Origin of the sequence: Nibribacter ruber (assembly GCF_009913235.1) — a bacterium.
Lineage (GTDB): Bacteria > Bacteroidota > Bacteroidia > Cytophagales > Hymenobacteraceae > Nibribacter > Nibribacter ruber.
Window position 1 is genome coordinate 1507501 of sequence record NZ_CP047897.1, and the last position, 57671, is coordinate 1565171.

49 protein-coding genes and 1 tRNA gene (1 of these 50 running past the window's edge) are annotated in these 57671 nt (G+C 48.2%); 22 read left to right on the top strand and 28 right to left on the bottom strand.

Annotated elements, in window-relative coordinates; all coding sequences use genetic code 11:
- Positions 1-998 precede the first annotated feature (998 nt).
- The 3 genes from GU926_RS06370 to GU926_RS06380 are packed head-to-tail and all read right to left on the bottom strand — an operon-like array spanning position 999 to position 3082.
- The gene (locus tag GU926_RS06370; protein ID WP_160690107.1) at positions 999-2267 is read right to left on the bottom strand and encodes an adenylosuccinate synthase; all 1269 of its coding nucleotides are present in this window, start codon (positions 2265-2267) and stop codon (positions 999-1001) included.
- Positions 2268-2615 (bottom strand): STAS domain-containing protein, encoded by a 348-nt coding sequence (locus tag GU926_RS06375; protein ID WP_160690109.1) that lies wholly within the window; start codon positions 2613-2615, stop codon positions 2268-2270.
- Complete coding sequence (locus GU926_RS06380; protein ID WP_160694638.1) at positions 2612-3082, bottom strand: Fur family transcriptional regulator; 471 nt, start codon at positions 3080-3082, stop codon at positions 2612-2614. Before GU926_RS06380 ends, GU926_RS06375 begins: the two co-directional genes overlap by 4 nt.
- A gap of 197 nt (positions 3083-3279) precedes the next feature.
- On the opposite strand from GU926_RS06380, the gene GU926_RS06385 reads away from it, so the two are divergent.
- Complete coding sequence (locus GU926_RS06385; protein ID WP_160690111.1) at positions 3280-4026, top strand: outer membrane beta-barrel protein; 747 nt, start codon at positions 3280-3282, stop codon at positions 4024-4026.
- A gap of 120 nt (positions 4027-4146) precedes the next feature.
- Here the strand turns inward: GU926_RS06385 and GU926_RS06390 are convergent, their stop codons facing one another.
- Positions 4147-6351, bottom strand: a complete 2205-nt coding sequence (locus tag GU926_RS06390; RefSeq protein ID WP_160690113.1) for a RelA/SpoT family protein — start codon at positions 6349-6351, stop codon at positions 4147-4149.
- A 154-nt stretch (positions 6352-6505) separates the two neighbouring features.
- Here GU926_RS06390 and GU926_RS06395 point away from each other — a divergent pair.
- The 4 genes from GU926_RS06395 (at position 6506) to clpX (ending at position 10652) form a co-directional block, all read left to right on the top strand.
- Positions 6506-6587 (top strand) — tRNA-Leu (locus GU926_RS06395).
- 77 nt (positions 6588-6664) lie between these two features.
- Positions 6665-7990, top strand: coding sequence for a trigger factor (tig, locus tag GU926_RS06400; RefSeq protein ID WP_160690115.1), 1326 nt, complete (start codon positions 6665-6667; stop codon positions 7988-7990).
- A 466-nt stretch (positions 7991-8456) separates the two neighbouring features.
- The gene (locus GU926_RS06405) at positions 8457-9155 is read left to right on the top strand and encodes a ClpP family protease (protein WP_160690117.1); all 699 of its coding nucleotides are present in this window, start codon (positions 8457-8459) and stop codon (positions 9153-9155) included.
- Positions 9156-9425: 270 nt separating this feature from the next.
- Positions 9426-10652: an ATP-dependent Clp protease ATP-binding subunit ClpX gene (gene clpX, locus GU926_RS06410; protein WP_160690119.1), complete on the top strand. Its 1227-nt coding sequence runs from the start codon at positions 9426-9428 to the stop codon at positions 10650-10652.
- A gap of 381 nt (positions 10653-11033) precedes the next feature.
- Here clpX and lpxB read toward each other — a convergent pair whose 3' ends face one another.
- The 4 genes from lpxB to GU926_RS06430 form a co-directional block, all read right to left on the bottom strand.
- On the bottom strand, positions 11034-12146 hold the full coding sequence (gene lpxB, locus GU926_RS06415) for a lipid-A-disaccharide synthase (RefSeq protein ID WP_160690121.1): 1113 nt from the start codon (positions 12144-12146) through the stop codon (positions 11034-11036).
- A gap of 146 nt (positions 12147-12292) precedes the next feature.
- Positions 12293-12709 carry a 6-pyruvoyl trahydropterin synthase family protein gene (locus GU926_RS06420; RefSeq protein WP_160690123.1) on the bottom strand — a complete coding sequence of 139 codons (417 nt, stop codon included), beginning with the start codon at positions 12707-12709 and terminating at the stop codon, positions 12293-12295.
- Positions 12709-13695: a FecCD family ABC transporter permease gene (locus GU926_RS06425; RefSeq protein WP_160690125.1), complete on the bottom strand. Its 987-nt coding sequence runs from the start codon at positions 13693-13695 to the stop codon at positions 12709-12711. Before GU926_RS06425 ends, GU926_RS06420 begins: the two co-directional genes overlap by 1 nt.
- Positions 13696-13712: 17 nt before the next feature.
- On the bottom strand, positions 13713-14657 hold the full coding sequence (locus GU926_RS06430; RefSeq protein ID WP_232058451.1) for an ABC transporter substrate-binding protein: 945 nt from the start codon (positions 14655-14657) through the stop codon (positions 13713-13715).
- A gap of 169 nt (positions 14658-14826) precedes the next feature.
- Here GU926_RS06430 and rfaD point away from each other — a divergent pair, with 169 nt between their 5' ends.
- The 3 genes from rfaD (at position 14827) to GU926_RS06445 (ending at position 17524) form a co-directional block, all read left to right on the top strand.
- Positions 14827-15792 carry an ADP-glyceromanno-heptose 6-epimerase gene (rfaD, locus tag GU926_RS06435; RefSeq protein WP_160690127.1) on the top strand — a complete coding sequence of 322 codons (966 nt, stop codon included), beginning with the start codon at positions 14827-14829 and terminating at the stop codon, positions 15790-15792.
- A gap of 74 nt (positions 15793-15866) precedes the next feature.
- Entirely contained in the window at positions 15867-16652 is a 786-nt protein-coding gene (locus tag GU926_RS06440) for a sulfite exporter TauE/SafE family protein (protein ID WP_160690129.1), read from the top strand.
- A 47-nt stretch (positions 16653-16699) separates the two neighbouring features.
- On the top strand, positions 16700-17524 hold the full coding sequence (locus tag GU926_RS06445; protein WP_232058452.1) for an FRG domain-containing protein: 825 nt from the start codon (positions 16700-16702) through the stop codon (positions 17522-17524).
- A 201-nt stretch (positions 17525-17725) separates the two neighbouring features.
- On the opposite strand, the gene GU926_RS06450 is transcribed toward GU926_RS06445, so the two are convergent.
- The 19 genes from GU926_RS06450 to GU926_RS06540 all read right to left on the bottom strand — a co-directional run bounded on the left by GU926_RS06450 (position 17726) and on the right by GU926_RS06540 (position 41848).
- Entirely contained in the window at positions 17726-21199 is a 3474-nt protein-coding gene (locus GU926_RS06450; protein ID WP_160690131.1) for a hypothetical protein, read from the bottom strand.
- Between the two features lie 68 nt (positions 21200-21267).
- Positions 21268-24972: a sensor histidine kinase gene (locus GU926_RS06455; RefSeq protein WP_160690133.1), complete on the bottom strand. Its 3705-nt coding sequence runs from the start codon at positions 24970-24972 to the stop codon at positions 21268-21270.
- A 61-nt stretch (positions 24973-25033) separates the two neighbouring features.
- Positions 25034-25417 carry a DUF983 domain-containing protein gene (locus GU926_RS06460; protein ID WP_232058453.1) on the bottom strand — a complete coding sequence of 128 codons (384 nt, stop codon included), beginning with the start codon at positions 25415-25417 and terminating at the stop codon, positions 25034-25036.
- Positions 25417-25659, bottom strand: a complete 243-nt coding sequence (locus GU926_RS06465) for a hypothetical protein (protein WP_160690135.1) — start codon at positions 25657-25659, stop codon at positions 25417-25419. The genes GU926_RS06460 and GU926_RS06465 overlap by 1 nt, the downstream gene beginning before the upstream one ends.
- A gap of 22 nt (positions 25660-25681) precedes the next feature.
- Positions 25682-26230, bottom strand: a complete 549-nt coding sequence (locus GU926_RS06470; protein ID WP_160690137.1) for a DUF420 domain-containing protein — start codon at positions 26228-26230, stop codon at positions 25682-25684.
- Between the two features lie 4 nt (positions 26231-26234).
- Positions 26235-26885, bottom strand: a complete 651-nt coding sequence (locus GU926_RS06475) for an SCO family protein (protein ID WP_160690139.1) — start codon at positions 26883-26885, stop codon at positions 26235-26237.
- A complete protein-coding gene (locus tag GU926_RS06480) occupies positions 26886-27230 on the bottom strand; it encodes a cytochrome C oxidase subunit IV family protein (protein ID WP_160690141.1) in 345 nt (114 codons plus the stop codon).
- A gap of 27 nt (positions 27231-27257) precedes the next feature.
- Positions 27258-28004, bottom strand: a complete 747-nt coding sequence (locus tag GU926_RS06485; protein WP_160690143.1) for a cytochrome c oxidase subunit 3 — start codon at positions 28002-28004, stop codon at positions 27258-27260.
- A gap of 16 nt (positions 28005-28020) precedes the next feature.
- On the bottom strand, positions 28021-28602 hold the full coding sequence (locus GU926_RS06490; RefSeq protein ID WP_160690145.1) for a cytochrome c oxidase subunit 3: 582 nt from the start codon (positions 28600-28602) through the stop codon (positions 28021-28023).
- A gap of 11 nt (positions 28603-28613) precedes the next feature.
- The gene (gene cyoE / locus GU926_RS06495; RefSeq protein WP_232058454.1) at positions 28614-29510 is read right to left on the bottom strand and encodes a heme o synthase; all 897 of its coding nucleotides are present in this window, start codon (positions 29508-29510) and stop codon (positions 28614-28616) included.
- A gap of 8 nt (positions 29511-29518) precedes the next feature.
- Positions 29519-30592 carry a COX15/CtaA family protein gene (locus tag GU926_RS06500; protein WP_160690147.1) on the bottom strand — a complete coding sequence of 358 codons (1074 nt, stop codon included), beginning with the start codon at positions 30590-30592 and terminating at the stop codon, positions 29519-29521.
- Between the two features lie 6 nt (positions 30593-30598).
- The gene (locus tag GU926_RS06505; protein ID WP_160690149.1) at positions 30599-32422 is read right to left on the bottom strand and encodes a cytochrome c oxidase subunit I; all 1824 of its coding nucleotides are present in this window, start codon (positions 32420-32422) and stop codon (positions 30599-30601) included.
- Between the two features lie 33 nt (positions 32423-32455).
- Entirely contained in the window at positions 32456-33487 is a 1032-nt protein-coding gene (locus GU926_RS06510) for a cytochrome c oxidase subunit II (protein WP_160690151.1), read from the bottom strand.
- A 24-nt stretch (positions 33488-33511) separates the two neighbouring features.
- Positions 33512-34789, bottom strand: coding sequence for a quinol:cytochrome C oxidoreductase (locus GU926_RS06515; protein ID WP_232058455.1), 1278 nt, complete (start codon positions 34787-34789; stop codon positions 33512-33514).
- Between the two features lie 17 nt (positions 34790-34806).
- Positions 34807-35523: a c-type cytochrome gene (locus GU926_RS06520; RefSeq protein WP_160690153.1), complete on the bottom strand. Its 717-nt coding sequence runs from the start codon at positions 35521-35523 to the stop codon at positions 34807-34809.
- The gene (locus tag GU926_RS06525; protein ID WP_160690155.1) at positions 35523-36047 is read right to left on the bottom strand and encodes a DUF3341 domain-containing protein; all 525 of its coding nucleotides are present in this window, start codon (positions 36045-36047) and stop codon (positions 35523-35525) included. Before GU926_RS06525 ends, GU926_RS06520 begins: the two co-directional genes overlap by 1 nt.
- Positions 36040-37461, bottom strand: a complete 1422-nt coding sequence (nrfD, locus tag GU926_RS06530; protein ID WP_160690157.1) for an NrfD/PsrC family molybdoenzyme membrane anchor subunit — start codon at positions 37459-37461, stop codon at positions 36040-36042. The genes GU926_RS06525 and nrfD overlap by 8 nt, the downstream gene beginning before the upstream one ends.
- A 19-nt stretch (positions 37462-37480) precedes the next feature.
- Positions 37481-40480: a TAT-variant-translocated molybdopterin oxidoreductase gene (locus GU926_RS06535; protein ID WP_160690159.1), complete on the bottom strand. Its 3000-nt coding sequence runs from the start codon at positions 40478-40480 to the stop codon at positions 37481-37483.
- Positions 40481-40519: 39 nt separating this feature from the next.
- On the bottom strand, positions 40520-41848 hold the full coding sequence (locus GU926_RS06540; protein WP_160690161.1) for a c-type cytochrome: 1329 nt from the start codon (positions 41846-41848) through the stop codon (positions 40520-40522).
- A gap of 524 nt (positions 41849-42372) precedes the next feature.
- On the opposite strand from GU926_RS06540, the gene rpsF reads away from it, so the two are divergent.
- From rpsF to GU926_RS06585, 9 genes are all read left to right on the top strand, one after another.
- Positions 42373-42747: a 30S ribosomal protein S6 gene (gene rpsF / locus GU926_RS06545; protein ID WP_160690163.1), complete on the top strand. Its 375-nt coding sequence runs from the start codon at positions 42373-42375 to the stop codon at positions 42745-42747.
- On the top strand, positions 42744-42995 hold the full coding sequence (rpsR, locus tag GU926_RS06550; protein ID WP_048921044.1) for a 30S ribosomal protein S18: 252 nt from the start codon (positions 42744-42746) through the stop codon (positions 42993-42995). The genes rpsF and rpsR overlap by 4 nt, the downstream gene beginning before the upstream one ends.
- A gap of 13 nt (positions 42996-43008) precedes the next feature.
- On the top strand, positions 43009-43452 hold the full coding sequence (gene rplI, locus GU926_RS06555; RefSeq protein ID WP_160690165.1) for a 50S ribosomal protein L9: 444 nt from the start codon (positions 43009-43011) through the stop codon (positions 43450-43452).
- An 81-nt stretch (positions 43453-43533) separates the two neighbouring features.
- Entirely contained in the window at positions 43534-44199 is a 666-nt protein-coding gene (locus tag GU926_RS06560) for an HAD family hydrolase (protein WP_160690167.1), read from the top strand.
- A 52-nt stretch (positions 44200-44251) separates the two neighbouring features.
- Positions 44252-45235 carry a GSCFA domain-containing protein gene (locus tag GU926_RS06565; protein ID WP_160690169.1) on the top strand — a complete coding sequence of 328 codons (984 nt, stop codon included), beginning with the start codon at positions 44252-44254 and terminating at the stop codon, positions 45233-45235.
- Positions 45236-45603: 368 nt separating this feature from the next.
- A complete protein-coding gene (locus GU926_RS06570) occupies positions 45604-46074 on the top strand; it encodes a hypothetical protein (RefSeq protein ID WP_160690192.1) in 471 nt (156 codons plus the stop codon).
- Positions 46075-46126: 52 nt separating this feature from the next.
- A complete protein-coding gene (gene priA / locus GU926_RS06575; protein ID WP_262886156.1) occupies positions 46127-48658 on the top strand; it encodes a replication restart helicase PriA in 2532 nt (843 codons plus the stop codon).
- A 356-nt stretch (positions 48659-49014) separates the two neighbouring features.
- Positions 49015-49395 carry a hypothetical protein gene (locus tag GU926_RS06580; RefSeq protein WP_160690194.1) on the top strand — a complete coding sequence of 127 codons (381 nt, stop codon included), beginning with the start codon at positions 49015-49017 and terminating at the stop codon, positions 49393-49395.
- Between the two features lie 714 nt (positions 49396-50109).
- Positions 50110-50448, top strand: a complete 339-nt coding sequence (locus GU926_RS06585) for a Rieske (2Fe-2S) protein (protein ID WP_160690196.1) — start codon at positions 50110-50112, stop codon at positions 50446-50448.
- A 129-nt stretch (positions 50449-50577) separates the two neighbouring features.
- Here the strand turns inward: GU926_RS06585 and GU926_RS06590 are convergent, their stop codons facing one another.
- Positions 50578-53115, bottom strand: a complete 2538-nt coding sequence (locus GU926_RS06590; RefSeq protein WP_160690198.1) for a M14 family metallopeptidase — start codon at positions 53113-53115, stop codon at positions 50578-50580.
- A 305-nt stretch (positions 53116-53420) separates the two neighbouring features.
- On the opposite strand from GU926_RS06590, the gene GU926_RS06595 reads away from it, so the two are divergent.
- From GU926_RS06595 to GU926_RS06615, 5 genes are all read left to right on the top strand, one after another.
- Positions 53421-54230 (top strand): hypothetical protein, encoded by an 810-nt coding sequence (locus GU926_RS06595; protein WP_160690200.1) that lies wholly within the window; start codon positions 53421-53423, stop codon positions 54228-54230.
- Between the two features lie 223 nt (positions 54231-54453).
- Complete coding sequence (locus GU926_RS06600; protein WP_160690202.1) at positions 54454-56328, top strand: CocE/NonD family hydrolase; 1875 nt, start codon at positions 54454-54456, stop codon at positions 56326-56328.
- A 212-nt stretch (positions 56329-56540) separates the two neighbouring features.
- Positions 56541-57272, top strand: coding sequence for a flotillin family protein (locus GU926_RS06605; protein WP_160690204.1), 732 nt, complete (start codon positions 56541-56543; stop codon positions 57270-57272).
- A gap of 67 nt (positions 57273-57339) precedes the next feature.
- Complete coding sequence (locus GU926_RS06610) at positions 57340-57480, top strand: hypothetical protein (protein ID WP_160690206.1); 141 nt, start codon at positions 57340-57342, stop codon at positions 57478-57480.
- Between the two features lie 110 nt (positions 57481-57590).
- A protein-coding gene (locus GU926_RS06615; protein ID WP_160690208.1) for a hypothetical protein crosses the window boundary here: on the top strand, positions 57591-57671 show its beginning. The gene runs 708 nt beyond the window's last position; only the first 81 of its 789 coding nucleotides appear in the window; the start codon lies at positions 57591-57593; its stop codon lies beyond the right edge, outside the window.

Consider the following 57671-nt stretch of genomic DNA (forward strand, 5'->3'; position numbering starts at 1 on the left):
GAACCCCTCGCTGGAAGGGAGTGCAAAGATAGGCGGATTTCTCGAGCAGGCAAGGGCCCTTGTAAAGAAAAGTGGCAGATAAACCGCCCATGTTCTGCTAACTCGTCTCATTATCAGGGGAATTAGTTTTGACAATTCCTTTGCCCTAATCCCTCCTTATCTTTAGCTGTAACCGTTTTTGGCCTGTTTTCTGGAAAAGAGACCAAAAACGGTACTTACTTACTTACTTACTTACTTACTTACTTACTTACTTACTTACTTACTTACTTACTTACTTACTTACTTACTTACTTACTTACTTACTTACTTACTTACTTACTTACTTACTTACTTACTTACTTACTTACTTACTTACTTACTTACTTACTTACTTACTTACTTACTTACGCAGAAGGATTACAATGGAGCTCATGGGACTTCTCCCCTCTTTGTCATCCTTAAAGGATATCGGCGGCGAGCTAGACAGGCTTAAGCATTAGAGCAAACAGCTTCTGTGTGCTCATTATGAATCGTTATTTACATTAACATTCCTTTTCTCAGCTTTTACCACTATAGGCTACTTGCGAAATGCAATAGGGATTTGTCCAGAAAGTGAACGAGGAAAGCAAAGAGGCAAAGAGAAGTTCTGCTTAAGCTATGAACAATCGAATGAAGTAGAAAAGCATATACAAACCACCTAGAAAGCAAAAAGGCGTTTAGCAATTACTTACCTCGCGCCCCTTCAATTCAATATCCAATTAGTCGTTTTTAGCCTCTTTTCCAGAAAACGGGCTAAAAACGACTGCTAAGGCCAATCCCTTTTCATGGTCAGCTTTATAAGCCGATTCTTCCAGAGTGATAAATTGAGGACGAGCCATCACACTAAATCAAGACTTGAAGTAATAAAGGTTTATGTTCTTCCTCTATATCTAATGTAGGAAGGTGAACCAACTCTATATAAAGAGAGCGGCCACCTTTAAGAAGGTGGCCGCTCTCTTTATATAGTATGTGTAATGCGTTTACTTTAATAAGGTACTCTTTCTATCTGGTCCTACACTAATGATAGTAACTGGCACTTCTAATTGTTCTTCAAGATAGGCTACGTATTCCAGCACAGCTTTAGGGAGGGCGTTGTAAGATTCATACGTTCTCAACTCTTCCTTCCATCCTTTGAATGACACATATACAGGAGTGATGGAGGTCTTATCTAAATCATGCGGAATCTGGTCTGTGATGGTACCGTCTGATAATTGATAATGGGTGCAGACTTTAATCTCATCAAACTCATCCAGTACATCAGCCTTCATCATGTTGAGTTGGGTTACGCCGTTAAGCATGATGGCGTATTTCAAGGTAGGCAGGTCAATCCAACCGCAACGTCTAGGACGCCCGGTAGTGGAGCCGAATTCTCTGCCAGCCTGCCGAATCTGTTCTCCTACTTCATCCAGCAACTCGGTAGGGAAAGGACCGCTGCCTACGCGCGTGCAATACGCTTTGAAGATGCCATACACTTCGCCAATGTTTCTAGGCGCTACTCCTAGGCCAGTACAGGCCCCGGCCACCAAAGTATTAGAAGAGGTCACGTAAGGGTAGGTACCGAAGTCAATATCCAGCAATGATCCCTGCGCCCCTTCTGCCAGCACCTTTTTGCCGTCTTTTAATGCCTGGTTGATCATATACTCAGAATCTACCAGGGTAAACTGCTTCATGAAGGCCACCGCCTGGAAGAACTCCTGCTCCACTCCTTCAATGTCCAGTGACTTTTGGTAGAAAGAAGCTATTTTCTCATGGCGGGCGACAGTGGCTCTGTATCTGCTTTCAAAATCATCTGACAGGATATCTCCTACGCGAAGGCCACTTCTGCCAATCTTGTCTTGATAGGTTGGCCCAATCCCTTTTTGCGTAGATCCAATCTTAGACGTGCCCAGCGCTTCTTCAGAGATTCTGTCCAAGCTCTTGTGCGAAGGAAGAATCAGTTGTGCCTTTTTAGAGATGTACAGGTTTTGGGTAGCGTCTACGCCGCGGGCAGTGAGTTTCTCTACCTCGGTTCTGAACACAATTGGATCCAGAACCACGCCGTTGCCTATGATATTGGTGATGTGCGCGTGGAAGATGCCAGAAGGAATCTGATGCAAAACGTGCTTGGTGCCTTCAAACTCCAGGGTATGCCCAGCATTGGGACCACCCTGAAAACGGGCTACTACATCATATTGAGGTGCTAAGACGTCAACAATCTTACCTTTTCCTTCATCGCCCCACTGGAGGCCTACTAGAATATCAACTGGCATTTAGTTTGATGCTTTAAGAAGCTGAAGGGCGTTCGCCTCATCTTCAGCAATGGTGAATATAGCGTTAAGCTTGGTGATGATTAATAGTTTACGAATGTGCTCAGACGGGTTGATCAATACCAACTCGCCGCCCCGGTTACGGAACTTGGTGAGCAGGGAGACCAATACGCCAATACCGCTACTGTTAATAAAGCGCACGTTGGACAAGTCCACGGCAGAAAGCAGCAAGGCGTCATCAATGGTGGTATTGGCAATGTCCATGAGGCGTTGGGTGTCTGGTCCCCCAATCAAATCCCCTTCCAGCTGGATCACCAGCACATCATCCTTTAAGGCGTGTTCAATTTTCATTGCGTAGGCGCATTTAGTTTTGCCTGACAGTCGCCGCAGATACCATACAGGTTGAGGGAATGGTGCAGGATGTTGAAATTAAGCAGCTCCCCAACCATGGTCTGAATGTTGTGTACCCGCGGGTCACAGAACTCAACCACTTTATGGCAATCCGTGCAAATGACATGGTCATGTTGCCGACGGCCGTACGACTTCTCATACTGGGCCAGGTTACGGCCAAACTGGTGTTTACTTACCAGGTCATTCTCTACCAGCAGGTCCAGGGTATTATACACCGTGGCCCGGCTTACCTGGTAGTTCTTGTTTTTCATGCTGATGTAGAGAGACTCCACATCAAAATGCCCGTTGCGGGAATAAATCTCTTCTAAGATAGCATATCGCTCCGGGGTCTTTCTAAGACCTTTGCTCTCCAGGTAGGCGGTAAAGATTTTTTTTACCTCCAAAAATTTCGCTTCATCTAACGCCATAGCTACTGCAAACATACTATATAATATGGAATGGTGGGTAGTCCTATCACAAAGGATTCTTGCTCTACCCCTGTCCACTAAGTACTAATAAGTATTTTGAGAGAGAAAATGTTTCCTAATGCCACAAAACATATAGTAAATGATATATTTGCACTTTGTTAATTAAAAATATCAATACAACACTACTAATTCCCTTTATGAAAAGAATTACTTTGATCCAAAAGATGTGGTCGCCTGTAGCCCTTGGTCTGGTGGCCTTGGTTTCTGTGAATGCACAAGCCGGCACTACTGAAGGCACCGCCCCCAAAGACGCTCCTAAGACTGAGACTATTCTACTGGCCTCTAACGCTACTGCTGCCAAGGCTCCTGGTTTAACCCTTACTTATAGAGAGGCAACTTCTTCCTATAAGCCCTTTTCTGCCAAACGCGCTCCACAGGCAGCGGTTACTGCCGGCGTAGGTGAATTGAAAATTGGGTACGTAGTTGCCATGAAAGGCTCAAAACCAAACGGCATGTTTGGCCCTATTTCCGCTACTTTTGACAAAGCCCTTAACGTGGAGCTGGGACCTGGTGTGATCAGCGCCGGTGCCGGACTAAGCTTTGCCAATTGGAGTGATGATGAATATGAAATTGAATCTAGCCTAACCACGATTGTTATCTCTCCAAGAGCTACCTATCACTTGGACTTGCTACAGAATGACAATCTTGACCTATATGGCGGTCTGGCCTTTAACTTTGCCATTGCCAACTATTCAGCAGAATATACCGGCAATGATCCAGACGTTAAAAAGTATTTCCAAGACGTTGACGAAAGCGACACTGACTCAGAACTGGCCCTCTTGGCTGGTGCCACCTATTACTTCACTGAGAAGTTTGGCGGTTTCTTAGAAGTGTCTACAGGCGACTGGAACAGAGCTTCTCTGGGTGTTGCCATCAAATTCTAAGCATAGCTCATTATAAAATAAAGAGGCCGGCTCAAATTGAGCCGGCCTCTTTATTTTATAGGATAGTCGTTTTTAGCCTAATTTCTGGAAAACTGCCCAAAAACGCTTCAGTTGCCTTTTCTAGGTGTCAAAGCGGTCTACGCTCAGCACTCCGTTCACTCTTGACAAGCGTTGAATCATCTTTTCCAAGTGGGAGGTGTCATTCACGAACACCATCAAGTGGCCCTCAAACACGCCGTCATTAGAGTCAATGGTGATGGAGCGCATGTTCACCTTCAGGGAGTTGGAGATGATCTTGGTCACGTCATTCACCAAACCAACCCTATCAGTTCCCTTAATCCTGATACCCGCCAGGAAGGACAGTTCCTGCTGCTCGGTCCATTTGGCTTTGACAATACGGTGCCCATAGTTAGACATCAGCTCCACCGCCTTGGGGCAGGTGGTTCTGTGAATGGTAATGCCCTGGTCTAAGGTCTGGAAACCAAACACGTCATCTCCCGGAATGGGATTGCAGCAAGTGGCCAGCGTATAGTCAATGCGGTCCGTGTCTCCGCCTATTACTAGCAGGTTGGCGTTCACTCCTCTAATCTTCTGCACTTCCTTGTCAAAAGAGGAGTTTTCCAGAATAGAAGCCGGTCTGTAGTTCTCGCTTCTAGGGTTGAAGATATGCTCTTTCACCTCCTTGAGGTCTAGCATGTCAATGGCCACTCTATAATAAAGGTCCTGCAAGGTAGAGGCGTTGAAGTAGGCCGCCAGTCTGTTCAGATTGGCGGGGGTAGCCTCCACTCCTATCTGTTGCAGGCGTTCTTCCAGCTTGGCTCTTCCTTCTTCAGACTTGCCTTTTCTTTCTTCGCGCAGGAATTCTTTGATCTTGGCGCGGGCCTTGGAAGTGGTTACAAACTTGAGCCATTCGTCTGTGGGCTTTTGCTTCTGCGAAGTAAGAATCTCTACCTGATCGCCGTTGTGCAGCCTAAAACTGAGCGGCACCAATTTCTGGTTTACTTTGGCGCCCAGGCACTGGTAGCCTATCTGGGTATGTATCTCAAAGGCAAAGTCTAAGGCGGTGGCTCGGTCTGGCAGAATAATCAACTCGCCCTTGGGTGTAAACACAAACACCTCCTCCACAAACAGGTTGGTCCTGAACTCATCCAGGAACTCCAGCGCATTGGAATTGGTCACCTCCAGCATGTCCCGCACTTTGTTAATCCAGTTGTCTAGGCCAGATTCTGCGGCCGAGGGGCTGCCGGTTTTATATTTCCAGTGGGCGGCATAACCACGCTCGGCTATGTCATCCATGCGCTTGGTGCGTATCTGTACTTCTACCCACTGCCCGGCCTTGCTCATGACGGTGGTGTGCAACGCTTCATACCCATTGGCTTTGGGCGTGCTGATCCAATCGCGCAGGCGGTCTGGGTTAGGTTGGTAAAAGTCTGTGATGATGGAGTACACGCGCCAACAAGCAGGCTTCTCATTCTCATACGGCACGTTCAAGATGATCCGGATGGCGAAGAGGTCATAAATCTCCTCAAAGGTCACATTTTGCTTCTTCATCTTCTTCAAGATGGAGTAGATGGACTTGGGCCGACCTTTTACCTCAAAATCTGTGAAACCCTGACGGCGCAGTTCTTCTTCAATGGGATTGATGAAGTCATAGATAAACTTGCTGCGGGCAGTCTTGGTCTGGCGTATCTTGTTGGAGATGAACTTGTACGTCTCAGTGTCAGTGTACTTGAGATGCAGGTCTTCCAGTTCAGACTTAATGGCATACAAGCCCAGGCGGTGCGCAAGAGGTGCGTACAGGTACATGGTCTCAGAGGCAATCTTCAACTGTTTGTCCCGGGCCATGCTACCCAGCGTCCGCATGTTATGCAGGCGGTCGGCTAGTTTGATTAGAATCACGCGCACATCATCAGAGAGCGTGAGCAGCATCTTCCGGAAGTTCTCTGCCTGCTGAGACGTACCGTACTCAAAGGTGCCGGAGATCTTGGTCAGGCCTTCAATGATGCGCGCCACTTTAGGCCCAAACTCCCGCTCAATGTCATGGATTTCCATGTCGGTGTCCTCTACCACGTCATGCAACAGCGCCGCAATGATAGAAGTAGTACCCAGGCCAATTTCTTCTACGGCAATCTGCGCCACCGCCAAAGGGTGCAGAATATACGGCTCGCCAGATTTGCGGCGCATGTCTTTGTGCGCCTCCAGAGAGGTGTTAAAGGCCTTCTTTATAATCTTGGCGTCATTGTCTTTTAGAAAAGGCTTGGCATGACGAAGCAGTTTCCGATAGTGCCGCAGTATTTCTTTCCGTTCAGCTTCGTGGTCAATCATAGTGTATGTGTATCAGAATACGCCCAAAAGGTACGTTGGAAAGGCCGTTCTGACATTATTTTAAAAATTTTAACAAAAAAAGCGAATCGCTCTTGCATATACAAAACAGTTGTTGCTACATTTGCATCACAATTACGGAACACCAACACATAATGCGGATGTGGCGAAATTGGTAGACGCACTAGACTTAGGATCTAGCGCTGCGAGGCATGGGGGTTCGAGTCCCTCCATCCGCACTAGAAAAACCCTCAATCCCAACCGGGGTTGAGGGTTTTCTTCTTTTAACACTGTACGTACCTAAATAATTACAGCCTTGAATATCACGTTAAATCAAACCGACGGCAACAACGCCAGCCTGAAAGTAAGCCTGCAAGAAGCAGACTATGCTGCCAAAGTAGACGAGCAAATCAAAGAATACAGCAAGAAAGCCAACATCAAAGGCTTCCGCCCGGGCAAGGTTCCAGCTGGTTTGATCCGTAAAATGTACGGCAAAGGCATCTTAGTAGAGTCTATCAACCAGTTGTTGCACGAGTCTGTGAACAACTACATCAAAGAAAACAAACTGCGCATCTTGGGTGAGCCCCTTCCAGAGCGTCAGGACGAAAACGCCATTGACTGGGACACCCAGAAGGAGTTTGAGTTCAGCTACGCGGTAGGTTTACTGCCTGAGTTTGAATTGCCATTGGACAAGGTGTCTGTAGAGAAATACAACATTGAGGTAGACCAAACTACCGTTGATGAGGCGTATGAGCAGATGCAGAAGCAGTTCGGCAAAACCACTAACCCAGAAGTATCTGAAGCCAATGATTACCTGTACGGTGATTTGAAGCAGATAGAAGGTGAGTTTGAGACTAAGACGTTGCTTCCTTTAAACAAGGTAGTGGCCGGTGCTGACCAATTTGTAGGCGTGAAACCAGGTGACACCATCACGTTTGACATAAGAGAAGCCTTTGGCGATGACGCCGCTTTGGCCCACGTAACCGGCTTGAGCAAAGACGTTACCAAAGACCTGAACGGCCAGTTCACGTTCACGGTAGAGAAAATCAACCGCACCGAGAATGCCGACATGGACCAGGAGTTCTTTGACAAAATCTTCGGGAAGGACAATGTGACGTCTCAAGAAGAATTTGACGCCAAAGTACGCGAGGTCATCAAAGACAACTATGACCGTGAGGCTGAGAACGTATTAGACCGCACGGTGATTGATCAATTGGTAGATAGCGCTTCTATTGACGTGCCGCAGGAATTCTTCAAGCGTTGGTTGACCGTGACTAATGAAGGCAAAATCACGCCAGAGCAGATTGACGAGTTCTATGACCAGTACTTGAAAGAGTTGAAGTGGTCTATGATCCGTAACAAAGTGGTAGAAGACAATGACATTACAGTAAGCAACGAGGATGTAGTGGACAGCGCCCGTCAGAAGATGATGGCCCAGTTCAACATGCCAGAAGTTCCTGCTGAGATGGAAGAGACGTTCAACAACTTCCTGGACAACCACTTGAAGCAAAACAACGGCCGTAACTTTGTGAATGAGTACGAGGCCCTGGTTGCTGAGAAGGTATTGGCCTTTGTGAAAGAGAAAATCAAAGTAACGGAGAAAACCGTTTCTGCTGAGGAGTTCCGCAACCTGGTTGCCTAGTCTCTTTAGACCTTATTTATAGAAAAGTCCTTACCACTTGGTGAGGACTTTTCTGTTTTATAAATTTTGTTTAAAGCTCAAGATTACCACAAAATGAGGAACAGTAAGCCAATTATCTCCACTCGCTCGCCTCTGGCGAGTGTGGGTTACGCACGGCGTCCCGCCGATTCTAGACCTATCCTTGCTGAGTCTGTAGCGGCCAGAGGCCGCCGGTAACCCACACTCGCCAGAGGCGAGCGAGTGAGAGGTCAACAAGCATACTACGCATTATGTATTTACACATCCTGCTACTTGATACTCACTACCTGATACAACCTCCCGCCATAATGGCAGGAAAAAGTTAAGAATCGTTTTTGGCCTGATTTCTGAAAAAGAAGCTAAAAACGGGCAGTCTGCACTTTCTTATTGGCAGATGCTTGTAACCTCACTCCTTCTTTTTAAGTTAAGGCCTTTAAATAGAACCTGTATGTACAATAAAGACGAATTCAGAAAATTTGCCGTGCACGGCTTAGGCATGAGCGGCCTGGGCGTTGACCAATATTTGACGCATCTGGAAAGCTCCACGCGTTTCCAGCCAACTAGTATGACGCGTTCTGTAATTGAAGAGCGTCCTACCAACTTTAGAGAGATTGACGTATTCTCTCGCTTAATGGTAGACCGTATCATCTTCTTGGGTACGCAGGTAGATGATTATATCGCCAACATCATCACGGCTCAACTTTTGTTCCTGGAGAGCGTGGATGCCAAGAAGGACATTCTATTATACATCAACAGCCCGGGTGGTTCTGTGTATGCCGGTTTAGGTATCTATGACACCATGCAGTACGTGCAGCCAGACGTGGCCACTATTTGTACTGGCTTGGCCGCCTCTATGGGTGCGGTGTTGTTATGCGGTGGTGCTAAAGACAAGCGTTCTGCATTGCCTCACTCCCGCGTCATGATTCACCAGCCAATGGGTGGTACCCAAGGCCAAGCCTCAGACATCGAGATTACAGCTCGTGAAATCCTGAAGCTGAAGAAAGAGCTGTATGAAATCATCTCCAGCCACAGCGGCAAGACTGTGGAAGAGGTAGACAAAGACTCTGACCGTGACTACTGGATGATTGCCCAAGAAGCCAAAGAATACGGCCTGATTGATGAAGTTTTGCTTCGTCACAAAGCGTAATCACTATATTTAGCATAAAAAAAGCCTGCCCACCAGCAGGCTTTTTTTATGCCCCGCGTCAAACGAAAAAACCGCTTTTTGGTTGCAGGCGCTTAGCTTTCAATCAGATACAGAATATCCTATATTTTATAAACCTCTCTAACACAGCCTGTTCCTTAAGCCTATTTTAGTGCCTTGTTGAAAAATTTCTAGCTTCTTGCCTTTCCAATTTTGTAACTTTGCTTTCATGGCACCAACTCACATGGTGTTTTGTTGATCCTTCATAAGTATATGGCAGAAATTACGTGCTCCTTTTGCGGCAAGAATAAGAAAGAAGTCTCTGTGATGATTTCAGGCATTAACGCGCACATCTGTGAGCGTTGCATTGGTCAGGCCCAGCAGATTTTAAATGAGGAAAACCGCTTACGTGCCAACAACCGCACGCCCAAGTTCAACCTCATGAAGCCGCGCGAAATGAAGGAGTACCTTGACCAGTTTGTAGTAGGTCAGGACGAAGCCAAGAAAGTGATGTCCGTGGCGGTGTACAATCACTACAAGCGTTTAATGCAGAAGCCCAAGGCTGATGACGTAGTGATTGAGAAATCCAACATCATCATGGTAGGTGAAACCGGAACCGGTAAGACCTTCCTGGCCCGTATGCTGGCTGGCACGCTTCAAGTTCCATTCTGTATTGCAGATGCCACCGTGTTAACCGAAGCCGGTTACGTGGGTGAAGACGTAGAAAGCATCTTAACCCGCCTTCTACAAGCCGCCGATTACAACGTAGAAGCCGCCGAGCGCGGTATTGTCTACATTGACGAGATTGATAAGATTGCCCGCAAAAGCGATAACCCTTCTATCACCCGCGATGTGTCTGGTGAAGGTGTGCAACAGGCCTTGTTGAAATTGCTGGAAGGCACCACGGTTAACGTACCACCGCAAGGCGGACGCAAGCACCCAGAGCAGAAGATGATTTCTGTGAACACAGAGAACATCCTGTTTATTTGCGGCGGCGCCTTTGTAGGCATTGACCGTTTAATCAAGAGCCGCTTAAATACCAAGCCTATCGGGTTCTCTAAAACGTCGCTAGATGATAAGGTAGACACCGAGAACTTCCTGCGTTACATCACGTCCCAAGACTTGAAATCCTTCGGGTTGATTCCTGAGTTGATTGGCCGTCTGCCTGTGGTCACCCACTTGAACCCGCTGGACAACGACACGCTTCGTCTAATCCTTACCCAGCCTAAGAACTCTTTGGTAAAGCAGTACAAGCGTCTGTTTGAAATGGAGAACATCACACTGGAGTTCTCTGAAGAAGCCCTAGCTTACATCGTGGAGAAAGCCGCTGAGTACAAGTTAGGCGCCCGTGGCCTGCGCTCCATCTGTGAAGGTATCATGACCGACGCCATGTTTGACCTGCCCACCGACCAACAAGAAGGCGGTGACTTGGTAATCACCTTAGATTACGCCCGCGAGAAATTTGAGAAATCATCTTTGAAGCAACTAAAAGTTGCCTAAGAGCAATAGATACCAAAAACAGAAAGGCCTCTCTTTGAAAACAAGGAGAGGCCTTTCTGTTTCTAGATAAGACCGTTTTTGGCTTGTTTTCTGGAGAAAAAGCCAAAAACGGTCTTTAGGTACGTTAACTCCTTCCCCTCTTTTGTCATCCTGAAAGGATTTTGGTGGCAAGCTGTAAAGGCGCTTACAAAAAGTCACCTCCCGCAAGTTTTAGCGAAGCGGCAACTTGTGGGTAGCTTATGAGCAAGTTTACAAACTTGCCTGGTTCTGCATCTGAGGCACTTAAGCTGAAAACTTGCACCATATTTAGCTACAAGGATTAAGCAGGAAAATGTGTTTTCGGGCTGTTTCCCAGAAAAGAGGCCAAAAACGACGGTAAGATTATTTCTCCTTCAGGTAGTCTACCATCAATTTGGCGGCAGTCTCTGAAGTATTGAAATCTCCTATATGACTTTTCACTTCGGCGTACCCTTGTATCTGTGCCTGACGGCCTTCGGGATTTTGCAGAACATTCTTGAGTTCGCGCACCAGGTTCTGGGCATTCATGTCGCCTTGAATTAACTCCGGTACCACTTTTTTATTGGCAATCAAATTCACCAGAGAAATGTACGGTACTTTAATCACCGCTTTGCCAATCATATAAGAGATGTTGCTGGTACGGTAGCAGACCACCTGCGGCACGTTAAACAAGGCTGTCTCTAACGTGGCAGTGCCAGAAGTAACCATGGCGGCATCAGCGTGGGCTAAGACGTCATAGGTCTGGTCATAGACAATCTTGATATACGGCTCCCGGTTGAAGTTCTCATAGTATTCTCTGGAGAAGTTGCTCACCGCGGCTACCACAAACTGATAGTCCTGGAACGCCGGCAAAATGCTGAGCATGATGTAGAGCAGGCTTTCTATCTCCTGCTGACGGCTACCCGGCAACACGGCAATGATAGGACGGTCATCTAAATTATTGTCAGCCCTAAAATTCTGATTGATGGTATGCGCATTGACGGCATCTGACACCGGGTTGCCAATGTAATCCGTGTCATAGTCAAATCGCTTGTAGAAATCCTTCTCAAAAGGCATGATGACAAACATGCGGTCCACCAACCGTTTGATGTTGTGCACGCGTCCCTGGTTCCAGGCCCAGATTTTAGGAGAGATGTAATAGAAGACTTTGATGCCATGCGCTTTGGCGAACTTGGCAATGCGCATGTTAAAGCCGGCGTAGTCTACCAGAATCACCACATCAGGCTTGTATTGCAGTAAATCCTGCTGACACTCTTTTAAGAAACGTCTTATCTTTAAGATATTGGTGGCCGCTTCTAAAAAGCCCATGAACGCCATCTCCTGGTAATGCTTTACCAGTTCAGCGCCAGCGGCTTCCATCATGTCTCCGCCCCACGCCCGCACGTGCGCCTGCGGGTCTTGCAGGTGCAATTGCTTGATGAGGTTAGAGGCATGCAAATCACCGGAGCGCTCTCCGGCTATGATGTAGTATTTCATCTGTTGACAGTAATCAGGGAGCAGTAATCATTAATCAGTTACCAGTAAACAGAACAAAGAATTTTTTCTGTGAGACAAAGGCGAAACAGCGAAATGTTGTCTTATTTTCTGATAACTAGTTACTGATAACTGCTAACTGAATAAGTTTATTCCCCAAAGTACTCTACGAAGTTCCGGGGAGTCTCGTACAGCTTCAGGCTGTGTAATTGTGCTTTTGAAATGCCCGCTATCAAGGGAGCCAGGATATTCCAGAACTCCATCACCAGGTTCTCCGTGCTGGCCAGTTTGCCTTCCATGAACGGCACGTCCATGTTCAGGTTCTTGTGGTCCACTTTCTCTATGATGTTCTTCCGGATGAGGGTGCTCAGTTTCTTCAAGTCAATCACGAAACCGGTGTCTGGGTCTGGTTTGCCCTTCACGGTCACAATTAACTCATAGTTATGCCCGTGCCAGTTGGTGTTGGCGCAAGGGCCAAACACCTCCTTGTTCTTAGACATAGACCAATTTGGATTGAACAGCTTGTGGGCTGCGTTAAAATGCTCTAACCTGCTTACGTATACCATTAACTGAATCGGTAATTCTTTCTACGCAACAAATATACGAAGAAAGGTACACCAAAGAACGATGTCACAATACCAACCGGCATTCCGGCCGGCGGATACAGCAGTCTGGACAGAATATCACACAAAACCAAGAACAAACCACCCGCCAAGGCGCAGAAAATCAGGTTAAACCGATTGGTAATCCCCAATACTGCCCGGGTTACATGCGGAATCATCAAACCCACAAACCCCACCGGCCCTGAAAAAGCCACGGCAAACCCTGTTACCACAGAAATAGCCAGCAACATAACCCAACGAAGCTTGCCTACCTCCACGCCTAGCGTCTCGGCGCGCTCTGCTCCTAGCAACAGAACACTCAGATGCTTTTGCAAAAACTGAAAAATAATCAATCCTGCTATTAGCGCCGTTGCCGGATAACCCAAGTTGGTCCAATCTGCTTTCTCAAATCCGCCCATGCTCCAGAAGACCACAGATTTTAACTGGCTTTCTGAATCTGAAAGGAACATAATCAAACTCACCAAGGCCGTAAGCAAAGAACTCAAGGCCACGCCTACCAATAACATCTGACTGGGAATCAACTGTCCACGTCTGGAACCTAGAATGACTACTACTAATGTTACGGCAAAAGAACCTACTAACGCAAAAAATGGCGGCAGATATAATCCCATTACCGTGAATTCTGTCAAGAAGAAAAGGCTAAAAGATGCGCCTAGCGAAGCACCAGAGGCGGTACCCATTAGATAGGGGTCTGCCAAGGCATTGTTCACTAGCGCCTGCATCAAATAACCGGCGAACGCCAAAGAGGCTCCTGTCAAAAATGCCAGCAGTAATCTAGGCAAACGCAAATGTACAATACTGTAATGCGCAGAATCTTCGCTGTTATAATGAGTGAGTGCTTCCCAGATGAGGCTATAAGAGGTTTCAATACTGCCCACCTTGAGCCCCAGAAAAAACCCAAAGACCAGCAACAATACTACTGCCAGCAAAAGAACAAGGGATTTTCTCACCGGAGTACCTGCTTAAGTTCCTGAATGCTTTCTATGACTCTAGGCCCGGGTCTGGACATCAAATCATCCGTTACCTCATAGATGCGTTTGTTCTGATAAGCTTTGATGCGCTTGAGTTCTGGGTACAAGGAGAAAAACTCCTTGTCATACTTTTCAAAGGTCCCTCCTAGGATCACGTCTGGGTTCAATTGCAGAATATATTCCCGCGTCAAGGCCGGCGACTGCTGGGCCATCACCTCAGACACGGCATTGTCGGCGCCCAGGTAGCGGAGTTTGTCAGTGAAGATGGTATTGTGCCCGAAGACATAGATTGGGTCCTTCCAGATGATGGCCAGCACTTTGGGATGCTCCTGCAGTTCGGCAGTGTCTTTGGAAAATGCCTGTAGTTTCTGTTGCAATGAATTCACCACCTTAGCAGCTTGGTTCTCACGTTTTAGAATCCTGCCCAAGTCCTTCAAGCCCCTCAATACATCAGACACAGAATCAAAGGCCTGAAAATACACCGGTATGCCCATCTTCTGAATTTGGGCAGCTACTTCTAAAGAAATGATGCCTTCGGTGGCAAAAACGGCGTCTGGTTTTAAAGTCAGCAGGCGCTCATAATCCATGGGGTAATTGTTTACCACGGGTTTGGTCAACGCCATTGCCGGATAGTCACAGTTTTGAGTTCGGCCTATAATGGAAGCGGTGTCGGCCACGGCGAACAGCATCTCGGTCATGGCGGCGTCGAGTCCCATGATGCGTTTGGGCTGCGTGGGTAAGGTCACGCTTCGGCCCAGGTCATCTTTGATTGTGTAACTGCTCTTTTGGTTGGGTGCTTTGGCTGGTTTTGACTCGCAGGATGCTAGTGCCAACAGACACAGGCCCATTAGAAAAGTGGAGAGAAAGACAGATAGATTCTTAGAAACAGTCACGCTGGTATAAAGGTGATAAGAAGCCAAAGGTACATTTTTTGCCCGAAGCCACGACAGCCTCCTCCCCATCCGTTTTTGGCTTGTTTTCCAGAAAATAACCCAAAAACAATAATGCGACAACACGGCCAGAAACCTGTCGGAGGAAAAGTTTCGTACCTTTGACCAGCATTCACTCTGTACCTAAAGGAAAAATCTGATGATAGTAGTAACCGGCGCCGCAGGTTTTATTGCCAGCTGTCTTGTCACCCGGCTCAATGCCGCCAACTTCAATGATGTGGTGGTGGTGGATAATTTCTCGGTGGCCAAGAAAATGGCGAATCTGGAAGGCAAGAAGATAAAGGAGTATGTAGACCGCAACGACTTTTTTGACTGGCTGGAGAAAAACTACGAAGAGGTAGAATTCATCTTCCACCTGGGTGCGCGCACCGACACTACTGAGATGAACCGCGAAGTGCTGGACCTGCTCAACCTGGACTATTCCAAAAAAGTATGGAATGCCTGCTGTGAGTATCAGATTCCATTAGTGTACGCTTCCTCTGCCGCCACCTATGGCTCTGGCACTTTGGGCTACGACGATGATGAGAACATGATTCCGTTGTTACAGCCTCTGAACCCGTACGGTGATTCTAAAAACGATTTTGACAAGTGGGCACTGGAGCAAACCGCCAAACCTTTCTTCTGGACGGGTCTTAAGTTCTTTAACGTGTACGGCCCCAATGAATACCACAAAGGCCGCATGGCCTCAGTGATTCTGCATGCCTACAACGCCATCGAGGAAAACGGGAGCTTCACACTCTTCAAATCACATAACCCAGACTACAAGGATGGCGAACAGATGCGTGACTTTGTGTATGTAAAAGACGTGGTGGAAGTGCTGTTCTGGCTCATGAACCATCGCAAGAACTCGGGCATCTACAACCTGGGCAGTGGGCAGGCCCGCACCTTCCTGGATTTGACGTTCAACACCTTCACTGCCATGGGCAAAGACATCAACGTAGATTTCAGAGACACGCCTGAGGACATTAGAGACAAATACCAGTACTACACCCAGGCCAACATGGACAAGCTGCGCTCCATTGGTTATGACAAGTCGTTCCATACGCTGGAAGAAGGCATTCAGGATTATGTGCAGAATTATTTGATGACCAACAGTTATTATTAAATGATTAAAAAGAGCCGGTCTAGTACCGGCTCTTCCGTTTTTGGGCTATTTTCACCAAAACAAGCTAAAAACGAATGCCCGACTTTCTTGACTATCTCTTGATTTGCGCTGTCGCCTTCCTTGCCTCGGGGATGACCTTCTTTTCTGGGTTTGGCCTGGGGACCTTGATGGTGCCTGTGTTTGCCTTGTTCTTTCCCATTGAGATAGCCATTGCGCTCACCGCTATCGTCCATTTTTTGAACAACCTCTTCAAGCTGGTCTTGATTGGCCGTCACGCCGATAAAAGCATCATCCTGCGGTTTGGTATTCCGTCTATGATCGCCGCCGTGCTGGGGGCCTGGCTTCTAAGTTCTCTGGCCCATTTGCCGGCCTGGGGCCAATATCAACTCAATGACCACACGTTTTTCCTGACGCCGGTTAAGTCCATCATTGCGGTCTTGATGGTGATTTTCGCTTTGTTTGATTTAGTACCATCGCTTAAAAACCTATCTTTCCCTCCCAGATTTTTGCCCTTGGGCGGTTTGCTGAGCGGATTTTTTGGCGGTTTATCTGGGAACCAGGGCGCTCTTCGCAGTGCCTTTCTGGTAAAGACCGGTATCCCTAAAGAAGCCTTTATTGCCACGGGCGTGGTCATTGCCTGCCTCATAGACGTGAGTAGATTGGCCGTTTATAGCCAGAACATTTTGGCGGTGCAAGAACAGTTGGACGTTGCTTTACTGGTCGCGGTTACCTTGTCGGCTTTTATGGGCGCTTTTCTGGGGAGCAGATTATTGAAGAAAGTAACCATTCATTTTTTGCAGACCCTAGTCGGGATTTTGTTATTATTGGTAGCGCTTGGCCTGGGTTTGGGCTGGCTGTAAGAAAAAATCCGTAGAACTACCCTCTCCCTGTCTCACGTAAAATGCCCATGAACGATCTGCACTACGACGATTCCCAGACCTTTGACATGGCCAATGATGTGGTGGTAGAGTCTTGGGAAGAACTGCAACGGGAGCTGTTTAGGGATTCTTGGGACGGCTCTATCAACCGCTACCGGTCTCCGTACGTGTACCGCGGCGCCTGGAACAGACGGTATAATCTAAAAACCAGCCTTATGCGCCTGGGCGGCGACTATCCAAAGTTAGAGCCGCACCTGTTACGCAACTTCAGGAAGTACGCCAAAGCCAACACCTCTCCCGGTGATTCCATCTGGAACTGGCTGGCGGTGGCCCAACACCATGGTCTGCCCACTAGAATGCTGGACTGGACCTATTCGCCGTACGTGGCCCTGCATTTCGCTACTTCAAACCTGCACACGTTTCATACCGACGGCGCCATCTGGTGCATGAACTACGTCAAATCCACAGAATATTTACCAGCCCCGTTAAGTGACGCCATTCAACACGAAGGCTCTAACGTCTTTACCCCCGAAGTGCTGGAACCGGTCTGTCCCACCTTTAAAAGCTTAGAAGAGTTTCAGGAAGATCCGTTTGTCATGTTTCTGGAGCCGCCTTCCCTGGATGAGCGCATAGTACACCAATATGCGTTGTTTTCCATGATGTCTACGCCCAATGGCATGCTCTGCGACTGGATGGACCAACACCCCGACCTCTATTACCGGCTCATCATTCCGGCCAAGCTCAAGTGGGAAATACGGGACAAACTTGACCAGGCCAACATCACCGAGCGCGTCCTCTTCCCCGGCCTCACCGGCTTGAGCGCCTGGTTGACGAGGCATTATACAGCGACCTGAATAATTAGAAATTCAAAATTAGAAGTTAGAAATCATTTGGCAGAAAGCGTTTTTGGTGCCTTTTCTAGAAAATGGCCCAAAAACGCTTTCTGCCTGTAGCTACCGCTTGACTAGCTCGCCAACAAGATCCTTTCAGGATGACAAAAGAGGAGAAAGACTTTGAAAGTAAAATATCAACTTCTAATTTTTAATTTATAATTGCTAGAACAGCACTGACACCTGCATGCGGCCAGTGTGGATGGAGCGAATGCCCTGGGGTTTGCGGCCATCATAGTCCAGGGTGATGTTGAGACCATTGCTGAGGCGTTGCTGTACGGCCAGGTTCCACGTGAGATTGTTGCCGGGTCGAAGGCCGTTGAGCATTTCATAGGCTACCGGCGAGGTATCCAATCCCGTGTATTTGATGTTGATGTATTTAAGGTTACCAGTGGCCGTGCGCTTGTTTACCTGACTTAAACGCACTTCACTGCCCAACTCATGAAACTGAGCTTTTTCTCTTTCGCCTAATTCATTTTCGCGTTGCATCCAGTTGTAAGAACCCGTGTAGCGCAGTTTGGTGCCGGGTTGGTAGGATAGTTCTGGTGTGGCTTCCCAACTCCTGATTAAGAAGTTTTTGGTGGTAAGGTAGTTAGAGGCACTTTCACGCTTGGACCGAATGGCGTTTATCCGGCCTGACAAGACCTCGGTGAGGTTCATCCTGAACAAAATCTGTTGGCTGGTGTTGTTGCGCACGTCAGTGCCGTTGGTGAGCAGGGTTTTCTGCAGGCCTTGCTGGAAGGTCCATTCCACTCCGTATTTAGGGTGGCTTCGGTTGAAATAAAGCGTATTTCTGTAAGAACGGCTCAAGGACAGCAGCGTGGAGTCTTCAAAGTTGAGGCTGAAGGGGTTGAACCGGCTGCGCAAATCATCATCCGTGGTACGTTTGTCAACGGACACGAAAGACAGCGCTGAGAATTTGGCGGCAATACGTTTCCAGCCGGTGGCCTCCTGCCACTCCCGCGGCAAACTGCTGTTCAAGCGGTACGTAAACTGGTTGGTATAGGCAATCACATACTCATCCGTCGGGATGAAAAGCTTGATGTAGTTTCTGCGGTACGGCGGGTCTAAGGGCTGGGACTCGAAGAACTCGTTCAGGTCCTGGCGGCCGTCCCGGTTTAAGTCTTCAAAAAAATGGGTTCCTTGTCCTGGCACGGTTTCTACAAACTGGTATTGGCGTTTGAGTTCGCGGCCGGTGCCAATCACATAGCTTAGTTCTGAGCGAAGATGTTTTTTCAGTAAATCTCCGGTCCAGTCTACTTTAGAGAGTACTGTGGTCTCTGCTAAACTGTCTCTGGCTTGAATACGGCGCAAGGTAAGCAAGGCGCTAATCTGGTGATTATTGTTTAGGCTGGTGCTGGTACTGAAATTATAAGTATTGGCCACCTGCTTATTGCCCAACTCACCGTTTTCTGGACGGTAGTCTACTCGGCGGCTGTATTCGGCGCGGTATTTAAAATTGGCGGAGTCAGCATTTTGAATGAAAAACAGGTGGTCATCAAAATAGTTGGCAGAGGCTACCAGCTGCTCCGTGACGTTGGAGGTAATCCGGTTTTTGTCAAAGCGGTACACGTAGCCGGGTGTGATGTACCTGGTAGGATATTGCGCGCCAATTTCGCCCCGCACCCATTCGGCGTCTGTGTCTACCTGCTGGTTTTTCATGAGGAACAGATTAGTTTTCAGTTCCAGGCCCGCTACTTTCTGCGCCAGTTCCACCAAATGCTGGGTACCGTCCACCTCGCCGGGCCGGTAACGGCGGCTGAGGCGGTAGTTGGCAAAATTCTGGGCGTCTTTCACCCCGCCCACGGCAAACGTTAAAATGTGGTCTTCAATTCTGGATTGCTGGGCCAGGGTGGTGTTGGTGGGATTGTTCCAGTCACGGTCAAATTCTACATCGCGGTAGCGGTCAATGGGCACAAAGTTGGGGTCTGTGTACTCATAGGCAAGGCCGCTGTTCAGTTTATAAGCGCCCAGAAACTTAAATTGCTTTTCCTGCATCTGGTAACCCACCCGTAGCGCCTTCCCCTGATCATCCTGGGCGTCTAGCTTTGAAAATCGGTTCAGGTCATTGGTAGAGCCAGCTGCTTCCAAAAATACCTCGGTCTGTTTGTCCAGAGACCAGCCGGCACCCAAGGTTACCATTTGTTTCTGCACCGGGGCCGGAAGAATACGCACGGGCTCAAACTTACCCTGCGGCACGCCATTCACGGGCTCCACCCACCCGTACACGCGACCGTTGACAGTAGAGTTGAGTAGATTGTAATTTCCCCTTCCCTGCCCCACCTCTGTAAAACTCACGGCATAAAAAGCCTGGGTAGAGTCAGAGGAGTATTCATAAATGGTGTAGTTGCCATTGGCCGTCTCTATCTCTACCTTGCGGTACAGCACCTGGTTTCTATCAAAGCGCACCGAATCCACGCCCGGCGCCACCGCTAGTTGCAGGCTGTCACCAATCTGGGAAAGTAGCCGCTTTTCCTCATTGTCCAAGTTGAGCGTAAGAGGATTGTTGGGATTGTCTGCCTCCTTGTAAAAATTTCCGTAGACCTTGAGCTTGCCCATGTTCTGGTAATGGTTGGCATGCACCACGCTCCGGCTGTAGTTTTGGTCTGAATATTCAAAGTCTACCCGTATGCGAGAGTTTCTAGTAATGATCCACTTGGGCGTGAAGGTGATTTCTGCCTGATTGTAATCTATGGTGTAGTCATAATCGTACCCGCGGGCCAAGAGGCGTCCGTCCAGGTAGACGCGCTCAGAACCGGCCAGCACAATGATAAAGCGCTCGCCGTTGGGGCCGCGCAGCCGGTACGGTCCCTGCACACTTTCAATGGGCGTAATGTTTTCAGAGGCAAACTTGCCTTTGGCCACCGAGGCCGCCACCGTGGTAGAGCTTTCCCAGCCAGGCTTCCCTCTATTCACCTCCAGCGCGCCGCCCTGCACGTTTTTGTAAAATTTGAGAAAATGCGAAGTTGGTTTGTTGCGCAAGACCACATCGCCGCCGGTCAAGGTCCACAATCTATGTTGCAGCGTGATGAACACGCGGTCAAATTCCTGGAGTTGTTGCGTATTGCCTTCGGGCTGAAAAGGAATGTTCTGGTCCGTGATGGAGCCAATGATGCTGATGTCCTCGGTGAGTTTGCCTTCCAGTTGCAGGTTAAGGGCTGAGTTCACAAACACGTTCTGCGTATTCCCGAAGGACACGCCCCGGGAGATGCTGCCGGTTTTGTTGAGGCCGGGTGTTTTGAAAAGCTCCTCTTTCGGTTGGATTGGTTCAAACACCTGACGCTGCGCGAAGGAAAGCGAATCCCAGTTGGCTATGTCGCGCTTGAAGGCGGGCTTGGCTAAGTTGATGGGCAGCACCCGGTAGCACACCAAGACAGAATCCGTTTTTGGCTTGTTTTCCGGAAAAGAGACCAAAAACGGCTCTGTGCCGTCAATGGAAGGAAACGTATCACTGGGGGTGGCCGTCTGCGGCAGGTTAGTGAATTGAAAGCGGTTGGTAGCCGGGTCATACAGAAACAAGCGCTGGAGCCGCACTTGCCTGGAGTCATAAACTTCTAAGGAATTTTCCGCTATGGTGAGCGTGTCTAACTGTACCGGCGCGGCGTTGATGATGACCCATTTGCACCGTTGACTGGACAAGGTCTGCCCAGTTGCATCTCCTGCGCACAGCCAACAAAGGAGACAAAGGCCTATGACCCACGCGTGCCTCATGCCTGCACTACGGGCAATTTCAAGAAGAAAGTAGTACCCACATTCTCCTGCGTCTCAAACCAGATGGATCCGCCCATGGCTTCCACGCCCTTCTTCACTACCGCCAAGCCAATGCCGGAGCCGGAGTATTTGGTACTGAAATTGGGCACAAAGATCTTAGGCTGCACCTCTTCTGGAATCCCCGAACCGTTGTCCTGTATGCGTACCGTCACCCACCCTTTATAATCTGGCTGCACCGTCACATGAATGGCGGGCGTTTTACCAGAAGGCACGGCTTGCAAGGCGTTCAGTAGCAAATTGTTGAATATCCTGATGAGTTGGTTTTCATCGGCGCGCACTAGTATGGGTTCTTGGGGTAGTTGCAGGTTCATCTGGTGCTGTTGCGGGCTTAGATGCAAATCCACGGACCGGCGCACCAACTCATTCAATTCCAACACTTCCATTTTAAGATCTGGCATTGACGTAAAGTTGGAGAACGAGGTGGCTATGTCGCTTAGTACGTCAATCTGGGTGATCATGGTGTTGGAGATCTTGCCTACCAGTTCGTCTATGTTGCTTCTTCCTTCGGCCATGGCCTTGCGCAGGTATTGCAAAGACAGCTTCATGGGCGTGAGCGGGTTCTTAATTTCATGGGCTACCTGCCGGGCCATCTCTTTCCAGGCAGCTTCCTTCTCCCGCAAGGCCAACTCCTGCTTGCTCTCCTCCAGTTTCTGGAGCATGTGGTTGTACTCCCGTACCAGCAGGCCTATCTCATCATTAGATTCATAGACCAATTTTTCATTACTCTCCGTGAGGGTAGTCCGCTTCAGGCGCTCGGTGAGGAGTTTCAAGGGAACGGTCAAGGCTCTGGTAGCAGCGTAGCTCAAGGTCACAAACACCAGGAACAGCACCGTGAAAATGTTGAGAATGGTGGTGATGAGTTGAATGAGCTTGGAGTTGAGTTCTTTCTCTGAGTCAAAGAACGGAATGCCCAGGTAGCCTTTGGGGGCATCGGTGGGTTTGTCACGCAGGGGCACGTAAATGGTTCTATACGGCAGAGTGCCCGCTTTTTCATCTAACAGCACGCGATTAAGCCCTTGCTGCCGAAGCACTCCATACGCCTGAGGATTCAACCTGGTAGACAGTACGCCGGCCTCAAACAACGCTGGCTGACTAGAGATGCGAAGCTGTCCTTTGGCGTCATAGATGTTCAGTTCTGCCTGCGAAATGTCTGCAAGCCGGTTCACCCTTCTGGAAAGCGAGTCTGCGCGGCCTTTGAACAATACCGCCCCCCAGTTGCTGGTTAAGATGTTCTGGCGCACAAATTCGCCTTGCTCTATGTAGCCTCGTACCAAGTCCTGCCGATACGAATCTGTCACCAGGCTGCCAATGGTCAAACTCACCAATACCAAAGGCACCAACACCCCCATGTTCAGGAAGAGCTGTATTTTAGTACTGAACGTGGAGGTGATGGTTTTCACCAGCCTGCCTTTGGAAAGAACCAAACTCCCTAGAATAGTAAACAAAGCCAGCGTATGCACCAGAAAGAGCAGGGAGAAGTTTGAAAGCCAGGACCTGAACCCATAGTCCAAGGTGCTCACAATGGCTACGGTACCATTGGGAGACTCGGCGGCCAAATGATGGTAATCTGCCGCAGAAATACCTTGAGAGTATAGTTGAGGCGTTTTCATCAAGGTAGGCGAGAAGTACTGCCCGTACTCAAACAAGCCCGAAGTTTTAAGCCAACGGCCGTTTCGCCAGATGGCATACCCCCCAGAAGGAATGGCCTCTACCTGGGCACTCTGGCTGTTGACCAGAAGCTCCGGCAGCACACTATTGGGCGCTGATACCTTAGGACTCAGCTCCAGCAAAACCGTCACCCATTGGTACGGGTTAAGCGCCAGTTTTATTTCCTGCAGGTAGGTGAATTTGCCCGGTTCTTCGGCAGACGGTTTAATGCTTTGTCCTTTCTGCGTAGTGGCTTTGGCCTGTGGTACCCACGCAGCTACAAACCCTTGCCAGGTCATAAGGCTGTCTTTGGGGTACAGCTGCAACCCGTTCACATCAAACAAACGCACCTTTACGGTGTAGGCGTCAGAGAGGCTTTGCAAGTGTTGCCGTCTTATTTTGCGGTCCAGGAACTGGCCGTTTACCCACGGTGCCCGCAAGGTATGGATTAGAATGACGTCCTTTTGAATGGACTCTGCGGCCTTGGCCAGCAGGTACTCAGAGATTTCGTCACGGTCCCGAAGGAGTTGGGAGGCAAGCTGGTGCTTCTCTTCGCGCAGCTGCACGGTGTACACATCATACAATGCCGCCGCGCCAATGGAGGCACTTAAGATATTGAGCAGGAAAATACTGGAGTAGGCTCCTGCTACCTTGGAGAACTTTCTATGCAGCTGTTCCCAGGTAACTAAAACGGCCACCGCAAATAATAGAATCCAATTGCCGCTGGGAGCATCACGGTAAAACGCCCAGGCCAGGGACAGGACCAAAACGGAGCACCAGACAAGCGCGAAGGGCAGCCGGTCTGCTTTGGTTAACGGAAGCCAGTTGAGCAGCAGCCGAAGCACAAACCCCAGAAGCAGCGTATGTAAGATGATGGCCGTGAAAAGAAGCAATTTCTCCAGGCCTAACTGTACGCTCTGGGTAATGTCTAAGGACACCTGGGTGTTGATGATAAGGCTTCGGTAGAACTCGTACCAACTAATAAGCAACAACACCAACGTAGCTGACAAGACAACTCCCAGCACCAACCGCCGTTTTTGGTCTGTTTTCCAGAAATCAGCCTGAAAACGGATGGTTCTGCCTAGTTTATAAACCACCAGGGTGATGGTAAGCAAGACTAGTTCATTCAACAGCAGATCACCTAGCGAGGGGGACCACCAACCGGCTGCATACACTCTGGGGCTGAACAATGTAATTTCATGCACGTTGTTGGGGAATCCCATCAAGAGCATGAGACCCCGGGGAACCAGCAGGCCCAGAATCACCAGCCAAAGCGCCCATATCTGACTTGATCCAGTTATGGAAGTATACCTTGTCCAGGCGGCTCGCAGAAAGCACAACCAAAAGAAGATGGCCAGCACATACAATGCCAGCGTCAAAGGACCGGCATGCAGCCAGTCTGAACTTTCCAATACGCTTACGGAGAAAAGAAAAGACCCATCTCGGTCCAGCACTGGGTAGGCACCGGCACTTCTCTCGGCCTGGATTAGAACCTCATGGTTGTCAAAGTAGGCTGGATTGAGGCCGTTTTTCAGGTAGGCATTGTTGATGCCGTACCGGGTCTCCAAGGGAAACACCGCAAAAAGCGTATACTGTACGCCTGCCTGCTCCCGCACCACAAGATAGCGGCCAAACCTGTTCTCCACCAACTGAACTGGCTGCCTCACTGCGCTTGGGCTAATTTCGGGCTGCAGGGTATGGTCTGACCAGAACACAAGGGAGTTGCGCTGGAAGACAAACACCGGAATAGTGGTTTTGGGCAGAATCCGGGAAAATGTGCTAGAATCGGGGGGCAGGTCTGAGACGATATTACGGAGCTGAGCGCGTCCTTTGGCAATGGAGGCCTGTACGTTGGTGGTAATCTCCTGAGCAATTTCTTTGCCAGGCGCCTCCACCAATTGCCGGTGTACACTTTCCTGTAGAAAAGCCCCCGCCCCTACCAGCAGCAGGGCCAGGAAAAGAAATATGAAAGGACTTAACCGAAGGGATTTCAAATTGCCAGTTTTTCCGAATTTAGGAATAATACGGGCAAAACGCACAGAAATATACGCTGCCTCAGGGTTTGCGGTACTTTACATCAAAGGAAACGCTTCCAAAAAAGTAAAGCATCATGACCCGGCCGTACCTGAAAAGAATGGGGGTAAAAACGGTGATGATGGTGGCCACCGCGGTTAAATAAACCCACGTGGGCGGGTCATTGAATACATGGTACAACAACAGACCCACCGTCACCACAATGCCAACGGATAGTCCGTAGCTCATATACATGGCGCCCCAGTAAAATCCCAGTTCCCTTTCATAACGGAGACCACAAACCGGGCAATGTTCTGGCATCTGGTCAAATTTACTCAGGTTGGCGGCAGAATGGGTAAAGAGAGGCCCTTGATGGCATTGCGGGCACTTCATGGCAAGGGCTGCCTGCAGGTGCTCTAGCGCCATTATTTCTTACGACTGTACTTATACCAGAAGAAGCCTATGCCGCCTGCCAAAATATAAGGCACCGCCATTAGGTACAGAATGCCCTTGTTCAAACCATTGGCAATGGTGTCCTGGTCTTCGCCGCTTCCAGATTCTACAGAAGCCCGGCACATGGCACATTGGGCAGAAGCCGGTTCACTGCTCAAGAGCAACAGTAAGACAAGCCCTACGCCTAGCCCCCAAATTAAAAATCGTCTGTTCATGGCACTAGAATAAACTTATAACCTACTGAGGGTAGTAAGGCGAAATCAGGATATACACCAACACCCCCGTGATAGAAACATACAACCATAGCGGAAAGGTCCACCTAGATACTTTCTTGTGCTTTTGGTACTGCTTAGATAACGCAAAATACACTGATAATAGTACCAGAGGAACTATCACAGCAGCTAATACTATGTGGGTTAGCAATATAAAATAGTAAACCATTTTAATAGTACCTTCCCCGCCAAAAGGAGTAGGTGCTACCTGATAATGGTACAACACATAAGATACCAAAAAGCAGATAGACAATACAAAAGCAGTAGTCATGGCAAACCGATGGTACCTTCTGTTCTGCTGTTTAATAAAGTAATACCCTACTACCAGCGCTACCGCCGTCAATGAATTGATTACTGCGTGCAGTTGAGGCAAAAAGGATACATCAATGTCACCTAACTTGCCCGTTTGCGGCATGAACAACAGAAAGGTAACCAGTAATGGTACCACCACTGATAAGATGGCAATCAAAACCAGGTACTTGGTATCCTTCTTGGGAAGAGAGGTATTGTCCATTGTGCTATTTCTTATACTCGTTTAATAGTACGTTCATTTCAGTGATCAACCTATCAACTTCGTCTGCCTTGGCACCATCATAGATGCCCCGTATGTGCCGGTTCTTATCTATAAGATACAGTTGATCAAGGCGTGCGTCAGGTCCTTTCCCAGCAGCAGAAGTACTATCCAACGGAGAAAACGATTGAATAAAGGCAGGAGAACCAGTAAGAAAAACCCAGTGTGCGGGATTGGCCCTAAAGCTCTTGGCGTATTGCTCTATGTCTTTTACCTGATCTTTTTCCGGCTGAAGGGAAAAAGAGATAATCATTACCTCTGGGTAGGCATAAAAAGCATCCTGGACCCGGGTAAGTTGAGTGCTCACTTGCTTGCAGATTCCCTGGCAGGAAGCGTCAAAGAAGTGCGCCACATAGATTTTATCCTGAAGATTCTTGTGAGAGAAGGAGGCGCCAGTTTGGGAAGTAAGTTGAAAGGCAGGCACCTGGTAAAAGATAGTATCTGCCTTCATCTGGCCGTCTTTCATGGTAGAAATCACCTTGGCCGGAAAATAAGTTCGGAGTGAAAAAGTATTCACTCCGAACATTTTAAGAAACAAAAACACTAGTACGGGTACTAAAAGCAAGGTACCCAATACCAGGGTCTTTTTTGGGCTCATCTATTTGAAGTAATTGAAGACAGACTCTCCGTAGAAAGTACCCTCTACCAATAAAGCAACCAATAACCAGATTAATAATACAGAAGGAACCAGAACAGCCCAAATAAGGCCTTTGGTCTCATGCTTTAAGTGCATAAATTCCCCCACTATATAAAATGCTTTAAAGATGGTAAGCACAATAAAGATGGAGTTACGGAAGGTACCTGGGTCCATCAAGAACGCAAAGGCAAATTCTACTGCCGTAAGCGCGCAAAGGATGAAGAAGGTCTTCCAGATAACTGCGGTTTGTGCCTTAGGTAGTTCACCTGTCTGCTCAAACTCATTGTGGTGTGAATGTGAAGCCATATCCGTTTAAAATATCAAATCAAACAATTAAACCAGGTAGAAGAAGGTAAACACAAACACCCATACCAAGTCTACAAAGTGCCAGTAAAGGCCTACTTTTTCCACCATTTCATAGTGACCTCTTCTTTGGTACACGCCGTTCACGGTGTTAATGAAGATCATGAGCAGCAAGACCACTCCACTAAATACGTGAGTACCATGGAAACCCGTGATAAAGAAAAACAAGTCAGCGAACAAAGGAGGTCCGTACTGGTTTACCACCAGGTTGGCCCCATGTACTACAGAACCATCTGCCAGAATCCTGCCTTCTTCTGTACCGGCAATAAAGTGACTCCACTCCCATGCCTGGCAACCCAAGAACATGCTACCAAAAAGAATAGTCCACAATAACCACTTCTGCACATCATTCTTGTCCATTCTGTGTCCTGCCTCTACGGCCAATACCATGGTCACAGAGCTCAAAATCAGAATCATGGTCATTAATGCCACAAATGCAAGAGGCCAGTCTACCCCATGGAAGAACGGGAAGGCGTTGAACACCTTGTCTGGCACTGGCCACCATTCAGTAGAAAAGGTGAAACTTTCATGGGCACCTTCAAAGGCTTTATGACGGTGACGGGCCAATCCATAGGTAGTCAAGAAAGCAGCAAAGGTAAAGGCATCTGACAACAGGAAAAACCACATCATCAATTTGCCATAACTTGCCTTTAAAGGCTCGTTCCCTCCATCCCAAGTGCCGGTATTAGGCTGCTCAAATGTAGTAGTTTGCGACATATGTGTTAGAGAATAATTAATGGTTCAAGATTAAGAATACGTACAAGTAGATCCAAAGGGCGCCTAAAAAGTGCCAGTAAATGGTGCAAAGCTCAATTCTGGTCAAGTTCTTGGAGTGAACCTTATACTTAAGCGCCGAAATTACTACAATAATTAGAAAAACTAAGCCTGTGATTAAGTGAAAAGCATGAACGCCGGTCAGGACATACAAAAAAGACCCAGACGGGTTGGCGGTACTGCCACCAAAAAACACTTTATCCTGAACCAACTGTCCCCAGCCTTCCCACTGCCCTACTAAGAAAGCAGAACCTGCTACAATGGTGAGGAGTAACGCCAGCTTTAAGGAAGTCATGTTATCGCGCTTGGCAGAGACATAAGCCCACTGCATGAAGATACTACTTAACACAATGACCACGGTGTTCACCAGCAAAATAGCCGGCAGGTTAAACTCAAGCCAGTTCCCTTCTTCCCGGCGCACAATATAGGCACTGGTAAAGGCCGCAAACATCATGATGATGCTCACAATCAACAACACCAACATAAACTTAAGGGGATTCACCCTGCGTTGTTCGGTTGGCACTTTTGTATTTATATCCATGGTACTAAAAATCAAAGCCTGTCCACCACAAACGCTATCTGTACGATAGGTAGGTATAAAAAGGAGCCGAACATTATGTTCATGGCGGCCCGCTTAGAACAGGTGTGCATTAAATAAAACGTCTGCATTAAAAACAACACCCCACATACCACCGCAATAAAAGCAGAAGTCTTTCCTGCCATCCCAAATTGCAAGGGCAGTAAACTCAAAGGAATCAGCAAGAGCGTATAGGTCATGATATGAATAGCGGTCTTCAAGTTTTTTCCACCCGCCATTGGGAGCATCTTAAAGCCAGCTTTTTTATAATCATCATCCAACACCCAGGCAATGGCCCAGAAATGAGGGAATTGCCAGATAAACTGAATACCAAATAAAATCCAGGCTTCTACCCCAATATATCCTCTGGCTGCTACCCAACCAATCAAGGGAGGCAGTGCCCCCGGAAAAGCTCCTACAAAAACAGAGATAGGAGAAATCTGCTTTAATGGAGTGTAGAAGAACCCATATAATAACAAGGATAGAAACGACAATGCCGCTGCCAGCCAGTTGAAGTAAAACCCAAGCAAACAAGAACCGGCAATACAAAGCAACACACAGTAAACGATTGCTTCCCGCACTGTGAGAGCGCCCGTAGGCAAGGGTCTTTTAGAAGTCCGCTTCATTAACTTATCCAGATCCTTTTCCAAAATCTGGTTGATGATGTTAGCGGCTCCCGTTACCAAAAGCCCCCCTAACAACACTATTAAAGAATCTGTCCAGGGTGCTGACGGGTTTCCTAGAATGAACCCAATAGCACTAGAGAAAGATACCGTAAAAGATAGCCTGAACTTTAAAAGCTGAAAGTAAGCGGTTGCTTTAGTCATAACCGATGAAGCCGGGGCACTGGATGTTACGTCTTGTACGAACATAGTAGTATTTAAGCCACTGTACCGGTAAAGCGTTTAACTGCCTTCTGCGCATAAAAATACTGCATCAGAAGTAAAAACTGTAACCCGAAAATGCCTGTTCCAATCATTAAATGAAGGGGCTGTGCAAAAGCCGGTAAGGCAAAATACGCCAACACAATACCTAACAACACCTCTAAACCAATGGTAAAAAGAATCCAATAAGCCATTTTAGTTAAAGAAGCATTCCCCAACTGTTTCATCTTAAAGGCCAGGGCAATGTTCAACAACACAAATAAAATAGACAGGGATCTGTGCACGTAGAAAGAAGTACTTAACTGGCCTATCCATCCTTCTCTTTCTAAGCCACTCATGTTGAAGGCAATCACATCAATCTCCTCCCTTACCTGCGTACCTATGATAATCTGTATAAAGGTAAGAACCAAAGCCCCCAGAATCAACGCAAGAATGCCATTACCAGGTTCTGTTACCGTCTTATAGTACTTCTCTCTATTGGCTCTTACCACGCTGTAAATTAACAAGGCTAATAAGACCAGAGATAAAGCCATGTGCAGCGTAACCATTTCTGGTAGAAGATTGGTAGAGACAACCAAAGATCCCAACCAACCCTGAAATCCAACTAACAAGAATGAGACAAAAGCTGACCAAAATACTTTCGGATCCGTCTTCCTATAGGGCCAGGCTGCTAATACGGTCAGGAAAATAAATATCCCGATGGATACCCCCACTAACCTGTTCATGTACTCAATCCATGTCTTGGTAGCGTTGAACTCAGTCTCAATGTACAGATTGGGATGTTCAAATATTTCCTTGGAAACCTTAGAGAAACCCATGCCCGCCAACACCCCTGCGATGCGCTCGTTTTTGGCAATTCGTTTTTCTTTGTAGACTTCCAGATAGTTATCTGGCAACTCCCCTAACGTAGTGGGGGGGACCCACATTCCAAAACACTTCGGCCAGTCTGGACATCCCATTCCGGACCCCGTGCTCCGGACGATCCCCCCTACTAAGATTAAAAAATAAACAGAAGCAATAGTAAGTACTCCTATATTTCTAAACCTTTTACTGCTAAAAGATTTACTCATGTTTGTTTACTCAAAGTCTCTCTCGTGCGGCAAGTTAGAAGACTGCGTTTGAGAGAATGGTACGTTCTGTGGTATGAAATCTTCTGGAGCACCAGGCTTGCTATAATCATATGGCCATCTGTACACCACTGGAAGAGCTCCTGGCCAGTTACCGTGACCTGGGTTCACTGGGGTAGTCCATTCAAGCGTATTTGATTTCCAAGGGTTCTCAGTCGCTCTTCTTCCTCTAAAGATGCTGTAGAAAAAGTTGAACAAGAAGAATAGCTGGGCAAAGAAAGAAAGAACCGCAGCAACTGTGATAAAGGTGTTCAGGTTCAAGAAAGTGCTGAAGGTATCAAAACCAGTCCAGGTATAATATCTTCTCGGGAAACCTGCAATACCAATGTAGTGCATAGGCATGAAGATTAGGTATACACCAGCAAATGTGATCCAGAAGTGGATGTACGCTAACTTCTCATCCATCATTCTACCAAACATCTTAGGGAACCAGTGATACACCCCAGCAAACATCCCAAAGAAAGCGGCACTACCCATTACTAAGTGGAAGTGGGCCACAACAAAATAAGTATCGTGCAGTTGGATATCAAGGGCAGAGTTACCTAAGATGATACCCGTTACACCACCTGAGATGAATAAGGACACGAATGCCACTGAGAACAACATAGCTGGCGTAAAGTTGATATTACCTCTCCACAAAGTAGCTATCCAGTTGAACACCTTCACCGCAGAAGGTACTGCAATGATTAGCGTTAGGAACATGAAGACAGACCCTAAGAAAGGATTCATACCTGACACGAACATGTGGTGCGCCCAAACAACAAACGAGAGAAGGGCAATTCCCATCAATGAGCCAATCATGGCACGGTAACCGAAGATTGGTTTCCGAGAGCAAGTGGCAATTACTTCAGATACGATACCAAACGTTGGAAGAATTACAATGTATACCTCTGGGTGGCCTAAGAACCAGAACAAGTGCTGGAACAAGATTGGGCTACCACCAGTATGAGATAGCATTTCACCAGCTACATAGATATCTGATAAGAAGAAGCTAGTGCCAAAGCTACGGTCAAAAATCAATAACAACGCAGCTGAGAAAAGAACCGGGAAAGCCAATAAGCCTAAGATGGCAGTTATGAAAAAGGCCCAGATAGTCAAAGGCAACTTAGACATAGACAAACCACGCGTTCTCATGTTGATCACGGTCGTGATATAGTTCACACCACCCAACAACTGAGAAATAATGAACAGGGCCATACTTACCAACCACATGGTCATACCAGTCCCAGAACCAGAAATAGCTTGTGGCAATGCACTTAGCGGAGGATATACCGTCCAACCTCCGGCAGCAGGGCCTGTTTCCAAGAAAAGTGAGTAAAACATGATTACACTGGCAATAAAGAAGAACCAGAAGGAAAGCATGTTCATGAAACCAGAGGCCATGTCTCTTGCTCCAATTTGCAACGGAATCAAGAAGTTACTGAAGGTACCGCTCAGGCCAGCTGTTAATACAAAGAATACCATGATGGTACCGTGCATGGTTACCAAAGCCAGGTAGAACTCAGGATTCAATTTACCACCTTCTACCCACTTACCCAGGATTGGCTCCAGGAAAGTGAAAGTAGCGTCCGGAAAGCCCAGTTGTAATCTGAATAAGCTGGAAAGGGTACCACCAATGATAGCCCAGAAAATACCGGCAAAAAGAAATTGTTTAGCAATTACTTTGTGATCCTGGCTGAAGATATACTTCTCAAGGAAGTTTTGATCATGATGCTCATGCTCATCATGCTCCAGGTGCACATCGTTATGTAATGAAATATCCGTACTAGACATACAATACTGTTAAAGGATTATTGACTGTTCTTTCTACTCAGCTGCACTAGTTGCCACATTTGCAACCGCGGGGGAAGAAGTTCCATTGGCTAACATCTCAGGATGCTCCACAGTGAAAGCCTTCTGCTCTTTTAACCATTTCTGGTAATCTTCTGGTTCATCTACTACCAATGTGAATTTCATGGCAAAGTGACCTCTTCCGCAAACCTCCGTACAAGCCAACTCATACTTGAAGTTGGAATTGCCTGTCTCAGTCTGTACCTCTGCCGTAGTCTTGGTTGGAATAAACCAGAAAGAGGTTGGCATACCCGGTACAGCATCCATCTTCACTCTGAAGTGTGGAAGGAAAACACTGTGAATTACATCTCTTGATCTGATTTTCAAAAGCACTGGCGTTCCTTTAGGCACGTGGATTTCACGTGGCATAAAGTCATCCATGGCATTCTTATCAGTGAAGTCAATACCAAATTCATTATTGGCATTGATTAAGGAAGTCTTCACAACTCCTAATTTGTTATCGGCACCTGGGTAACGCACCATCCAGTTGAACTGCTTACCCATCACCTCTACTATTACGGCTTCTTTTGGAGCAGGGCTGGTAATCTTTGCCCAAGTCTTCCAGCCAGAGAATACTAACAGGGCCATCACAACGGCAGGAATCACTGTCCAGATAATCTCAATTTTGTTATTGTGAGGATAGTAAAAAGCGCGTTTGCCCTCTTTGTGCTGGTATTTATAAGAATACACAAACAAAAGCACGTGCGTAATCACAAACACAATACCAATCACAATCATAGTTGTCCAGAACATCTGGTCAATGTCTATGCCGTGAACAGAAGCGTTAGGTAGAATCATGTCATCCATGGAATCCATGAAAGACCAGATGAACAAGCCACCCATGATTACAAAGAACAACAGCAACAAGGTAGCGTTGACTTTATTACTTTTTCCTACATCTTGGCGATAGCTGCCCTTGAAGATAGAAGCCAGAACCTGGATTCTAAATAATAGGTACAGAATGACCAGTAAAAAGAGGATTGATAGTGCTACAACAATCGTAATCATTATCTGTTTCTTTAAAATGTTGTCTTATACGTGATGATGAACACTTTCCTCCAAGAATGGATGGTTCACAGGGACCAAGGAAAGTTTAGACAGGCCTTTGGTGAACATCAATAAGAAGATACCCAGGAAAGTCAATGCTGCTCCAATCTCTATCAAACCAAAACCACTGTTTCCACGCATAGTTCCTGGCATGATCATCAGGTAAAAATCAAACCAGTGACCAATAAGCACAGCAATACAGGCAATCTTCAGCATCAGCATCTGGCGTTTGGCATCTCTTGTCATTAAGAACAAGAAAGGGAAAGCAAAGTTGACCAACAGGTTGAAGAATACAATCCAAGTGTAATGGTTATCATATCCACCCAAACGCTCAATGAAGTAAACCGCCTCTTCTGGAAGGTTGGCATACCAATACAACATAAATTGAGAGAACCAGGTATAGGTCCAGAAAATACTGAAACCAAAGATGAATTTACCAAGATCATGCAAGTGGTTGGCATTCACCATTCTCAAATAACCATGCTGCTTCAGGAAAATAACGGCCAAGGTAATGGCAGCTAGACCAGAAACGAACCAGCTGGCAAAAACATACCATCCAAACAAGGTACTGAACCAGTGGCTGTCAATTGACATTACCCAGTCCCAGGCAGCAATGGAAGAAGTTACCCCGAATACAACTAAGAAAGCGGCAGAGATTCTGATGCTTTTGTTGTATGGCTCTAAACCACCATTTAAATCCTCATTCACTGATTGCGTACGCAACCATCTGAAGAACAAAATCCAAAGACCAAAGAACACTACCATTCTGATGGTATAGAAGGTCACGTTTAGGAAACCGCTCTTACCAGCAATAATAGGGTCATAATTCGCATGGCCTACTTCTGTTAGGGTATGGTCCGTCCAATGGAAGATAGGGTTATGCCCGGTGAACAAAATTGGTCCCAAGAAAAGAACCAACATGATGATTCCACCTACCGGCAGGTAATTGCCTAAGGCTTCAAAAACTCTTTTCACCACGGTTGCCCATCCGGCGTAGGCTACATATTGTACCGCAACAAAGAAGACCCCAATTACGGCAATACCAGAAAGGTATACATTGTTTAACCATAGGTTTGCCAGCAAGCGGGTCACCCACGTGGAACCATGGCTGGCAGCTGCGGCCTCCCCGTGCTCTCCCCCATGTCCGCCAGAATTAGCAGCAATGATCAAGCCTATGATTAGTAATACCAACCCAATGGCGATCATGAAGAAGAACCGGTTATTGGTTCTTTTAGAAATACTAAGTGTTTCTTCAGTTATCATTTGGAAATACCTTAAGGTTAGTTACGGGTATCCTTTGTAGGATCCGCAGTTGTACCTGTTACCGGATTAGTGTTTTCAGTTGTGCTCGCGCCTGCAGGAGCATCCGCAGAATTTGAAGCGGCGTCAGCACTGCCAGCAGCCTCTCCTTCTACTTCCGTAATTCCCTTTTGCAGTTGTTTCACATACATGGCAATCTTCCAGCGTTCTTCTGGGTTCACCTGAGTACCGTGTGGCATCATGCGTCCGCGACCATTCACAATTACATGGTAAATGTGGCCAACAGGCAAAGTGGCATAACGGCCTTGGGTGTAGTTGGGAACACCTTTGAATTTTGCGCCAACCAAACCATCACCTGCACCGCTTTCGCCATGACATGGTGAGCAGAATCTCAAATACAAGACTTTGCCTTCAGCCAGGTTAGTGCTAGTTGCCTGTAAGGGATTAGTTAACTCTCTTCCGGCTACTTCTGCACTGTCTTTTGAAATGCGAGTGTAGAAGCCCAGTTTGCCTCTTGCAATGGTATTAGCCGCAGGTACCCGCAGATTGCCTCCGCCTGGGTTAAAGGCGTTGTAATTTCCATCCAATTGCTTCAATGGCTCATAGGCCACCGGGTTGTACATATCCGGCGCGTATTCCAGACCTGGATCAGTGGCATCATTGCCACAAGAAAGCAAGGAAATGGACGAGAAAAGAATCACGGAGGCTTTAGCTCCAGTTCTAAAGAAATTGTTCATTATTTAACTACCTCCTTCTCGTTAACTTCTATAGCTCCGTTAGAGCGAAGAAGATCGTTCAGTTGCTGCATATTGGTACCTTCTTTGTATTCAATGGCCATCACAAACTTATCGTCTGTAGAACGCACATCCATTACAGGAACCTTCATAGTTGGTCTTAACCCGCTGATGATGAAGAAAGTGATCACCATTCCAAATGAGGCAAACAATACTGTTAACTCAAAAGTCACCGGAATAAAGGCTGGGATAGAAATATGAGGCTTACCACCAATAATCATCGGCCAGTCAAAACCTAACATATAAATCTGCATCCAAAGCGCAAAAGAAGTTCCGCACAGACCACAGAAGAACGCCACGATAGGCAATCTTGAGCGTTGGATTCCTAGGACATCATCAATCCCGTGGATAGGATACGGAGAGAACACGTCGTAGATCTTAGTGCCAGCAGCGCGCGTCTTTTCGATGGCGTTCAGCAGCACATCCTCGTCGTCGAAAATACCGAGTATGAATTTCTTACTAGTCATGTTTGTGAGAATTGTTAGGGGCTGTTGCATGCATGGAAGCATGTGGGTCATGTGAATGATTAACCCCAGATGACGATTTCAAGATTGCTTTCACCTCGGCCATGTTTACAACCGGGAAGAATTTAGCGAACAGAAGGAACAGGGTAAAGAACAAGCCCATGGTTCCAACATATACTCCAATGTCAATGCTGGTTGGTGAAAACATCACCCAGCTAGATGGCAAGAAATCACGGTGCAGAGACGTAACAATGATTACAAAACGCTCAAACCACATACCAATGTTCACAAAGATAGAAATGATGAACGTAGCAGTTAAGCTTCTACGGATTGATCTGAACCAGAAGAGCTGTGGAGTGATTACGTTACACGTCATCATAGACCAATATGCCCACCAGTAAGGACCCGTAGCGCGGTTAATGAACGCATATTGCTCATATTCAACGCCAGAGTACCAGGCAATGAAGAACTCAGTAATATACGCCACCCCTACAATAGAACCTGTCAAGGTGATTACCTTGTTCATAGACTCTACGTGCTCCAAGGTAATGTAGTGCTCCAGCTTGAATACTTTGCGGGTAATGATCATCAAGGTCAATACCATGGCAAATCCAGAGAAGATAGCCCCTGCCACAAAGTAAGGAGGGAAAATGGTGGTGTGCCATCCTGGAATCACAGAGGTTGCAAAGTCCATGGATACAATGGTGTGAACCGAAAGTACCAAAGGAGTTGCCAAACCAGCCAGGATCAAAGACACGGTCTCATAACGTGACCAATGCTTGGCAGAACCTCTCCAGTTCATACTTAGCAAAGCGTAGGCTCTGCGAGCGATTGGACCTTTTGCTCTATCACGGATGGTTGCAAAGTCAGGAATCAAACCAATGTACCAGAACACTAAGGATACAGAAAAGTAAGTACTGATCGCGAACACGTCCCAAAGGAGCGGTGAGTTAAAGTTAACCCACAAAGAACCAAAGGTGTTAGGCAAAGGAAGTACCCAATAGGCTAACCAAGGGCGTCCCATGTGCAATACCGGGAACATGGCCGCGCAGATTACTGCGAAAATGGTCATTGCCTCGGCGGCGCGGTTGATGGAAGTTCTCCATTTCTGGCGGAACAACAACAAGATGGCAGAGATCAGGGTACCGGCGTGACCGATACCTACCCACCATACGAAGTTGGTGATGTCCCATGCCCAACCTACGGTTTTATTTAATCCCCATTCGCCAATACCAAACCAAAGGGTGCGGTACACAGAATAGATAAAGATTCCAAGGAAGACCAAAGAAACCCCGAGGGCCATCATCCAACGGACGTTCGGCTTGGCTTCCACCTGCCGACATACGTCCTCCGTGATGTCTGCATAAGTTTTACCCCCAGTTACTAAGGGCTCTCTTATCGGAGATACGTGCTGCATATTTCGTTCTGAGTTAAGATTAAGCTAGGTTTCTGATTTTGGTTAGGTACGTTACGTTTGGCTGAGTATTCAACTCTTCCAACACGTGGAACGCACGCTCTCCTTTTTCTCTGTTCAAGATTTGTGACACTTGGCTGTTTGGATCCAGCATATCGCCGAATACAATAGCGTTGGTAGGGCAAGCCTGCGCACAGGCGGTTACAACCTCTCCATCTTTTGGACGGCGGCCTTCTTTCTTGGCCTCCAACTTGCCAGCTTGGATACGCTGAACACAGAAAGAGCATTTCTCCATTACTCCGCGTGAACGGACAGTCACGTCAGGGTTCAACACCATTTTGCCCAAGTCGTTGTTCATGTTGTAGTCGAACTTGTCATTGTTGGCATAGTTGAACCAGTTGAAACGACGCACTTTGTATGGACAGTTGTTAGCGCAGTAACGAGTACCCACGCAACGGTTGTACACCATTTGGTTCAAACCTTCTGAACTGTGCATAGTGGCAGCAACCGGGCAAACCGTCTCACATGGAGCGTGGTTACAGTGCTGGCAAAGCATTGGCTGGAAGATAACGGTTGGGTTCTCTGACGGATCCTCCATTTTCTCAAAACCTCCGTTCTCACGGGTGGCATCACTGCTGTAATAGCGGTCAATACGCAACCAGTGCATCTCACGACGGTTCAACACTTCTTGCTTACCTACCACGGCCACGTTGTTTTCTACCTGGCAACCAATAGTACAGGCACCGCAGCCAATACAAGAGTTCAAGTCAATGACCATACCCCAATGGTGGTCTTTGTACTCATAGTCTTGCCATAAAGAAACGGCTTGTGGTTTCTGCGGTCCTTCTGGCGTAGCGATACGAATGTATTCAGTTACGCTCTTAGGATCTTTTTGATATTGCTTAAGGGTTGACTCCTGCACTACAATACGGCCCATAACAGTATGGTGCGTTTGTGTTTGTGCAATTGGCTTGTCAGCGCCTACTTTTTCTAATGTTACCGTGTTGGCATACACCAAACCGTTGTCAACAACAGACACCAAAGGATACACATTGGCTCCTACGTTGTTAGCTGCCTGGCCTGCATGCGTACGGCCATATCCTATGGCAATACCCACAGTTCCTTTGGCCTGACCTGGCTGTACCAACGCTGGCAACTCAATAGACTTGCCTTTTGCTGTGATTCTAAGGATGTCATTTTGTTCTACGTCCAACTCCTTCGCCATGGCTTGAGAGATAGTTACGTAGTTATCCCAAGTGGCTTTGGTGGTTGGGTCAGACATTTCCTGCAACCATGGGTTATTGGCCAATTGACCAGCACCAATCGCTACTTTCTCATAAATGGCTAGCTCAACGTTTTTACCAGCGGCGCGGGCAACTTTGTTGATGCTTACACCAGCCGCAGCCAAGGTCATAGGAGCCGCTGCAGCCGTAGGCTCATTAGCACCAGTTGAACCAGTAGCCACACCATCGTGCACCGCTTTGTTCCAGCCTTCGCCTCCGCCTACTACGCCAGACCAAGTGCGTTGGATGACGGTGTAATAGTCAGAAGTAGAACCTGCCCACTTCAATAGGGAATCTTGGGCCTGTCTGGTTTTGAAGATGGTAGAGATAGCCGGTTGGGCTAAGCTTAGGAACCCTTTCTTAGGCTCAAAGTCATTCCATGACTCCAGGAAGTGGCTATCTGGACAGATGTAATCCGCTAGGATAGAGGTTTCATCTGCTCTATCTGCGAAAGAGATTTTAAGACCTACTTTCTTAAGGCCTGCTACTACTTGCTGGCTTAATGGGTGATCATACACAGGGTTTGCGCCGTAGAAAATCACGGCTCCAACAGAACCTGCGTTCATGTCGTTGATTAAACGCAACATGCGGGCATCATCTCCCTGGCGCACGTAAGATGGGGCGCTGGTATTGATGGTTGCTCCGTTAGCCCCCAAGGCATTGTTGATGGCAGTCACCAACGTCTGCACAGCTGCGTCATTTGAATCTGAAACTACCAAGGCAGCGCCTCTATTGGCCAATAATTCTTTGGCAGCTGCCTCCACTTGCTTGGCTGCGGTGGTGGAAGGTGCCTGGATGGCTCCTCCGCCAGCCACTGCATTATACAAGGCAGCCGCAACAGCCCCGTATTCAGATGGCTTTACAGGAACCCGCACATCAGCGTTGGCACCTGTCAATGAAAGGAAGCTTTCAAACTGGAAGTGACGAGACATGGTTGGATTGTCTGCTGTCACCTTCCGGTTAGTGATGTATTGCTTAGAATATTCAGTGGGAGAGATCCATGACCCTAAGAAATCAGCCCCCAAAGACACAATCACTTTGGCTTTGCTGAAATCGTACCCTGGCACTACACCTCCGTTGGCTTTTAATAAGGCTGAAGCTGAATTAGCATCATACGTTACATGTTCAAAGCCAGGGAACTGGGCACCAAACTCACGGATAACAGATTTTGTGCTTGGGCTGATAATGGTGTTGGACACCAATACTACCTTACCTCTAACGCCAGACAACTTGGTTCTTATCTCCTGGTCTACTTGTGACCATGTGGCTGCTTTACCAGCAGCAGTTGGTCCTTGCAGACGGGCGTTGTCATACAAGCTCAGCAAAGATGCCTGGGAGCGTGCGTGCGTACCGCCTTTGGTAATAGGAGAAAGGTTGTTGCCTTCAATTTTGATGGGACGTCCCTCACGGGTCTTCACCAGAATGGAGTTGTAGATGTCTCCATTGAAATAGGTAGAGGCATACCAGTTGGCAACGCCCGGTTCTACTTCTTCCGGCTTGTTCAGGTAAGGGATAGCCTTGCGCACTGGAGCCTCACAGGAAGCCAAAGTAGTGGCAGCAATACCAAAACCTAAAAGTTTTAAGAAATCACGACGTGGAGCCACATCTGCAGATCTTTCACTGCCGCTGGCCTCACTTACTGGCAGGAACTCAGGAAACTCGTCATGAGCGTGCTTTTGGAATTCTGGAGTGTTGTTTAACTCCTCTACCCCTCTCCAGTATTTAATTGTTTCTTGCATATAGTTCAAAAACTCAAATTCAGGATGGATATGTAGTGATTAGTAGTGGCACTTAGAACATTCTGTACCACCGTTAGACGCAACTACAAAAGCGCCTTTAGATTGCTTTTCATGCAACTTCACCAAGTTGTCATAGTAAGCGTTGCCCTCTGTATTCAGAGGCGTGTTGCGGTGACAGTCAATACACCAGCCCATTGTTAATGGAGAGAACTGTGCTACCACTTCCATGGTCTCAATAGGACCGTGGCAGGTCTGGCACTCAATACCGCCCACTTTGGTATGCTGAGAGTGATTGAAGTAAGCCAGGTCAGGCAGGTTGTGTACACGCACCCACTCAATAGGCTTGTTGTTTTCAATGGCGCGGTAGATTTTCTGAATCTCTGGAGACTCCTTCTTGATCTGGCTATGGCAGTTCATACAGATGTTGGCAGAAGGAATATTCGCGCTACGGCTCTTGTAAACAGATGTGTGACAGTAGTTACAGTTGATCTGGTGGTCACCAGCGTGCAACTTATGAGAGAAGGCAATTGGTTGCTTTGGCGCATATCCTTGCTGAATACCAATCCCCATCACTTTGTCAATGGTCAGGTCCAACACCACCACTACCAAGATCAACCCTACAATAACGCGAACTGCTTTAGACTTATAGATGTTAGCGAAGTTAGTACGCTGCTCCAGCATTTCCTGCTCAGAACCGGTCAAATCGCCTTTGTTTTTCAGGTAGCCTTTTAATACAGAGGCAATGATCAACAAGGTAATCACCAACACAATCAGAACCACCACCAAAGCTACCAGGATAATATCCATGTAACCTCCTACGGCGCCAACGGCATTCTCACCAGTGTTTTTACCTGGCTCGGCACCTGGTACACCTTCGTTTCCTGCGGCAGCTGCCGGGGCGGCGGCGCTCTCCTGCTTGATGTAGGCAACAATAGAGTTGATCTCTTCATCAGAGAAAGCAAAAGATGGCATTTGCTGCTTGGCATATTTCTCATATACGGCAACGGCATCCTTGTCTCCGCTTTGAATCAGGGCGCTGGAGTTTTTAATCCATTTCTGCAACCAAGGCAGCTTTCTTCTTTCATGGACATTTTTCAGACCAGGGCCAACCACCACTTCATCCGTAACCGAGTGACACTGCACACAGTTATTTTTGAATAGGGTAGCACCTGCGTCAACCACTCCTGGATTTTCTGTAGGCAGAGCGCCTGCAGAAGCGGCACCCGCGGCCGGAGCCGTTGAACCTGGGGTCACCCCTGCCGCTCCAACATTGGCCTCCTGCTGCGCAAATACAGTGGTCAGGGCAAAGAAGAAGAGGATAAAAGGGAGGAAGAAGGTATATTTTGCTCTCTTTTTGCAGCTAATCATAGCTAAAATATAGTGTTAAGTATGGTGAAAGTACATTACGGGCACAAACTTACTACCCGCTAGGCATTAATCAAACTCAATATAGCTTATTTTTGACGTATCCAGATAGCCTCCATTTTACCCCTCTGCTAAACCCTAAAAACCACCATTTTAGGCCAATTTTCAACTATTTAGAAATTGTATAAATTACTTTCAAGCCCCCGTTTACATGGCGCAAACGTAACATTTTCTGCAAAACTCAGACAGCCCTCCCCCATTCCCTCAATGACAAGAATCATCCGGCTTGCTGTTTTGCATCTCCCTTTAGTTTGCCTGCGGGTTAATTAGGCAGTTCGCCACGCCTAATTTCGTTTTTGGGCAATTTTTCCTAGAACAGGGCAAAACGAACATCTTCCGTAGTCTATTATATATGGTGTCTCTAAGATTTCCTAATTCCCTCACCAAAGAGTAGAAAGGAGTTGTTTGTATAATAATGAATTGCTCAGTACCTTTGCACCTCGAACCAAAAACTATTTCTTAAAAGAATGGCTTTAAAAAATTACGAAACGATCTTCATCATGACCCCGTTGTTGAACGAGGTGCAGATGCAGGAAACGGTCGAGAAGTTCAGACAGGTGCTTAAGGAAAATGGCGCCGACATCATCCATGAAGAGAACTGGGGTCTTAAAAAACTGGCGTATCCAATCCAGAAAAAGAACACCGGCTTCTATCACTTGGTAGAGTTCACTGCCCCTGGCACTGTGGTTGATTCTTTGGAGTTGGCGTATCGCCGCGACGAGAAAATCATCCGCTTCTTGACTACAGCCCTAGATAAGCACGCAGTTGCTTACAACGAACGTCGTAGAAACGGCGAATTCAAATCAGCCAAAAAAGAGAAGGAGGCTCCTCAAGCGTCATGAGTTTAGTAAACGAAAAAATCCACAAGCAAGACACGCGCAAGAAATACTGCCGTTTCAAGAAGAACGGTATCCAGTATATCGACTACAAAGACGGTAACTTCTTGCTGAAATTTGTGAACGAGCAAGGCAAATTGTTGCCTAGACGTTTAACTGGTACCAGCTTGAAATTCCAGCGTCGTGTATCACAAGCAGTAGCCCGTGCCCGTCACCTGGCTATTTTACCTTATGTAACTGATTCTTTAAAATAGGAGGTAAATCACGATGGAAGTTATTCTAAAAGATGACGTTAAAGGCGTTGGCTATAAAAATGATATCGTTGTAGTGAAGCCAGGTTTTGGCCGCAACTACTTGATCCCTCAAGGTCTTGCCGTAATGGCAACTCCTTCTGCCCGCAAAGTAGTAGCTGAGAACGTTCGTCAGGTAGCACACAAAGCTGAAAAGATTCAGAACGATGCGCAAGACCTGGCCAACCGCATTGGTGAAACCGTTCTTTCTATTCCGGCTAAAGCTGGTGAGACCGGTAAAATCTTTGGTGCTGTAACCTCTCTGCAAGTTTCTGAGGCTCTTAAGGCTCTTGGATACGACGTAGACCGCAAGCGCATTGACTTTGACCAAGAGGTAAAGTCTTTGGGCGAGTACACTGCCACTTTGAACCTACACAAAGAAGTGAAGCACCAAATCCGTTTCAACGTAGTTGAGGCGTAAGACCTGCTAGCTTTAGATAGTATAAACCTCCTGCCCTCCAAGGCAGGAGGTTTTCTTTTTATTACCCAACCCAGAAATCCCATGGCGGCATACAAGGCACTCATCTTTGATTTTGACGGCACACTCTGTGCCACCAGAGACTCAATTCTGTATAGCTTTGAGAAGACCTTTGCCCATTACCAAGCCACTGCACCGGCGGCAGAAGCCGTCATGCAGGCCGTAAGTACCGGCGCCAGCCTTCCTAATATTCTTCCGCAGCTGCACCCTGTCTTACCGCAAGAAGAACTACAAGAATGGGTGACTACCTACCGCCACATCTACTCTACAGAAGGCACCAAGTTCACTACTCTATTCCCGGGCACGGAACAGCTTTTGCAAACGGCCCACGCCACAGGACACATCTGTATTGTCATTAGCAACAAAGGCCAGCGCGCCATAGAAGAAGCCTTGACAAAATATCATATTGCTGGGTACTTTGACCTGGTCATTGGAGACGACCCAAAGGTACCAATTGAGAAAAAGCCTCATCCCATGGCCTTTCAGGAATTAATTGTCCCCCGCTATCCGCATGTACAACCCCAGCAGTTTCTTATGATTGGAGACACCCATGCAGACCTGGGCTTCGCTAACAATGCCGGGATAGATGCTTGCTGGGCCGCCTACGGGTATGGCGACCAAGACCTGTGCCTGGAGCAGGCACCCAGGTATATCATCAGGCAGCCTTTAGACGTTAAGAATATCCTGTAAGGCTGAAACACTTCAAATACACCTATTGTTATTCAGCTAAAATCAGAGGCATATGCAGTTCAGGACAGAGCTATTCCCTACTCTCAGCCCACATCCCATCTCTCTTGACCAGGGCGTGATGACCCTGGGTTCCTGCTTCTCAGATGGGATGGGCCAGCAGCTGCAACAGTACAAGGGTAGAGCGCTGGTTAACCCCTTCGGGACGGTGTTTAATCCGCTGTCTGCTCATGCCCTCCTCACCAGAAGCATTACCTACAATACCCAAGACCTGCACACGGGTTTGGTAGAACGCGAAGGCCTCTGGTTTCACTATGACTTCCATTCCTCTTTCTCCCATTCACAAGCAGAAGGCCTGTTGGCACAGCTTACGGAGGCCATTGAACAAACGCATCGTTTTCTGGAAAAGACGCGCGTGCTGCTGTTAACCTGGGGCACCGCTTTTGTATATGAGCGATTGGATACTGGCCAGCCGGTCTCCAACTGTCACAAAATACTGCAGAAGCAGTTTACCAAGCGGCTTCTTACGGTAGAAGAGATTCTGCAAAGTTTTCAGCAGATGCAACAGCTTCTCCAGGCCAGTTTCCCAGCTGTGAAGACGGTCTTAACCGTGAGCCCGGTGCGCCATGCAAAAGACACCCTGGTGTTGAACAGCGTCAGTAAAAGCACTCTAAGATTGGCGGCCCACGTAGCACAAGAGCAAATGGAACACGTTTCCTATTTCCCGGCGTATGAACTGTTACTTGATGATTTAAGAGATTACCGCTTTTACGGCTCAGATTTGTTGCATCCTTCCCCCATTGCTGAGGCTTACATTTGGGAGAAATTCGCGGCAGCCTTCCTGGACCAGGAGTTCAACCAGTTTATTAAGACGTGGCAGCAGATTCAGCGGGATTTGGCACATCGGCCTTTTCAGCCAGAGAGCCAGAGCCATCAACGGTTCCTACATCAGCTTCTGGCTAAACTACAATCTCTGGCAGAGAAGGTAGATGTACAGACTGAGATAGAATTTGTAAAAAGTCAAATCAAAAATAGCTAATGATCGTTTTTGGCTTGTTTTCTGGAAAAGAGACCAAAAACAGCTGTTGAGAACGGCCACCATTAAGTACAAAATAACTCTTCCCGAGGAAATTGTCCAGTTTTTATCTTTTCATAAAGGAGAATGCTTTTTAGTCTCGCAAGTCGCCCAGATACTCCATTCCTAAAAAATAGTTTATCATTCTAAAAAGAATCTAATAAGGCTAAAGAAAGAATATTACACTTAAACCCTCATTTTGAGGCTTTTCGCTTCATTACCCACTTTCACCTCATTGTACTTTTAAAGTATTATTCCCAATTTTGTAATGCCATAACAGCCCCGGCTGCCATTGGTAACCAACTCATACTGTACCTACAAACCCTTTAGAAGTGAAGAAGCTAATTTTGTTGGGTGGTTTGTGGCTAACCTGTGCCGCTACTGCTTTCTCCAATGATGGAAACGATTACTGGGAGCGTCTAAACCGCACGCATCCAGAGGCCAACCTGACCTCTATTTTGAACTCCAAAACGGGGTCTAAAGACAAGAGCGTAGCCGGTTACCGCCTATCTGTAAAATATGATGGCAAGTTTAGAGCCATCAGCGCCGACAATCTTTTGCTGCTGGAAAGCCAAGGCATGAAAAAAGGCGAGTTGAGAGCCTACAAGTATGAGATTCTGTTCCTTTCTGAAGGCCAGGAACTGTGGCTGCCCATGAAAACCATCATGGTAGAGCAGTTACAGTTGGAGTTGCAGAAAGATGAGCCGGTGTTGTTGTACACGACTGTTTTAGAGAACCCAGAACAAGAAGACTTCCGCCAGGTAACGCTCCTGGTACAAGACTTTAACCCAGAGGTGAACTAATCAACTTCTATTTACGGGCGGTTTTTACGACCTTTGTCACAAACGGCCCGCTTTGACTCCTGAACTAGAATTTCAATTACCCATAGATGACGTCCCTGAACGGGTTACCCTGTTCGCGGACGTCATTTTGCCTTTGCCCCTGCCCAAGCTCTACACTTACCGCATTCCCTACCAGATGAATGACGAGGTGCTGGTGGGCGCGCGGGTATTGGTGCAGTTTGGGTCTAAGCGGGTGTTGAGTTGCGTGGTGGCCAGAATCCATGAGCAGCCCCCGGCAGACTATCAGGCCAAATACCTGTTAGAAGTCATTGATGAGAAGCCCGTAGTCACAGAGCCCCAGCTCAAGCTCTTCCTCTGGATGGCCGACTACTACCTTTGCACCCTAGGCGAGGTCATCAATGCGGCACTGCCTTCTGCCCTGAAACTGAGCAGCGAGTCCAAGATTCAGTTGCACCCAAACTTCAAGGAAGAAACCAATGAGTGGCCATTGTCTGGGCATGAAGAGAAAATCATCTTCGCGCTAAAGCAGAAACCTCATCTCACGTTCACCGAAGTGGGCAGTCTGCTGCAGCTCACCAGTTTCCATAAGATCATCAAGTCGCTATTGCTCAAAGAAATCATCATCATTTTTGAGGAGATAGCAGAGAAATATGCGCCCAAGGTGGTAAAGAAGCTCCGGCTGGCGCCCATGTTCACTGAGGACGAGGAAACCTTAGAGGAACTGTTCAACCAGCTAGCTTCCAAACCCAAGCAACTAGATGTACTGCTCAAGTACGTACAACTGGTGCCTCTGCTGCAGGACATGCATACCAATGAGGCGGGCATAGATAAGAACATCATCACGTCAAATCCGCATTTGTCGCTTTCGGCTATCAATACCTTATTAAAGAATGGGGTACTGGAGCAGTTTGACATGGTGGTGAGCCGTTTTCCAATGGTAGAGCGCGGGCCCTACGTCATGCCAGAACTGTCTACTGCGCAGGCGGCTGCCCGTGATGGCGTCTTGGAGAACTTCGCGCAAAAAGACACGGTGCTGTTGCATGGCATCACGGGCAGCGGTAAAACCGAAATCTACATAGACCTCATTCAGAAAGCGGTAGAAGCCGGCGGACAGGTCCTGTATCTTTTACCGGAGATTGCCTTGACTGCCCAGATTGTGACCAGGCTCAAGCGCGTGTTTGGGGATAGGCTGGGCGTGTACCATTCCAAGTTCTCAGACAACGAGCGCGTAGAAGTGTGGAACGGTATTCTGTCGGGGCGTTTTCAGGTGGTGATTGGGGTGAGGTCCTCGGTGTTTCTGCCGTTCCATGGCCTCTCCCTGATCATTGTAGACGAAGAGCATGAACCTTCTTACAAGCAGCATGAACCAGCGCCGCGCTACAACGCCCGCGAGGTAGCCTTGATGATGGCCCAGTTTCACGGCGCTAAAACGCTGCTGGGCTCGGCCACGCCTTCCATTGAGAGCTATTACCACAGCCTGAGCGGCCGCTGGGGACTGGTTACGCTTACAGAGCGCTTCGGCGAGGCCACGCTTCCTCAGATTGACTTGATAGACGTACGCCAGGAAGGCCTCAAGAAGAACATGCTCAGCCACTTCTCCCAAAAGCTGGTTCATAGCATTGAAGACACGCTGCACAAAAAAGAACAGGTCATCTTGTTCCAGAACCGACGTGGCTACGCCCCCTTTATAGACTGCAATGAATGCGCCTGGATTCCCAAGTGTAAGAACTGCGCCGTCTCGCTCTCCTATCACAAGTTCTCCAATGAGCTGCGCTGCCACTACTGCGGCTATACAGAGCGCAAGCCCAATGACTGCCCGGCCTGCGGCTCAACCATGCTCAAGACCGTGGGCTTTGGCACGGAGAAGATAGAGGACGAACTCAAATTGCTCTTACCGCAGGCCCGCATCCAGCGCATGGACCTGGACACCACCAAGAAGAAGAACAGCCACCAGCAGATCATTGAAGACTTTGAGAACCTGCGCACCGATATTCTGGTGGGCACCCAGATGGTGACCAAGGGCCTGGACTTTGAACACGTGAGCCTGGTGGGCATCCTGAGCGCTGACAGCATCATCCACTTCCCGGATTTCAGGGCGCATGAGCGGGCGTTCCAATTGTTTGTGCAGGTAAGCGGCCGCGCCGGCAGGAAAGGAAAGGCGGGCAGAGTATTAATTCAGACGGCCAATCCCAACCAGCCTATCTTCCAGAAAGTGATTGAGAATGACTACCTGGGCTTGTATGAACAGGAGATTGCCGAGCGACAGAAGTTCCGGTATCCGCCCTTTGTGCGCATCATCCAGATTACCATCAAGAACCCAGAGGCCCGGCCCGCTGAGAATGCCGCCATTGCCCTGGCCAAAGACTTGGGTGACCGCCTGGGAAGGAAATCTGTACTAGGTCCAGAGGCGCCGCATATCTTTAAGATACGCAACCAGTTCTTGCAGGAAATCCACATCAAGCTGGACCGGGACAGCGGTAACCTTAAGTTCACCAAGAAGCAGATTCAGGAAGCGGTCTTCCAACTCACCCAAAACAAGGAGTTCAAGAATACGCGTGTGGTCCTGGACGTAGACCCGGCCTAAGCCAACCTACATCTTTCAGAAAAAGAAGTGGTTACCTGTCTCCTTGTCCTGGCGATGGTGACATGGCACCCAATTCACTCCTTTTAGAACGCTAAACTATTCCAAGGTTCAGCTTCATTATTCCGTTTTTAGGCTCTTTTCTGGAAAAGAGTCTAAAAACGAATCCGGTTCATCTCACTTTTTTTGCGTCTTATCCCGCCTTTGTCCGTCTTCATCCTGAAATACGGCTTTTAACATTTTCTTAACTTCTTGATAAGCAACGTTTTTCTGAAATTTGCATCTATATAATCAGAAACGCTACCGCAACGGGAGCCTCCTTCTAAAGAAAATTTTAAAAAAATTATACAAGTACTACTATGAAAATGTCAATCACTACCATCGTTTCCTGCTTAGCAGTTTGTTTAAGTGTAACCGTAGCTCCTGCGTTTGCCGGCAACACGCCAAGCGGTCCTACTACCCGCACTACCAAAGTATTCCAGCAGGTGTTGGCCACAGAGAACCTACGCATCCTTTCCCTGGAACTAGCCCCAGGCGAGCAACTGGATTTCCACACGTCACCAGAGCAGGAAGCCTATGCCGCCTCTGCCGGCACCTTGCGCATCACAGACGCAGACGGTGCTCAGAAAGAAGTAGACGTGAAAGCCGGCGACCGCCTGTGGGGAGACCTCTCTTACTTCCAGAATGTGAACACTGGTTCCAAGACGTTAAAAATCATGCTTCTGGAGCGCGCCAAGTAAGCTTTCAGATTTTTTTAAGCTTATTTCCATATCAACTTAAACCTTAGGTTTTTACGCCCGTAAAACTAAGACATTCACACTCTATTTCAGCTTAAAAGTAGTCATTTGCTATCCGCTTGCGCTCTGGCTTAGACTACTTTTAAGCTATTTTTTTGCCCATTCTAAACTGGCCGGTGCCTGCCTCCGGACCCATAGAATCCCTAAAGAATTCCGGTTTCACAACCCTTCCCTTCTCACGTTTTACCGGATGGCCTCTTCTGACTGGTAACTGTCTGTTAAACATAAGATAGGCAAAGAAAAAGGCGATGGGACAAGGGCCATAGAAACAGGCCACCCGGTTCACGCCAGCTATGTCCGGTTCACTCCGGTTTAGTCTCGGTTCAGTAGGGAATTGGCCCGCTTCCTCTGCTTTGGGTTGTGAACGCGCCAAGAGCCCTGCATCTTTGTATCACCAATCAGGACCACAACCACTGGATTCCCTCTTCAACGGTTGCTTTCCCTAGGTACTTGATAGGTTACTGGCTTAAGCAGTACAAAAAATTAAGGTTTTGTTAGAGTTTTGTTTGTTAGTTTGGTGTGAGGAGCCCGGATTTTGTCCGGGCTTTCATTCTTTCCGACCCTCCCGATTTTCCCTTCCTTTTCTTTCGTTTTTCGCCTCTTTTCTGTAAAATAGCCTGAAAACGCGCCTGCTGTTAGGCCATCTACCTGTTCTCTATGGCTTGGATTAAAATCTTTGAAAGCGAGGCGGCTGCAAAGTCTGCCATTCCGGTTACCAAAGCCAGGGCGGTAGTGGTGCAAGGCCAAGAGATTTGCGTGGCTCATACCGCCGCCGGCCTGTTTGCCGTAGACAACGTCTGCCCTCACCTAGGCGATGCCCTCAGCCGCGGCACCACTAACTACCTCAATGAGATCATCTGCCCCTGGCACAGCTACCGTTTCCACCTGCAGACCGGCGAGGAATGCCGCGGCCGCACCCAACCCTTGAAGAGATATGCCCTGGAAACCCGCGAAGACGGCCTATACGTAGAGGTGCCAGAACCTACTCCTGCTTAACATTCGTTTTTGGCTTCTTTTCCAGAAAACAGGCCAAAAACGGTACTCGCATAAAAAAGGCTCACCAAAACTAGGTGAGCCTTTTCTGCAAGAATCGTGTGTCTTATGTCCTTTGTATTATATCAAAGACTATTGACCCACTAGGAACACGGCGTTGCCAAACATGAGCTTGCCGCCCTGCCAGAACGCCCTGAACAAAGGATTGTCCAGCAGGTAGACCACCTGGCCTCGGCCCATTTCCTGTACGCCCAGTACCAAGCCGTTTTCTAGTTTTTCTGATACGTTGGCCCCCACAAAACCCGTGGCGGCGGCTGGTTCTTTGATTACGCCCACGTTCCAGCCATCTTTCAGGTACTGCGGCAGGTTGTTGGTTCTTACCAGAGCCGTATAGATACCGCCATACCCAAAGGCCAGTGGATGGGTATTGTCCAGGGCCACTCTAAACACAGAGCCTTGCACTTCCTCAGAGATGGATTCCCGCTCGCGGTTGGCGTATTTTTTCAAGTCTGCTTCTGTGGGTGCCCTTTTAGCCGAGGTAGAATCTACGGCTCTCTTCTTAAGCGAGAAATCAGGCTTGTCGGCTAAAAAGTTGGCGGCGCTTTCCAGGGCAATCAGTCTGCCGCCAGCGCGTACCCAGTCCTTCACCTTGTTCATGGTCTTTTCCTCCAGAATGCGGCCGTAATTACCGGTGGGTAGAATAAGCACGTCAAACTCATGCAGCGGCACGTTGGCAAAGTAGTCACTGCCCAATACAGTCACCGGGTAGCCCAACTGCTGCTCAAAGAAATGCCAGATCTCCCCGAAACCGTAAGCAGAAACGCCTTCGCCGGTCAACAGCGCTACTCTTGGAGCTTTAATGTACCGGATGTTCCTAGATCCGAAGTCGCCGCCGCTGGTCACAAAACCGGTGGTAGACGCCGTTAATTTAATTCCTAAAGAGTCGGCGGCTTTGGTTACGCGTTGGTCAAAGGCCGCGCCCAGGTTCTCATTGCCGGTTCTGGTGATGATGAGCGAGCCAGCGGCAAAGGTCTCTTTGTTCTGCACGAAGGGCACCTCGGTATAACGCACCCGCACGTTGGCTTTCAAGAGAGCGGCCAGAAACCGCATGTCCTGCACGCCGTTCCAATGCGCCAGATAGGCATAGGCTCCGTTAGAAACAGGATTAGCCACCGCCGCAGCAGGCTTGGTGTCTTTCATGCCAATTCTGGAGGTAAAGGCTGCGCCTTTCAAACCATAGGCGTACGGCAAGGCCCACGCCGTGATGTCATAGGTTACTGAATCTTCCAGGCGGGCGCTGGGGTCAAACAATACGTTGAGCAAGGTTGATTTTGGCTGATAAGAACTGATGACCAAATCGCCGGCCTCGTATTTCACGCTCTCGGTTTTGCCGTTCTGGTAATTGAAGCCTTTGGCGCTGCCCCCGTTGCTGGCGTACCCGTACTTGATCTGCTGACGGTCCAGGTAGTCAGTTAATTCCCGTACGCGTCCTTCTTCGCCCTTCATCTTAAACACGTAGCTGCGGTAGGTGCCAAAGGGCTTGGTCTGGCTGTCTGAGAAGAACTTCTTGAACTCCTTCACTACTTGCTCCTGCTTGTCTGAGATGGCCTCAATGGTGGCTAAGCTGGCGGTGTAGTGGTGGGCAATGCGGTCACTCAAGGTAAGGCTGTCGCCGTCTGATTTCTGGATGACCACGCCCGCTCTGCCTGAACCGCCCTGCTCATAGGTCATGGCAATGGCGCCCTGGTAGGTAGGCCAGGTATCACCGTAGCTTGGGTAGAACAAGTCAAAGCTCTCGCGGGTGAAGTACAGCCAGTTGTTCTTGTCAAAATATTTGCGGTTGTACTCGCCCATGACGCCCTGGAACTCGCGCTGCCAAGGGGTGATGGCATCATGGTATGGTTTGGCAGACGGCGCGAAGTAATACGGATTGTCTACGCCCTGCTCATGAAAGTCTGCGTGAAGTTGGGGCAGCCATTGGTTGTACACCACGCCGCGCTGCTTGGACTCAATCTGCGTCTGCCAGGCCCAGTCACGGTTCAGGTCAAAGTAATAGTGGTTGGGGCGTCCGCCGGGCCAGGGCTCATTGTGCTCCCAGGCCCACGGCGAGGCATTGGGCTGTTGGTTACGGGCTCTGTTGTACCACTGAGTGTAGCGCTCCCGGCCGTCTGGGTTCACGCACGGGTCCAGAATGACCACGGTATTTTCCAGCCACTTCTGGGTCTGCGCATTTTTAGGGTCCAGCAAATCATGCAGCACCTGCAACACCGCCTCAGAACTCACAGACTCATTGCCGTGAATATTGTAGCTCAGCCAGACAATGGCCGGCTGCTTGCCTCCGGTAGGCTGGCCGGCCATAAGACCGGCGTTCTTTAAATTGTTGGTGCGTATCTCCTCCAGGCGCTGCATGTTGGCGGCAGAAGAAATGGTGGCCAGCAGCAACGGTCGGTTCTCATAGGTCTTGCCGTAGGTCTGCAGCTTCATGGTGGCAGGATTCTGCGCGGCCAGGTAAGTCACATAGTCTACCAGACGGCCATGGTAGGTGAACTGGTCACCTAGCTTGTAACCCAGAAACTGCTCAGGCGTCTGTAGCGTTTGGGCTCCACTCACATGCGCCCAGCATAGAAACAAGCCCAGGAAGAACCCAAACTTGCTGCGAATATTTATCATAGAAACAGATAAGGAAGTGTAGAATGATTGTCAGAAACTAAGCTCCAAAGTCCGAAAAAATTGGCAGACCACCAACCCTTCGTTTTTAGCCCCTTTTACGCAAAACAGGCCAAAAACGACCACCCCATCCTCCTAAAACCAAGAGGCTCTGCCTTGCTCCCCAGCCTACCATGAAGAGTGTTCATAACTTTAGAAGTTTAAGTAGGGGAAACTGTACAAATCCTTGTCTAGAAATAGAACATACCTCGTATACAGGGGAAGTTTCAAAAGCCTCACATTTACTCATCACCACAAAATCAGTCACTATGAAATTAACCAAAGTACTCTTCCTATTTCTGGCCAGCGTCTCTATGCTTGCCACCAGCTGTTCAGATGACGACGATGAGAACACCCCAGGGGTAACCGATGATTGCGTACTCACCTCAGCCACTTCTACAGAGGACGGCGTTACGTTCACCTCTACGCTGGGCTATGACAATGACCGCAGAATTTCTTCTGTGAAGATGGAAGGCGATGACCCTATTGAAGGAACGGTGACCTACAGCAACGGCAAGCCCGCTAAGTTTGACGCACCTGTCAGCCCCTTCGGGTTTCCTGGGTTTATTGAATACGTTTACAACAATGCCGGGCAGCTTTCTCAGATGAACGGATTCGTCTCTCTTTTACCAACCTCGCCGGTACTTCGCTATGCCTTTGAATACAATTCAGCGGGGCAGGTGACAAAAAGCACCACGTTTTTAAATACCAATCCCACGTCGCCAAGCGCAAGCTTAGAGCAAGTTGAATACTCCACTTTTACCTATGACGCCAATGGCAATATTTTAAAGAAAATGGACTATTCTGGCACTGGAACGGGCACGTTGGAGCTGACCACTGATTACACCTATGACAGCAACGTAAACCCAATCAATGCCTTAGAGAAGCTTGTAAGCGGCTACAGCACCCCTAATAACATCTTAACTGCTGTTGTGAAAGATGCAGAGGGCAATGTTCTGCAAGGTGATTCTTATAGCCGTGTGTACAAGTACAATGCTAATAACTACCCTACAGAATATACAGAGACAACGCAAAATGGTGTAGTTACTACCTATAAAGCTAGCTATAACTGTAAATAAATAGTGCTTATCACCAGTAGAAGCCCGCCTCTTATTCTAGGAGGCGGGCTTTTTTTTAACGTCGTTGCCAACCCAGGGCAATGAAGCCTCCTGCCAAGAGACTTGGCACCAGAGATGGAACGCGTTTTTGGCCTCTTTCTCAGAAAATAGCCCAAAAATGAATGTTGCCCACTAGGGCAGAATTCTCTAATTTGAGGCACCAACACTAACAAACCCCTTACCTATGAAACTACTCCTTTGGCGCTGCCTGCTGCTCATGCTGGTCCTTTCCGGCAGCCTGGCCCAGGCCCAGACGCTCACAGACTCGGCTTACATCAGGGAAAATTACCTCAAAACCGAACACCAGATACCCATGCGCGATGGCACCAAGCTGTTCACGGTGGTGTACGCTCCCAAAGACAAAAGCCAGAAATATCCCATTATGATGAACCGTACGCCCTACTCAGTGGCCCCCTACGGAGCAGACAAGTACAAGACCAGCATAGGACCGTCTTCAGACATGCTCCGCGAAGGCTACATCTTCGCCTACCAGGACGTGCGCGGCAAGTACATGAGCGAGGGAGATTTTGTGAACATGGCGCCCATCAAAACCAAGAAGGGCAAGAAAGACACAGACGAAAGCACCGATACCTATGACGCCATAGCCTGGCTGGTGAAAAACGTGCCTAACAACAACGGCCGCGTAGGCCAGTGGGGCATCTCCTACCCGGGCTATTATACCACCGTGGGTCTGGTGAACAGCCATCCGGCCTTAAAAGCCTCCTCGCCGCAAGCACCCGTAACCGACTGGTTCTGGGACGATTTCCATCACCACGGCGCTTTCTTTTTGCCGCACGCGTTTAACTTTTTGAGCAGCTTCGGGCAGCCTAGGCCGCAGCCGTCTCCCACCGGTGCGCCGCGCTTCAACCATGGCACGCCAGACGGCTATGACTTCTTCCTGCGCCTGGGTCCGTTGAGCAACGCCAATGACTTGTACCTCAAAAACCAGGTCTCCTTCTGGAATGACATTGTAGAACACCCCAACTATGACAGCTTCTGGCAAGCCATGAACATACGGCCGCACCTGAACAAGGTGCAGCCCGCCGTCATGACCGTGGGTGGCTGGTTTGACGCCGAAAACTTATTTGGCGCCCTGAACACCTATAAAACCATTGAAGCAAAAAACCCGAACGCCTACAACACCCTAGTGATGGGACCCTGGTTCCATGGTGGCTGGTCCCGTTCCAGCGGCCAGACCCTGGGCAAAGTGTCTTTCTCCCAAAAGACCTCAGAATTCTACCGTCCAGAGATTGAGGCCAAGTTCTTCAGGCACTACCTGAAAGGCAGCGGCAAAGGAAAGCCAGACCTGCCCGAAGCCTACATGTACAACACCGGCGCTAACCAGTGGCGCGAGTTTGCCGCCTGGCCTCCCAAAGAAGGAAAGGAGCAGTTCCTGTACTTCGGGCCGAACGGTCAACTGAGCTTTACCAAACCCGCTACCACCGGCACTGGTTATGACGAGTTCATCTCTGACCCCAACAAGCCGGTACCGTTCTCAGAAGAAACCACCGTAGGCATGACCCGCGAGTACATGACCGATGACCAGCGTTTTGCCAGCCGCCGCCCAGACGTTCTAGTATATCAAACCGAGGTTTTGACCGAAGACGTGACCCTGGCCGGTGAAATCCTTTCGGCGCTCAACATCTCCACCACCGGCACAGACGCTGACTGGGTAGTGAAACTGATTGACGTGTACCCAGACACTGCCGTACAGAACGCCCACAATCCGGCCAACGTGAAAATGGGAGGCTACCAGCAAATGGTGCGCAGCGAGGTGTTGCGCGGCCGCTTCAGAAACAGCTATGAGAAGCCCGAGCCGTTTACGCCCAACCAAGTGACAGCCGTCAACGTGCCTCTGCAAGATATCCTGCACACGTTTAAAAAAGGCCACCGCATCATGGTGCAGGTGCAGAGCACTTGGTTTCCGCTGGTAGACCGCAATCCGCAGAAGTTTGTGCCCAACATCTACAAAGCCAAACCAGAGGATTTCCAGAAAGCCACGCACCGCGTGTACTTCAGCCCGGCGCAGCCCTCTTACCTAAAAGTGAAGGTGCTGTAGATTTCTTCATCTTTCAATGCACAAGGCCGCTCCCTCAGAAAGGAGCGGCCTTTTTGTTTTTGGTCAGTTTCCGGTAAAACAGCCCAAAAACGCTTCTTTTCAGGTGGCAGAAAAAATATTTTATTTTTTTTTCAAGAAAAGTGGTTCTTCATCTTCTCTTCATCTTGACATCCTAGTTTTGACGCAGTAATCATTTAAAACCCCTACACAAGATGAAAAAGCTAACTCTATTTGCCGCCGCACTTTTTGTTGCCGCCGCTTCTTACGCGCAGACTACTACTTCTACCACCACGGGCACTACCCAAACCACCACGCATGGCCAAACGGTAAGCACCACTGCTAAAACCACTGTTTCTGGCCAGGCCACGGTAGATGGCACCAACAAAGGTGAAGTAGTGAGCGCTGTTGCCAAAACCAAGGATGCTGGCGTTCAGAAAACGGAGAAGACGGTAAAAGCCAAACAAGAAAAGGCCAAGGCGAAAAAGCAGAAGGTAAAAGAAACCACTGCCAACACCCAAGCCGAAGCAGAGGTAAAAACCAAAGCCGAGATTGAAGCAGCTAAAGCCCGCAGAGAGGAACTGAAAGCCCAGGAGAAAGCCGCCCGCAAAGCCGCTCAAGAAACCCGCACCGAAGCCGAAGTGAAAGCAGACGCTGATGTAGCCACCGCCAAAGAAAAACAAGATACCCACGGCCAGACCGTAAGCACTACCGCCCAAACCACTACTGAGGCCGGGGTGGCCAAGGGAGAGGCCGTAAGAACGGTTGCCAAAAAAGAAACCACCAAAGTAAAACGCAGCGCCCGCCGCACTGAAGCTGGTGCCAACGCCAACGTGAAAGCCACCGGCGCCTCGCGCAGAGGCAAAGTCTCTACCGGCATTTCTACCAAAGGCGTTCGTCCGGTGAAAGTGAACACCGCTACCAGCATCCAGGTTGGTAAACAATAATCCCCCAGTCCAGGTCACTGCCGGGCAAGCGGCAGTGACCACTTTTTTCACCTAACACACCTTTCCTATGAAACTGTATCTGGCACTTATTTTGGCGTTTAATAGTTTGCTGGTGACTTCTTTTCCGGCGTATGGTGCCCCTTTGACCATACTTCTGCGGTTGCATGAACCAACAGACACGCCCAATCCGTTACCTCTCAAAGCCTAACACCCACTCAGCAAAAAAATAAAAACTGCGGCAAGACGATGCTCTTCATGTTCCCTTCATCTTGCTCTCTTATTTTTGACGTACGTATCACCCCCAACCACCCTACCCCCATGAGAAAGTTGACCTACATTCTACTAGTTCTTTTTACTGGTAACGCCACATACGCACAAGTTACAGGCCCGACCACAGAC

What these genes read in the sequence shown, in the direction of transcription:
- GU926_RS06370 (WP_160690107.1), bottom strand. Translation starts at nt 2,267, where the DNA reads ATGCCAGTTGATATTCTAGTAGGCCTCCAGTGGGGCGATGAAGGAAAA.
- GU926_RS06375 (WP_160690109.1), bottom strand. Translation starts at nt 2,615, where the DNA reads ATGAAAATTGAACACGCCTTAAAGGATGATGTGCTGGTGATCCAGCTG.
- GU926_RS06380 (WP_160694638.1), bottom strand. Translation starts at nt 3,082, where the DNA reads ATGGCGTTAGATGAAGCGAAATTTTTGGAGGTAAAAAAAATCTTTACC.
- GU926_RS06385 (WP_160690111.1), top strand. Translation starts at nt 3,280, where the DNA reads ATGAAAAGAATTACTTTGATCCAAAAGATGTGGTCGCCTGTAGCCCTT.
- GU926_RS06390 (WP_160690113.1), bottom strand. Translation starts at nt 6,351, where the DNA reads ATGATTGACCACGAAGCTGAACGGAAAGAAATACTGCGGCACTATCGG.
- GU926_RS06405 (WP_160690117.1), top strand. Translation starts at nt 8,457, where the DNA reads ATGTACAATAAAGACGAATTCAGAAAATTTGCCGTGCACGGCTTAGGC.
- clpX (WP_160690119.1), top strand. Translation starts at nt 9,426, where the DNA reads ATGGCAGAAATTACGTGCTCCTTTTGCGGCAAGAATAAGAAAGAAGTC.
- lpxB (WP_160690121.1), bottom strand. Translation starts at nt 12,146, where the DNA reads ATGAAATACTACATCATAGCCGGAGAGCGCTCCGGTGATTTGCATGCC.
- GU926_RS06420 (WP_160690123.1), bottom strand. Translation starts at nt 12,709, where the DNA reads ATGGTATACGTAAGCAGGTTAGAGCATTTTAACGCAGCCCACAAGCTG.
- rfaD (WP_160690127.1), top strand. Translation starts at nt 14,827, where the DNA reads ATGATAGTAGTAACCGGCGCCGCAGGTTTTATTGCCAGCTGTCTTGTC.
- GU926_RS06440 (WP_160690129.1), top strand. Translation starts at nt 15,867, where the DNA reads ATGCCCGACTTTCTTGACTATCTCTTGATTTGCGCTGTCGCCTTCCTT.
- GU926_RS06445 (WP_232058452.1), top strand. Translation starts at nt 16,700, where the DNA reads ATGAACGATCTGCACTACGACGATTCCCAGACCTTTGACATGGCCAAT.
- GU926_RS06460 (WP_232058453.1), bottom strand. Translation starts at nt 25,417, where the DNA reads ATGGCGCTAGAGCACCTGCAGGCAGCCCTTGCCATGAAGTGCCCGCAA.
- GU926_RS06465 (WP_160690135.1), bottom strand. Translation starts at nt 25,659, where the DNA reads ATGAACAGACGATTTTTAATTTGGGGGCTAGGCGTAGGGCTTGTCTTA.
- GU926_RS06470 (WP_160690137.1), bottom strand. Translation starts at nt 26,230, where the DNA reads ATGGACAATACCTCTCTTCCCAAGAAGGATACCAAGTACCTGGTTTTG.
- GU926_RS06475 (WP_160690139.1), bottom strand. Translation starts at nt 26,885, where the DNA reads ATGAGCCCAAAAAAGACCCTGGTATTGGGTACCTTGCTTTTAGTACCC.
- GU926_RS06480 (WP_160690141.1), bottom strand. Translation starts at nt 27,230, where the DNA reads ATGGCTTCACATTCACACCACAATGAGTTTGAGCAGACAGGTGAACTA.
- GU926_RS06485 (WP_160690143.1), bottom strand. Translation starts at nt 28,004, where the DNA reads ATGTCGCAAACTACTACATTTGAGCAGCCTAATACCGGCACTTGGGAT.
- GU926_RS06490 (WP_160690145.1), bottom strand. Translation starts at nt 28,602, where the DNA reads ATGGATATAAATACAAAAGTGCCAACCGAACAACGCAGGGTGAATCCC.
- cyoE (WP_232058454.1), bottom strand. Translation starts at nt 29,510, where the DNA reads ATGTTCGTACAAGACGTAACATCCAGTGCCCCGGCTTCATCGGTTATG.
- GU926_RS06500 (WP_160690147.1), bottom strand. Translation starts at nt 30,592, where the DNA reads ATGAGTAAATCTTTTAGCAGTAAAAGGTTTAGAAATATAGGAGTACTT.
- GU926_RS06505 (WP_160690149.1), bottom strand. Translation starts at nt 32,422, where the DNA reads ATGTCTAGTACGGATATTTCATTACATAACGATGTGCACCTGGAGCAT.
- GU926_RS06510 (WP_160690151.1), bottom strand. Translation starts at nt 33,487, where the DNA reads ATGATTACGATTGTTGTAGCACTATCAATCCTCTTTTTACTGGTCATT.
- GU926_RS06515 (WP_232058455.1), bottom strand. Translation starts at nt 34,789, where the DNA reads ATGATAACTGAAGAAACACTTAGTATTTCTAAAAGAACCAATAACCGG.
- GU926_RS06520 (WP_160690153.1), bottom strand. Translation starts at nt 35,523, where the DNA reads ATGAACAATTTCTTTAGAACTGGAGCTAAAGCCTCCGTGATTCTTTTC.
- GU926_RS06525 (WP_160690155.1), bottom strand. Translation starts at nt 36,047, where the DNA reads ATGACTAGTAAGAAATTCATACTCGGTATTTTCGACGACGAGGATGTG.
- nrfD (WP_160690157.1), bottom strand. Translation starts at nt 37,461, where the DNA reads ATGCAGCACGTATCTCCGATAAGAGAGCCCTTAGTAACTGGGGGTAAA.
- GU926_RS06535 (WP_160690159.1), bottom strand. Translation starts at nt 40,480, where the DNA reads ATGCAAGAAACAATTAAATACTGGAGAGGGGTAGAGGAGTTAAACAAC.
- GU926_RS06540 (WP_160690161.1), bottom strand. Translation starts at nt 41,848, where the DNA reads ATGATTAGCTGCAAAAAGAGAGCAAAATATACCTTCTTCCTCCCTTTT.
- rpsF (WP_160690163.1), top strand. Translation starts at nt 42,373, where the DNA reads ATGGCTTTAAAAAATTACGAAACGATCTTCATCATGACCCCGTTGTTG.
- rpsR (WP_048921044.1), top strand. Translation starts at nt 42,744, where the DNA reads ATGAGTTTAGTAAACGAAAAAATCCACAAGCAAGACACGCGCAAGAAA.
- rplI (WP_160690165.1), top strand. Translation starts at nt 43,009, where the DNA reads ATGGAAGTTATTCTAAAAGATGACGTTAAAGGCGTTGGCTATAAAAAT.
- GU926_RS06560 (WP_160690167.1), top strand. Translation starts at nt 43,534, where the DNA reads ATGGCGGCATACAAGGCACTCATCTTTGATTTTGACGGCACACTCTGT.
- GU926_RS06565 (WP_160690169.1), top strand. Translation starts at nt 44,252, where the DNA reads ATGCAGTTCAGGACAGAGCTATTCCCTACTCTCAGCCCACATCCCATC.
- GU926_RS06580 (WP_160690194.1), top strand. Translation starts at nt 49,015, where the DNA reads ATGAAAATGTCAATCACTACCATCGTTTCCTGCTTAGCAGTTTGTTTA.
- GU926_RS06585 (WP_160690196.1), top strand. Translation starts at nt 50,110, where the DNA reads ATGGCTTGGATTAAAATCTTTGAAAGCGAGGCGGCTGCAAAGTCTGCC.
- GU926_RS06590 (WP_160690198.1), bottom strand. Translation starts at nt 53,115, where the DNA reads ATGATAAATATTCGCAGCAAGTTTGGGTTCTTCCTGGGCTTGTTTCTA.
- GU926_RS06595 (WP_160690200.1), top strand. Translation starts at nt 53,421, where the DNA reads ATGAAATTAACCAAAGTACTCTTCCTATTTCTGGCCAGCGTCTCTATG.
- GU926_RS06600 (WP_160690202.1), top strand. Translation starts at nt 54,454, where the DNA reads ATGAAACTACTCCTTTGGCGCTGCCTGCTGCTCATGCTGGTCCTTTCC.
- GU926_RS06605 (WP_160690204.1), top strand. Translation starts at nt 56,541, where the DNA reads ATGAAAAAGCTAACTCTATTTGCCGCCGCACTTTTTGTTGCCGCCGCT.
- GU926_RS06610 (WP_160690206.1), top strand. Translation starts at nt 57,340, where the DNA reads ATGAAACTGTATCTGGCACTTATTTTGGCGTTTAATAGTTTGCTGGTG.